Source organism: Nostoc sp., assembly GCF_036919815.1.
Taxonomy (GTDB): domain Bacteria; phylum Cyanobacteriota; class Cyanobacteriia; order Cyanobacteriales; family Nostocaceae; genus Nostoc.
Genome location: NZ_JBALCE010000095.1, coordinates 1 through 57,671, shown reverse-complemented (window position 1 = coordinate 57,671; position 57,671 = coordinate 1). Strand labels below are relative to the sequence as shown.

General features: G+C 42.2%; 47 protein-coding genes and 1 pseudogene. 21 read left to right on the top strand and 27 right to left on the bottom strand.

The window, feature by feature from the left end:
• Positions 1 to 174: 174 nt before the first annotated feature.
• The 3 genes from glf to V7K15_RS22920 all read right to left on the bottom strand — a co-directional run bounded on the left by glf (position 175) and on the right by V7K15_RS22920 (position 5,537).
• A complete protein-coding gene (glf, locus tag V7K15_RS22930; protein WP_334909100.1) occupies positions 175 to 2,658 on the bottom strand; it encodes a UDP-galactopyranose mutase in 2,484 nt (827 codons plus the stop codon).
• A gap of 657 nt (positions 2,659 to 3,315) precedes the next feature.
• A complete protein-coding gene (locus V7K15_RS22925) occupies positions 3,316 to 3,996 on the bottom strand; it encodes a response regulator transcription factor (protein ID WP_334909098.1) in 681 nt (226 codons plus the stop codon).
• A 107-nt stretch (positions 3,997 to 4,103) separates the two neighbouring features.
• A complete protein-coding gene (locus V7K15_RS22920; protein WP_334909096.1) occupies positions 4,104 to 5,537 on the bottom strand; it encodes a sensor histidine kinase in 1,434 nt (477 codons plus the stop codon).
• Positions 5,538 to 5,862: 325 nt separating this feature from the next.
• Between V7K15_RS22920 and V7K15_RS22915 the strand changes: the two genes are divergently transcribed.
• Positions 5,863 to 6,042, top strand: coding sequence for a hypothetical protein (locus tag V7K15_RS22915; protein ID WP_334909094.1), 180 nt, complete (start codon positions 5,863 to 5,865; stop codon positions 6,040 to 6,042).
• 399 nt (positions 6,043 to 6,441) lie between these two features.
• Here the strand turns inward: V7K15_RS22915 and V7K15_RS22910 are convergent, their stop codons facing one another.
• The 3 genes from V7K15_RS22910 to V7K15_RS22900 form a co-directional block, all read right to left on the bottom strand.
• Positions 6,442 to 8,655, bottom strand: coding sequence for a lytic transglycosylase domain-containing protein (locus V7K15_RS22910; RefSeq protein WP_334909092.1), 2,214 nt, complete (start codon positions 8,653 to 8,655; stop codon positions 6,442 to 6,444).
• Between the two features lie 178 nt (positions 8,656 to 8,833).
• On the bottom strand, positions 8,834 to 9,205 hold the full coding sequence (locus V7K15_RS22905; protein WP_334909090.1) for a hypothetical protein: 372 nt from the start codon (positions 9,203 to 9,205) through the stop codon (positions 8,834 to 8,836).
• A 35-nt stretch (positions 9,206 to 9,240) separates the two neighbouring features.
• On the bottom strand, positions 9,241 to 11,265 hold the full coding sequence (locus V7K15_RS22900) for an MASE1 domain-containing protein (RefSeq protein WP_334909088.1): 2,025 nt from the start codon (positions 11,263 to 11,265) through the stop codon (positions 9,241 to 9,243).
• A 134-nt stretch (positions 11,266 to 11,399) separates the two neighbouring features.
• Here V7K15_RS22900 and V7K15_RS22895 point away from each other — a divergent pair, with 134 nt between their 5' ends.
• Entirely contained in the window at positions 11,400 to 11,555 is a 156-nt protein-coding gene (locus V7K15_RS22895; RefSeq protein ID WP_334909086.1) for a tyrosine-type recombinase/integrase, read from the top strand.
• 308 nt (positions 11,556 to 11,863) lie between these two features.
• The gene (locus V7K15_RS22890; protein WP_334909084.1) at positions 11,864 to 12,484 is read left to right on the top strand and encodes a Uma2 family endonuclease; all 621 of its coding nucleotides are present in this window, start codon (positions 11,864 to 11,866) and stop codon (positions 12,482 to 12,484) included.
• 3 nt (positions 12,485 to 12,487) lie between these two features.
• On the opposite strand, the gene V7K15_RS22885 is transcribed toward V7K15_RS22890, so the two are convergent.
• The 3 genes from V7K15_RS22885 to V7K15_RS22875 form a co-directional block, all read right to left on the bottom strand.
• Entirely contained in the window at positions 12,488 to 13,744 is a 1,257-nt protein-coding gene (locus tag V7K15_RS22885; protein WP_334909082.1) for an FAD-dependent hydroxylase, read from the bottom strand.
• Positions 13,745 to 14,749: 1,005 nt separating this feature from the next.
• Positions 14,750 to 14,914, bottom strand: a complete 165-nt coding sequence (locus V7K15_RS22880) for a hypothetical protein (RefSeq protein WP_334909080.1) — start codon at positions 14,912 to 14,914, stop codon at positions 14,750 to 14,752.
• A 350-nt stretch (positions 14,915 to 15,264) separates the two neighbouring features.
• A complete protein-coding gene (locus V7K15_RS22875; RefSeq protein WP_334909078.1) occupies positions 15,265 to 16,023 on the bottom strand; it encodes a YebC/PmpR family DNA-binding transcriptional regulator in 759 nt (252 codons plus the stop codon).
• Between the two features lie 122 nt (positions 16,024 to 16,145).
• On the opposite strand from V7K15_RS22875, the gene V7K15_RS22870 reads away from it, so the two are divergent.
• Complete coding sequence (locus V7K15_RS22870) at positions 16,146 to 17,516, top strand: ABC transporter substrate-binding protein (protein WP_334909076.1); 1,371 nt, start codon at positions 16,146 to 16,148, stop codon at positions 17,514 to 17,516.
• A 299-nt stretch (positions 17,517 to 17,815) separates the two neighbouring features.
• Here the strand turns inward: V7K15_RS22870 and V7K15_RS22865 are convergent, their stop codons facing one another.
• The 3 genes from V7K15_RS22865 to V7K15_RS22855 all read right to left on the bottom strand — a co-directional run bounded on the left by V7K15_RS22865 (position 17,816) and on the right by V7K15_RS22855 (position 20,278).
• Complete coding sequence (locus tag V7K15_RS22865; protein WP_334909074.1) at positions 17,816 to 19,387, bottom strand: metallophosphoesterase family protein; 1,572 nt, start codon at positions 19,385 to 19,387, stop codon at positions 17,816 to 17,818.
• A 229-nt stretch (positions 19,388 to 19,616) separates the two neighbouring features.
• Positions 19,617 to 19,982 (bottom strand): DUF5615 family PIN-like protein, encoded by a 366-nt coding sequence (locus V7K15_RS22860; RefSeq protein ID WP_334909072.1) that lies wholly within the window; start codon positions 19,980 to 19,982, stop codon positions 19,617 to 19,619.
• A gap of 2 nt (positions 19,983 to 19,984) precedes the next feature.
• Positions 19,985 to 20,278, bottom strand: coding sequence for a DUF433 domain-containing protein (locus V7K15_RS22855; protein WP_334909070.1), 294 nt, complete (start codon positions 20,276 to 20,278; stop codon positions 19,985 to 19,987).
• Positions 20,279 to 20,531: 253 nt separating this feature from the next.
• Here V7K15_RS22855 and V7K15_RS22850 point away from each other — a divergent pair, with 253 nt between their 5' ends.
• From V7K15_RS22850 to V7K15_RS22815, 8 genes are all read left to right on the top strand, one after another.
• Positions 20,532 to 21,782 carry an ABC transporter substrate-binding protein gene (locus V7K15_RS22850; protein ID WP_334909068.1) on the top strand — a complete coding sequence of 417 codons (1,251 nt, stop codon included), beginning with the start codon at positions 20,532 to 20,534 and terminating at the stop codon, positions 21,780 to 21,782.
• Between the two features lie 654 nt (positions 21,783 to 22,436).
• Positions 22,437 to 23,594 carry a sulfate ABC transporter substrate-binding protein gene (locus tag V7K15_RS22845; RefSeq protein ID WP_334909066.1) on the top strand — a complete coding sequence of 386 codons (1,158 nt, stop codon included), beginning with the start codon at positions 22,437 to 22,439 and terminating at the stop codon, positions 23,592 to 23,594.
• Positions 23,595 to 23,678: 84 nt separating this feature from the next.
• Positions 23,679 to 24,680 carry a PstS family phosphate ABC transporter substrate-binding protein gene (locus V7K15_RS22840; RefSeq protein WP_334909064.1) on the top strand — a complete coding sequence of 334 codons (1,002 nt, stop codon included), beginning with the start codon at positions 23,679 to 23,681 and terminating at the stop codon, positions 24,678 to 24,680.
• A 49-nt stretch (positions 24,681 to 24,729) separates the two neighbouring features.
• The gene (gene pstC / locus V7K15_RS22835; protein ID WP_334909062.1) at positions 24,730 to 25,671 is read left to right on the top strand and encodes a phosphate ABC transporter permease subunit PstC; all 942 of its coding nucleotides are present in this window, start codon (positions 24,730 to 24,732) and stop codon (positions 25,669 to 25,671) included.
• A gap of 6 nt (positions 25,672 to 25,677) precedes the next feature.
• Positions 25,678 to 26,577 (top strand): phosphate ABC transporter permease PstA, encoded by a 900-nt coding sequence (gene pstA / locus V7K15_RS22830; protein ID WP_334909060.1) that lies wholly within the window; start codon positions 25,678 to 25,680, stop codon positions 26,575 to 26,577.
• A gap of 195 nt (positions 26,578 to 26,772) precedes the next feature.
• On the top strand, positions 26,773 to 27,600 hold the full coding sequence (gene pstB, locus V7K15_RS22825) for a phosphate ABC transporter ATP-binding protein PstB (RefSeq protein ID WP_334909058.1): 828 nt from the start codon (positions 26,773 to 26,775) through the stop codon (positions 27,598 to 27,600).
• 315 nt (positions 27,601 to 27,915) lie between these two features.
• A complete protein-coding gene (locus V7K15_RS22820) occupies positions 27,916 to 28,341 on the top strand; it encodes a hypothetical protein (RefSeq protein WP_334909056.1) in 426 nt (141 codons plus the stop codon).
• A 106-nt stretch (positions 28,342 to 28,447) separates the two neighbouring features.
• Positions 28,448 to 30,628: a single-stranded-DNA-specific exonuclease RecJ gene (locus V7K15_RS22815; RefSeq protein WP_334909054.1), complete on the top strand. Its 2,181-nt coding sequence runs from the start codon at positions 28,448 to 28,450 to the stop codon at positions 30,626 to 30,628.
• A gap of 102 nt (positions 30,629 to 30,730) precedes the next feature.
• Here the strand turns inward: V7K15_RS22815 and psb30 are convergent, their stop codons facing one another.
• Positions 30,731 to 30,865, bottom strand: coding sequence for a photosystem II reaction center protein Ycf12/Psb30 (gene psb30, locus V7K15_RS22810; protein WP_334909052.1), 135 nt, complete (start codon positions 30,863 to 30,865; stop codon positions 30,731 to 30,733).
• Positions 30,866 to 31,050: 185 nt separating this feature from the next.
• Here psb30 and V7K15_RS22805 point away from each other — a divergent pair, with 185 nt between their 5' ends.
• The 3 genes from V7K15_RS22805 (at position 31,051) to V7K15_RS22795 (ending at position 32,285) form a co-directional block, all read left to right on the top strand.
• A complete protein-coding gene (locus tag V7K15_RS22805) occupies positions 31,051 to 31,401 on the top strand; it encodes a YkgJ family cysteine cluster protein (RefSeq protein ID WP_334909050.1) in 351 nt (116 codons plus the stop codon).
• A 101-nt stretch (positions 31,402 to 31,502) separates the two neighbouring features.
• Entirely contained in the window at positions 31,503 to 31,931 is a 429-nt protein-coding gene (locus V7K15_RS22800) for a TMEM165/GDT1 family protein (RefSeq protein ID WP_334909048.1), read from the top strand.
• 51 nt (positions 31,932 to 31,982) lie between these two features.
• Positions 31,983 to 32,285, top strand: a complete 303-nt coding sequence (locus V7K15_RS22795) for a TMEM165/GDT1 family protein (RefSeq protein ID WP_334909046.1) — start codon at positions 31,983 to 31,985, stop codon at positions 32,283 to 32,285.
• A gap of 7 nt (positions 32,286 to 32,292) precedes the next feature.
• On the opposite strand, the gene V7K15_RS22790 is transcribed toward V7K15_RS22795, so the two are convergent.
• Positions 32,293 to 33,219, bottom strand: coding sequence for a cobalamin-binding protein (locus V7K15_RS22790; protein WP_334909044.1), 927 nt, complete (start codon positions 33,217 to 33,219; stop codon positions 32,293 to 32,295).
• Positions 33,220 to 33,461: 242 nt separating this feature from the next.
• Here V7K15_RS22790 and V7K15_RS22785 point away from each other — a divergent pair.
• A pseudogene (locus tag V7K15_RS22785) lies at positions 33,462 to 34,778 on the top strand (PAS domain-containing sensor histidine kinase); the annotation flags it as partial.
• Between the two features lie 19 nt (positions 34,779 to 34,797).
• Here the strand turns inward: V7K15_RS22785 and V7K15_RS22780 are convergent.
• Positions 34,798 to 35,244, bottom strand: a complete 447-nt coding sequence (locus V7K15_RS22780) for a GNAT family N-acetyltransferase (protein WP_334909042.1) — start codon at positions 35,242 to 35,244, stop codon at positions 34,798 to 34,800.
• 148 nt (positions 35,245 to 35,392) lie between these two features.
• On the bottom strand, positions 35,393 to 38,383 hold the full coding sequence (gene pruA / locus V7K15_RS22775) for an L-glutamate gamma-semialdehyde dehydrogenase (RefSeq protein ID WP_334909040.1): 2,991 nt from the start codon (positions 38,381 to 38,383) through the stop codon (positions 35,393 to 35,395).
• 270 nt (positions 38,384 to 38,653) lie between these two features.
• Between pruA and V7K15_RS22770 the strand changes: the two genes are divergently transcribed.
• Positions 38,654 to 39,304 (top strand): HD domain-containing protein, encoded by a 651-nt coding sequence (locus V7K15_RS22770; protein WP_334909038.1) that lies wholly within the window; start codon positions 38,654 to 38,656, stop codon positions 39,302 to 39,304.
• Between the two features lie 138 nt (positions 39,305 to 39,442).
• Here V7K15_RS22770 and V7K15_RS22765 read toward each other — a convergent pair whose 3' ends face one another.
• From V7K15_RS22765 to V7K15_RS22720, 10 genes are all read right to left on the bottom strand, one after another.
• Positions 39,443 to 40,189 carry a HEAT repeat domain-containing protein gene (locus tag V7K15_RS22765; protein WP_334909036.1) on the bottom strand — a complete coding sequence of 249 codons (747 nt, stop codon included), beginning with the start codon at positions 40,187 to 40,189 and terminating at the stop codon, positions 39,443 to 39,445.
• Positions 40,190 to 40,432: 243 nt separating this feature from the next.
• Positions 40,433 to 41,278 (bottom strand): HEAT repeat domain-containing protein, encoded by an 846-nt coding sequence (locus tag V7K15_RS22760; protein WP_334909034.1) that lies wholly within the window; start codon positions 41,276 to 41,278, stop codon positions 40,433 to 40,435.
• Positions 41,253 to 41,534, bottom strand: a complete 282-nt coding sequence (locus V7K15_RS22755) for a phycobilisome linker polypeptide (RefSeq protein WP_334909032.1) — start codon at positions 41,532 to 41,534, stop codon at positions 41,253 to 41,255. The genes V7K15_RS22760 and V7K15_RS22755 overlap by 26 nt, the downstream gene beginning before the upstream one ends.
• 96 nt (positions 41,535 to 41,630) lie before the next feature.
• Positions 41,631 to 42,500 (bottom strand): phycobilisome linker polypeptide, encoded by an 870-nt coding sequence (locus tag V7K15_RS22750; protein ID WP_334909030.1) that lies wholly within the window; start codon positions 42,498 to 42,500, stop codon positions 41,631 to 41,633.
• Positions 42,501 to 42,659: 159 nt separating this feature from the next.
• Positions 42,660 to 43,469: a phycobilisome rod-core linker polypeptide gene (locus tag V7K15_RS22745; protein WP_334909028.1), complete on the bottom strand. Its 810-nt coding sequence runs from the start codon at positions 43,467 to 43,469 to the stop codon at positions 42,660 to 42,662.
• A 346-nt stretch (positions 43,470 to 43,815) separates the two neighbouring features.
• The gene (cpcA, locus tag V7K15_RS22740) at positions 43,816 to 44,304 is read right to left on the bottom strand and encodes a phycocyanin subunit alpha (protein WP_334909026.1); all 489 of its coding nucleotides are present in this window, start codon (positions 44,302 to 44,304) and stop codon (positions 43,816 to 43,818) included.
• 79 nt (positions 44,305 to 44,383) lie between these two features.
• Positions 44,384 to 44,905: a phycocyanin subunit beta gene (locus V7K15_RS22735; protein WP_334909024.1), complete on the bottom strand. Its 522-nt coding sequence runs from the start codon at positions 44,903 to 44,905 to the stop codon at positions 44,384 to 44,386.
• Positions 44,906 to 46,091: 1,186 nt separating this feature from the next.
• Positions 46,092 to 47,111, bottom strand: coding sequence for an adenosyl-hopene transferase HpnH (hpnH, locus tag V7K15_RS22730; RefSeq protein ID WP_334909022.1), 1,020 nt, complete (start codon positions 47,109 to 47,111; stop codon positions 46,092 to 46,094).
• Between the two features lie 159 nt (positions 47,112 to 47,270).
• Positions 47,271 to 48,254 carry a hopanoid-associated sugar epimerase gene (gene hpnA, locus V7K15_RS22725; protein WP_334909020.1) on the bottom strand — a complete coding sequence of 328 codons (984 nt, stop codon included), beginning with the start codon at positions 48,252 to 48,254 and terminating at the stop codon, positions 47,271 to 47,273.
• Entirely contained in the window at positions 48,254 to 50,899 is a 2,646-nt protein-coding gene (locus V7K15_RS22720) for an efflux RND transporter permease subunit (RefSeq protein WP_334909017.1), read from the bottom strand. Before V7K15_RS22720 ends, hpnA begins: the two co-directional genes overlap by 1 nt.
• Positions 50,900 to 51,064: 165 nt before the next feature.
• Between V7K15_RS22720 and V7K15_RS22715 the strand changes: the two genes are divergently transcribed.
• Both V7K15_RS22715 and V7K15_RS22710 read left to right on the top strand, forming a co-directional pair.
• On the top strand, positions 51,065 to 51,811 hold the full coding sequence (locus tag V7K15_RS22715; RefSeq protein ID WP_334909015.1) for a 5'-methylthioadenosine/S-adenosylhomocysteine nucleosidase family protein: 747 nt from the start codon (positions 51,065 to 51,067) through the stop codon (positions 51,809 to 51,811).
• Positions 51,812 to 52,508: 697 nt separating this feature from the next.
• The gene (locus tag V7K15_RS22710; protein ID WP_334909013.1) at positions 52,509 to 54,221 is read left to right on the top strand and encodes a putative bifunctional diguanylate cyclase/phosphodiesterase; all 1,713 of its coding nucleotides are present in this window, start codon (positions 52,509 to 52,511) and stop codon (positions 54,219 to 54,221) included.
• A gap of 363 nt (positions 54,222 to 54,584) precedes the next feature.
• On the opposite strand, the gene V7K15_RS22705 is transcribed toward V7K15_RS22710, so the two are convergent.
• Entirely contained in the window at positions 54,585 to 55,100 is a 516-nt protein-coding gene (locus V7K15_RS22705; protein WP_334909011.1) for a phosphoribosyltransferase, read from the bottom strand.
• 82 nt (positions 55,101 to 55,182) lie between these two features.
• Here V7K15_RS22705 and V7K15_RS22700 point away from each other — a divergent pair, with 82 nt between their 5' ends.
• Entirely contained in the window at positions 55,183 to 56,634 is a 1,452-nt protein-coding gene (locus V7K15_RS22700) for an MFS transporter (RefSeq protein WP_334909008.1), read from the top strand.
• A gap of 677 nt (positions 56,635 to 57,311) precedes the next feature.
• A complete protein-coding gene (locus V7K15_RS22695; RefSeq protein ID WP_334909006.1) occupies positions 57,312 to 57,650 on the top strand; it encodes a hypothetical protein in 339 nt (112 codons plus the stop codon).
• Positions 57,651 to 57,671 lie beyond the last annotated feature (21 nt).

Genomic DNA, 57,671 nt, shown 5'->3' with positions numbered 1-57,671 from the left:
GCTTTCTTGTGAGGTATCAACCAACCTCTTGAGTCAAGAAGATTCCGCCCACAAGGGGCGGGGCTTGTACCAAGTACATAAGTGCTGAGTAGTTTTTTTACCTGACTCAACTCAGCACGGGCTAAACCATAGCTATCCGCTAACAGCACTCAGGACTGAGTGTTGTCAACAAACTCAAGCTTTAACCGCTATTTGTTTGTATGTTGCCAAAGCCTGCGCCACACAATGATCCATGTTGAGATACTTGTATGTAGCTAGCCGTCCTACAAAATGCACTCCTGGCTTTTCATCAGCCAGCACTTTATATTGTTTGTAAATTTCCTGATTTTCAGGACGTGGCACGGGATAATAAGGGTCGCCCTCTGCTTTGGGAAACTCGTAAACAATACTAGTTTTGGAGTGTTCCTGGCCAGTCAGGTACTTAAATTCGGTGACACGGGTATAGAGCTGTTCGTTGGGATAGTTAATCACTGGCGCTGACTGAAATACAGGGGTGTGATGCGTTTCGTGTTTAAAATCTAGTGAGCGATAGGGTAGTTTACCGTAGCGATAATCAAAAAACTCATCAACTGGACCAGTGTAAACGATTTCGCGGCAAGCTATTCCTTTCTGGATTTCACGGTAATCAGTGTTGAGCATTACTTTGATGTTCGGGTGATTTAACATATTCTCGAACATCCGAGTAAAGCCGTGCAGTGGCATTGCTTGGTAACTATCGGTGAAATATCGACCGTCGCGGTTAGTACGGGTAGGAATTCGCGCAATTACTGTTTTGTCAAGTTCTGAAGGATCAAGTCCCCATTGTTTGCGAGTGTAGTTTTTGAAGAACTTTTCATAAAGTACCTGACCAACTTTACTGATGACTACATCTTCAGAGGTACGGATGTCTTCTCTCGGTTCTGCAACCGATTCAAAAAACTCTTCTGCCTGGAATGAATTGAGGTTCATTCCATAGAGTTTGTTGATGGTTTCAAGGTTAATGGGGATGGGAAGGAGTTGCCCATCGACGCTGGCTAAAACATGATGCTGGTAAGCACGCCAGGGAGTAAACTGTGAGAGGTATTCAAAAACTTCGCGTGAGTTGGTGTGAAAGATATGGGGTCCGTATTTATGTACGAGAATCCCGTGGTCGTCGTAATGGTCGTAAGCATTGCCGCCGATGTGGTTGCGCTTATCTACAACCAATATTTTTTTACCAGAGTTTCTTGCCAAGCGTTCAGCTAGAACGCTACCAGAGAAACCTGCACCGACAACTAAGTAATCAAATAAAAACTCTCTGGTAATGATGCTTGGTGCTTCTGGGATATCTGTTGAGATGTGAGATTTCCCATTTGTACCATTACCATTAACTGTAGCATCCTGTGTGGTAGCGAAGCTCTTAAAGAGCGGCTGCGCCAACGCAGACTCTATCAACTGCATCATTGATCCCCAAGTCCGATCCCAAGAAATCTGCTCTAAGAAGGCATCTACCCGACTCAACCATCCTGATGCTGAGGTATCTTGTTGCATTGCCTGTTCTGCTGCGGCGATGAACTCTTCAGTTATGTCTGCAATCCGCACCAGTTTCAAGTCTCCATAGGGGCGCACTACGTCTTGAATTGAGGTAGACACTACAGGTTTACCTGCGGCTAGATACTCTGGTGTCTTAGTCGGACTAATAAAGCGTGTTGATTCGTTCCGCGCAAACGGCAACATTGCTAAATCCCAACCCGCCAAATATGCAGGCAAGTCTTTATAGTCTTTACCACCGAGATAATGAATATTTTCATGCTGTGGCAGAGTTGCTGGATCAATTTTCACAACTGGCCCAATTATGACTAAATGCCAGTTAGGGCGAGCCTCGGCAATCCCAGCCAGCAGTTCAATATCCATCCGCTCATCAATCACACCAAAGAAGCCAAGGCGGGGATGAGGAATATTTGCTTGGTCTGCTGGTTCTTCTTTAAGAGTTCTTCCTTGTCCAAAGTGGGCTACATCTACACTACTGGGAAATGCATAAACGTTTGGGTGCTGGTTTACCTTACTTTCGTAAAGGCTTTGTCCCCCTGTAAACACTAAGTCTGCACGACGAAATAGTTCTGCTTCATAGTTTTTTAAAGTGGGTGATGCTCCTTTAAAGGCAGACAATTCATCCATGCAATCATATATAACTGCTTGGGGTTGCAAATTACCTGTCCAAGCGATCGCCATTGGAGTGTAATACCAACAAATGTATTTATTGATGTTATGCTCTACAAACAAACCATCAATCAATACTTGTAAATCTGCGTTTATTGCTTCTTGACTCAGCCCTTCTAGTAAGTGTGGGACAACAACAACAACCCCACTATTATCTTGGCTGACATTCAATCGTCCCAATGGCTCCTGGCTAAAAATTGGCTCCTCGATAAAGAACACCCGCTTTCCTTGAGCGCAGCGGCTCAGAAGATGTTGTGGTCTTTGATAAACGAAGTTCCAACGCAAATGAGATAGGCAAACTATATCAGGTGTATCTGTAAATTTTTTGGTTCGAGAACTTTTATTGGATGAGGATAATGTCAGTGATAATGTATTTAATGATTGGGATTTATTCGATTCCGTCAGCTTTACTTCACTCCGATTTAACGACACATTATGATTGACACCGTTGTTTTCCACTTCGACTTTATTACTTGACATAGATAATTAACTCACCTTGCATAACTTTGAATTTATAAGCTTTATTACACTACTACTCACTAGTAATAAATTTTAAGGCTTTTAGGTTGGATATTCATTTATCTAAAGAAATAATTATAATAAGCTCATGTATGATGATTAAATATAAAGTTTTTATCAATTAATAAAAAATCCTTATATTTGTATTTGCCAAATTTTGCTAAAAATAACGACCTGATATATGTCAAAAGTATGATATTTAGATGAAGTTTTTAAGTAAGATTAAATACAAACCTATTTTGATACTATACACTATTTAAATGAATTAATATAATTTTTTTTAGGTTATTGGGATTCCTCATTAGGGATTTCCAACAAATAAATTACTACTACTTGTGGAGTAGTCCAGACGCCCACCCCACAAGAGGTAATTGAGTATTTTTTTATTTTAGGACTTACGCAAAATGACACGCTGTAGGGGCAATACCCTGCGGTCAGCTAAAGCTACATAAATTGCCCCTACTGAAAATCACGGTTTCGGCTATTGTTTGCGTAAATCCTGTATTTGTCAGTCCTTTAACTGAAAATAGCTGTAACGATCGCCTAAGTACGTACTAGGCTTGATACCAAGTCCAGCTAATTACTAATATGTTGTTTGTTGTCGAAATCATCAAGTGATTACGAACGCTCGCGTAATGCATAACCTACACCACGGACTGTATGAATCAAACGCTTCTCATTATTTTCTTCCAACTTGAGTCGCAAATAACGAATATAAACCTCAATAATATTGGAATCACCCATGAAGTCGTAACCCCAAACTTTCTCTAGAATTTGGTCTCTAGTAAACACCTGACGGGGATGTGAAAAGAGATATTCTAATAAGTCAAACTCTTTTGCTGTTAACTCAATGCTTCGTTTACTCCGAAATACTTCACGGGTGCGGCGATTTAAGCTTAAATCTTCAAATTGCAACAAATCCTCGTCTGTTTCTTGCGTGCGGCGGAGATGAGCGCGAATTCTAGCTAGTAGTTCCTCAATGCTGAAGGGCTTAACTACATAATCATCAGCTCCTGCATCTAATCCTGCCACGCGATCGCTCACTTCGTCTTTTGCTGTCAACAAAATCACTGGTATTGTATTGCCTGTTGCTCGCAAACGGCGACAAATTTCCAAACCTGTCAATCCTGGTAGCATCCAATCCAGAATCGCTAAATCTGGCGATGAGTCTCGCGCTAGGGTTAAACCAGCGATGCCATCATGGGCTACACTTACTTGATATCCTTCGCTAGTGAGTTCTAATTCCACAAATCGCGCTAGTTTGATTTCATCTTCCACCAAAAGGATATGTGCTGTCATATTTTTGCTCCTAAAGCAGGTAATGTCAGAATAAAAGTACTACCATAAGCTGGTTCTGAAAGGACGGCAACTTTGCCTACCATACCTTCGGGTAAGTGTTTCACAAATCAGATAGAACTGCTATATGTAGGTAAACTGATTGTAAACGTACTCCCTTCGCCTAACTTTGATTGCACACTTACACTACCCCCCATACCTTCTATAAGTGTCTTGACAATCGATAAACCCAAACCACAACCCCCAGTAGCATGAGAGCGGGATTCATCTACACGGTAAAATCTCTCGAAAATTCGTGCTTGCTGTTGCAAAGGAATGCCATATCCTTTGTCACAAATTTGAATAATTCCCTTGTCTAGAAGCTGATTTAACTTAAAAATTATGGGTGTGTCCGCTTGTGAATACTTAATAGCATTATCAATCAAATTCAATAATACTTGTTTGAGGCGATTGTAGTCTGCTTTTACCTCAATTGGATAAATTGTTGACTCGATTTTAATTATGCGATCGCTATATTTTTCTGCCATCATTACAACTTCTTCAACCAAATCATTCAGCACATAAGATTTAATTTGAAAGTATAAATAACCGCTATCGGCTCGTGCTAAATCAAGTAAATCTTCTAACAGGCGGATGGTGCGTTCAGCTTCCGATGCAGCAGTTTCTAAAGCTTCTTGTTGGGTTTGGGTTAAGTTATTCTGTCTTCGTAAAACGCTTTGCAAATAACCATGTACAATTGTCAAGGGTGTGCGTAACTCGTGAGAAACATTACTTACAAATTCTCGCTCTTGCGCCCAAGATTGTGAGAGGCGCGATAACAGCATAGTTAAGGTTTGAGCTAATTCTTTGACTTCGCTGGGTGGATTATCAAGATATAGCTGTGCTTGTCCTAAATCTTCAGCAGAAATCACAGAAGCCATTTGATTTAGCTGGCGCAGAGGTTGCAGAGAACGCTTAATATAAAATGCGATCGCAGTAGTTAAAACAATAATTGCCAAAACACTAATAATAGCTAAACTTTGTACCATTACCACAAACATTGTCTGTTCGCGGGTAATATCCTTTACTACAAATAACTCACCCAGTAATTTCCCCTGCACTTGTACAGAACTACCACATAAAACAAAGTAGCTTTGGTTCACTTTGTAAACTTGTGGTTTAATCGGCATCTTAGTTAGGGACATTAACTCAGCTACCGTAGTATCAGATAATAAATCTAAAGTGGCAGATTTGATTAAAATTTTCTGATCAGGACTTTTTAGCCATAATAATGTGTTGGTATTTGCCAAGTTATTAATCGCCTTTTGCAACCCAGTTTCAGGTTGCATCATTTCACTATAAAGTTGCACATCTCGCGGCAAACGCTTGGCGATTTCTTCTATATTATTCTTATGACTATCAACTAAAATTTGCTGCATTTTCCAACTAGTCCATGTAGCGAGGCTACCTAATACTAAAGCTGAAAATGCTGCAATACCAACCGTGAGGCGTGACTGTAAGGAAAATGGATCTATATTTATCCAAACTTTGATGATTTGCTTCACTGTTCTGGTTGCACTTGAGGTTTTTAAGAAGGCTTTATCAATAAAATCGGACTGCTATAGCGGTTCTCGGTTGAATGAGGTACAAGAACCCCACCCCCAACCCCCTCCCCGCAAGCGAGGAGGGGGCTATGATGTACCTCATGTGATTAGGAAACGCTATAAATATAAAATTACTGTCAACCGCTACATCTTTAGTTATAGCTGATTTGAACTTATCTCTATTGCATACCTACAGTGGAAAGGGCAGCCATTCCAAAAAGATTCCTAAATATTTTTATTTCATTGTTTTTTCAACTTCGCAAATGCTTGTCTAATAATAATCTAAATGTATTTACTAATAATTAAATTAATTTCCGATGAGAATTACCTTAAAATTTATACTCCTGTCTGCTTGAGCGAAACAGATAAGGATACAGAGCAAGTAAATTTATTTATGGATAATAAAATATTAGCTAGCGATCGCTTCACCCTCTCAACAGAAAAAACAGCGATCGCCTCACCTTAATTATGTGTAAAATTTGGTAACACATCACTAGACTATGAGTTGTGAACTTGGAATTAAAAAATTACTTTACAGCAGGTTTCATTTATTTGAATCACATCTGTCGTAGGGGCATAGCAATGCTCATTGGTGTCAACTTAAGAAAAAATCTGCTTTGAGAAGACGTTTTGCCCTCATCCCCTAACCCCTTCTCCCAAGTTGGGAGAAGGGGAACTAGAGAATTTGCTCCCCTCTCCCAATTTTGGGAGAGGGGCTGGGGGTGAGGGTCAAACCTCGAAAGCTTGCCAAGCCTAACTTCTACGTTAAGTTGACACGCATGAGCTTTCTCTGTGTCCCTACAGCGTGGTCTATTTACCTGAAAATTGCTTTAACTCAACATTCACAACTCATAACTTTTTAAGATTATCGCGCCGGTAGTTTTGGGTGTGTGGTCGAGTACTTGGCGACGGTGCTAGAAATCTCAGGGTTGTAAAGCCTCAAATAATTCCAGTAGTTGCCAAATACTTGCCGGACATAATTTTTGGTTTCATCAAAGGGAATTTCTTCAACAAACTCATCTGGATCTTTTGTAGTTAGAGTTTGCAGCCATTTGGAAACATTACCAGGTCCAGCATTGTAACTGGCGATCGCTAGCAGCGAGTTATTGTTATATTGCTGATGGGTATGATCCAAATACCATGTACCCAGCATGATGTTATCGTTGGGATTTTCTAGGTTTATGGTTTTGATATCCACCTTGATTTGTGGGGCAATCCATTGAGCTGTACTCGGCAACAACTGCATTAAACCAGTAGCGTTAGCAACGGATTTGATTTTTGGCTCAAACCGTGATTCCTGACGGATTAAAGCAGTGACTAACAGAGGATTGAGTTTACGCTCAGTAGACCACTTTTCAATCTCCCGGAGATAGGGAAATGGATAACGCGCTTGCCAGTAGGTGATTTGCTTGCTTAGAGTCTGATATTGGGCAAGTTCAGCTGGTATTTCCCGGTCTTCCAATTTAGAAATTTTATCAATTCCGGTGAGATTTTCTCCCTTAGCCTGCCGCATCAAACCTTCAGTAAATTGCTCGGCTACCGTTGGCTGAATTTTGTTCTGAAATTCTGTTTCCCATTGTAACCAAGCATCGCGGTCTTGACCCAGCAGATATAATTCTTTGAAAGTTTCAGAACCAGCAGGGGGTAATGGGCGCTGGGGTGTGATTACTTCCGGGTTCATGACGCGCACGTTGTCAAAGTTGCCGACATTTAGCCCCAGCATCGTTGCGGCTCGCCATGCATAGTAAGAGTAAGGAAACTGGCTAATCACATACTGATAAGCAGTTTGAGATTCCTGCTGTTTCCCTAATAAAGCTGCCCATTTTCCTACCCAAAAGCCTGCTCTCGGAGCTAAAATGCTGTTGGGATTGTTGGTGACAATTGGTTCTGCCCATTGCCAAGCACCGACGTAATCTTTAGTTTTGGCTTTATCTTGGGCGATTTTCCAGCGATATTCTGCGGCTTCATCAGAATTGCCGTATTTGGCTATGAGTAATTGCCACGCTTGGCTAGCTGACTTTTGATTATTCGTAGCTTGGAGAGTTTTGGCTTTTTGTACCAGTGCAGTACCAGCTTGTTTCGGAAATTTACTAATTACCTGCTCAAGATAGGGTAAGCCGTCTTTACCTGTTTTGGCCATTTCTGCTAAACGCAGTAGAGCATTCCCGGTTTCTTCAGTATTTGGAAATTGCTGCACTAATTGTTTATAGGTGGCGTAGGCGTAGCCCGCCGCAGGCATCGCTTTTTCTTGATTGCCTCCTACCTGTAACCCTCGTGCAGTACGGTAGAGGTTGCGGGATGTTTTCGGTGCTTTGGCATAAGCATTTGCCGCTTTCAGAAATTGATTATTTTCCCAATAGCTTGTACCAATGAGTTCCCAGTCTTCGGGTTTCAGGGTAGGCTGTTTTACTAACTGATCCAAAACGCCCACTATCCCTGGTTGATCATAGGCATATTTAGTCAAAATCAACTCTAATTGTGGCTGATTGGGATTTTCTTGCAAGCGTTTGCGGATAATTTCCCAAGTCAGAGGATTAGAAGGAAATTGAGCGATCGCGGTTTCTTGTTGCTTCGGTTGAGCAATCAGATATAGCGCTTTCACTGTCGCCGCTTCTTTGGGATACTGTTTCAGCACGTTTTGTCTGAGATCGGAGGCTTTGCCATCCTCGCCCAGTATATCCTGTGCTTGCGCCTGTTTCAGCAAAATGTAGGGTGCCAGGAGCGGATAGTCTTTCTCTAGTCCGTCCAGTAAAACCAGGGCTTTTTTTGCTTGGGTTCTTTCAATGTAATCACTCGCCAAAAGATAACGAGCGCGATTCCGGTCTGGCGATCGCGATTGTCCGGCGATCGCTGCTAGTTTTGCCGCCCGTTCTGGCAGAGATTCTGATACCAGTGGAAAAACGGCCGATTGGGCAATGCTACCCTCTGATGTTGGCTGTGCTTGATTTTGACTCAGTTTGAGCCATTTCCCCAGAGACTTGCCAATCTCAGGTGCTGATACCATTGCCCCAGCTAAAAAGGCAAACAGTGCTGCACCCGCAATTATCGAAATTTGCTTTTTCTGTAGTTTCTTCAGCATGAATACCCGCTGAAAAGTTCCGGTGAATTTCTTGAAACTCTAACACTCCTAACCATCAGTGTGTCCAATTTTTAATTTTAGACTTGTCGTGAGCGTTCAGTCGAACGATTTTTAATTTTATGTACAAAAATCCTAATTTTCAATCCTCTGGTTGCCAGTATTGAGTACATAACACATTTTATATACTATTACATCTATCTTGGGTACTTGATCCAATAAATGCATTTACCACATCTGAGTGAAGCGATCGCTTCCAAAATGCTACTATGCTCCGGCGTAGCCAGCCGTAGGCATCGCTGATATAGCAAATGCGCTTACCGATATAGCAAATGCGGTTCCCGATATAGCAAATGCGGTTCCCGATATAACAAATGCGGTTCCCGATATAACAAATGCGCTTACCGATATAGCAAATGCGGTTCCCGATATAACAAATGCGCTTACCGATATAACAAATGCGGTTCCCAATATAACAAATGCGCTTACCGATATAACAAATGCGGTTCCCAATATAACAAATGCGTAGGCGAAGCCCGCCGTAGGCATTCATCGCTTCTCGAAATTATCCTTGCAATGCCCCATGCCCTATTCATCATTCGTGCTGATATTGTGCTTACTCAAGCAATCTTCTGAGCTTTTAAAAGGAATCTCAATCACAAACTTTGTGCTTTGCCCCAGTGTGGACTCACACCAAAGATTACCGCCATGCTTCTCAGTCACAATTTGATAACTGATAAACAAACCCAAACCAGTGCCTTTGCCAACGGGCTTGGTGGTGAAAAAAGGATCGAATAGTTTAGAGCGAATTTCTTCTGAAATGCCCATTCCATTGTCAGAAATCATAATCATCACTTGGTTTGTATCGATTTGACGAGTCTGAATCCAGATGGCATTGGGGTTGGCTGAAATGTCTGGGAACGAACGCCCCTGATTAGATTCTTCTAATGCATCAACAGCATTGCTAAAAATATTCATAAACACTTGATTAAGGGAGCCAGCATTACATTCAATCAGTGGTAACTGACCATACTCTTTAATAACCTGGATCTGTGGGCGATCGGCTGTCGCTTGGAATCGATGTTGCAAAATCATCAAAGTACTATCAATCCCTTGATGAATGTCTACGGCTTTCAATTCTGCCTCATCCAAGCGCGAGAAGTTCCGCAGCGATAACACAATAGTAGATATACGATCAGTACCAATTTTCATCGACTGAAGAATGTTGGTTATATCTTCCCGTAAATAGTCCAGTTCAAGTTTATCCAATTCTGCTTGCAGGGCTTGAGGTGGATTGGGATAGTGCTGTTGGTAAGCTTGCAATGCTTTCAATAAGCCTTGGATATGCTCAGAAAGATAAGTCAAGTTGCCATCAATGAAATTAACCGGATTATTGATTTCATGGGCAACCCCTGCCACCATCTGTCCCAATGCAGACATTTTTTCACTCTCAAGCATCTGCAATTGAGTCTGCTTGAGTGTTTGTAGGGCTTGCTTCAGAGTCGTATTCTTTTGATTCAATTGTTCAGTTCTCTGCTCAACTCGAACTTCCAGAGTTTCATTAGTCCTGGCTAATTCGGCAAAAGCTAAACGCAGTTTGGTTTCTACTTGTGTTCGTTCGGCGATCGTTGCTGTCAGCACCAGAATGGTAAGTGTAATCACGCCAATAAATGATTGCAGTTGCATCAAAGATTCGTTCAGATCCGCAGTCACAAAACTACCTTTGCCATTGACGGTTGCGCTCACTGCGATCGCAGCCACAATAAAAGTTAACAGTGTTGCACCCGGTTGCCCCAGTCGAAAGGCAGACCAGATTAACATCGGAATTAACATATACTCTAGGTGATATCCCTTACCAAAAGCAACTTTGGCGATGAAAATGACCAACCCTATCAGGATAACTGGCTCTACGATTAACCAAAATCTTAAAGGGTGTGAGTTTGCTCTTGAATGTCGAAGATGAGGAAGATTTTCAGAATCCTCTGAGGTTGAACTGAGGAATAACCATTGCCAGATTGGATGTCGGTTTTTTTGAATGAATTGTCCCCAACTCAGCAGAATCGGAGTGACGATAAAAATTCCTGAAACATTAGAAATCCACCAGGTTAACCAGACCATCCCATACGCTGTCCAGGCAACTTTACCACTCAACGCCAAGCAAGCCACTCCAACAGTTGCATTAATCATCGGCCCCACCATGCCGGTTAAGATCAAAAATTTGAACACGTTGGTGACACGTTCTAAGGGATAGCGAAGGTTGGTAGTTTTCCGCAGCAGGAAAGCACCCAACAGAGTCCCCAGAGTTGTTCCGATCGCAATTCCCAAAACTGGCAGCGTTGAAATCACCAAGGATAATAAACTTGTGGGATCTCGGAACGCCCAGAAGTTGGCGAAAAATGAACCCAGCAAAACACCGTAGCCGATCCAGTTACCAAACAACAGAACAGCCCCAGTAGCAATTCCATCTGGAGGCCAAACTGGAGTCACATTTTGGGGTGTGGAGGCAAGGTGCCGTGATATTTCAGCCATTCCATAATAAGCAATCGCTAAAACAATAGTGCTTCCGATTTGCCTTAGCGAATGAGGGAATATAGAGGATTTTTGTTGAATCATCTGTTTAATGGCTGCTTGATATCAAGGTTTCTTGTCTTTACATAGAATGCCCTTTTTCCTTAAAGTCTGAACATAAAGCAGCCATGAAAGTAGTTTACAAAAAGCATTAAAACAAGCGGTTCGTCAAGCTGGTATTGAAAAAAAGGTGGGTTGTTATACGTTTCGCTATCGATTTACTGCAAAATAACTATGACATCCGCACAGTACAGGAATTACTCGGACACAAATATGTGAAAACTATGATGATTTATACCCTGGCTCTTAAAGGATGTTTTAAAAGTCGTGATTGATGTATCAAATATTTTTACCCCACCCTAACCCTCCCCTTATAAAGGGGAGGGAACTTGATTTTCTTGTTTCCCCCCTTTATAAGGGGGGTAAAAAATCACACTGTATAACTTTTCAAACACCCTCTTATACCATTTCATACAAACCCTGATACATATAGATTTCTCTTAGGGGCACAGCATTGCTGTGCCCCTACCAAAGTATTTGTATTATTATTAAAGTGAAACGGCATTAAGCGTGGTGAAAAAGCCGTCCGCATTCGCCTAAATTAGAGATAATATTTCTATCATTCAGTAATTCTCTATCATCTATGACTCAAGCCATACCCAAGCTAGTAACCTTTGAGGAATTCGTTGATTGGCTACCCGAAAATCGACGAGTACGCTACGAACTACATAAAGGAGAAATTGTTGAAATGGCGCAACCAGTAGGGGAACACGAGGAAGTTAAAGGATTTTTAGGTATCGAAATTCCTTTTGAAATTAAACGTCTAGGATTGCCCTACTTCATGCCCAACCAAGTTATAGTTAGACCTCCTGAAAAAGATTCTGGTTACTTCCCAGATGTGTTGGTGCTAAATCGTGCAAATCTGGTAAAAGAAAAGTTATGGAAAAAACAATCTATTGTTAGTTTAGGTGCATCAATACCTTTGGCAATTGAGGTTGTATCAACCAACTGGCGGGACGATTACTATATAAAATATGCTGATTATGAAGAAATGGGTATCCCCGAATACTGGATTGTCGATTATGCTGCCTTGGGTGGACGTAATTTTATCGGTAATCCCAAACAACCGACAATCTCTGTTTGTAACTTAGTTGATGGGGAATATCAGATAACTCAGTTTCGAGAAAGCAATCCCATTGTTTCCCAAACTTTTCCCGAATTGAATCTTACCCCAAATCAGATTTTTCAAGCTGGTATACTGTAGCGTTTATCGTTTTGCCAATTCTGGAGTCCGCCCTTTCAAACCGATCATTAACTTCAGCATAAACACTTTTAATACAGGGACTCGCTGCAAAAACCATAAACCCAGGCGACGCACCACCACCACAGGTAAGAAATTATTAGAAAACATTCGATCTAACAAATCAGTGAAACCTAAAATCGTCAGGTTTTCCAGCTGACGCCAGCGTTCATAACCTTTAAGAATCTGAATATCACCAATATCTTTACCCGCTTGATGCGCTGCTTGGATTACTTGCGCCAAAGCTGCTGCATCCCGAATACCCAGATTTAAACCTTGTCCGCCGACAGGATGGCAATTGTGCGCCGCATCACCAATTAATGCCAGTCGGGGGAGAACATAGCGATCGCTTTGCATGAGTTGTACCTGAAATACAAAGCGATCGCCGAGTAATTCCAATTTCCCCATTTGATTGCCATAGCGACGGGTTAATTCTGCCAAAAATTGCTGATCATCTAAAGCACATAAAGCTTTTGCTTCTTCGTGGGGGGCTGTCCAGACAATGCGGCAACGGTTCCCCGGTAAAGGTAAAATCGCAAAAGGACCGCTAGACCAAAATCTCTCATAAGCGGTGTTGTTGTGCGGTTTTTCGGGTTTGACAAATGCCACGATGCAAGACTGCCAATACTTCCAGCCCAGAGTTTTAATCCCAGCAGCTTGACGAATTGGCGATCGCGCCCCATCTGCGGCTACAAGTAATTTACTCTTAACTGTCTGTAATTGATCGGCAACTTTAATATCTATCGCTACTATATCGGAATGGTAGTGCGTATTTACCACTTCCGCCGGACACAAATAAGTCACATTTGGACAATTTTCGACAAACTCCTGCAACGGTTGCAACAGTGCTTGGTGTTCCGCCACATAACCCAACTCTGGTATATTTAGATCATCTGTGGCAAATTCCACCACATTGGGAGAATCGGCATCAGAAAGATGAACGCGGCAATATTTGGCGATTTGAGGCAACATTTTGTCCCAAACTCCAATTCCTTGATAAATTAGCGACGAAAGCATATGAACTGCATAGGCTTGCCCCTTTGCTACCGCCACTGATGCAACTTTCGCCTCAATCAGCAAGACACTCAAGCCAGAATCTTTTAAAGCAGAGGCTAGAGTTAACCCAATAATCCCACCGCCGACAATTACCAAATCATATTCATATCCCCGTTCATTTGGTGGTGTTGGTTGAGGGGAAATTTGCTCAAGCTGCGTTAGGGTCATTGTTAAGTTAGGTTACAGCGTCTAACTCTTATTTTGACGCGATCGCTCCCCTTTGAGCAAGTTATACCATTTTGGATTGTGAAACATCTATTGGATAAGCGTTTCAGGTTTCCATCTGTCGCAATCATTTTTCATAAGACTTACGCAAACAATAGCTGAAACTATGATTTTTAGGTAGGGGCAATACCCTGTGGTCAGCTAAAGCTACATGAATTGCCCCTACCGCGTGTAGTTTTGCGTAAGTCCTATTTTAAATTGGTATTAATAGAAGCAAATATTGAAAAACCCCGCCGATGACTGAGGACAACAGCGAGGTTACACAGCTTTATTTATTGTGAAGATAAATAAAGTATAAATTTTCTTGCAGAGCTACTACCAACTATTACTAGTGACATACTCCTACACTGATGCAAGCATACAGTGCAGGCTTCTCAGTGACTCCCGGTATCCCGTCGGACAAAAACTCTCGCTTTATTTTGAGTCCACGAGATGCCCCTCCGCAGACTTTGTAGCTTGCTTCCCGTTGGCGCAGCCTCTCCTAGAGAAGGGTACAAGTACCAAAAAGTATGTTCTACCTTAGTACCGCTAGAATTTTACCCATTCACGGAGATGACAAAACAGTGTTTCGACTACGCTCAACACAAGTCTATTCTTGGATGGAACCCCATATTCTAGATTGTCTAGGTTCAGTGTTTCGACTTCTCTCCGAGACGCACTCGCGTTCGCTCAAGACAAGTGTACAACCAGCATTTTTGGCTTTGTTTGTACTTATTTATAATACCATTAATCGTGGTGTTATAAATTATAAATATAATGAATATGGGTCATGGCAGAACAATAGTAATTAATGTTTTTTGGCATACCCAAAAAACATTAATTACTATATCTCTCCACTCCCGCGCCTTTCATCCCACACCAGACCGTACTCGGTTGGTGTGGGGATTGCCGTCTGTTGAGCTAAGAGTAACTTATCATCAATAATCTGCTGTGTTTGACAACAGCAGATTATTGATGATGTGTGCGAATGTAATGGTGACGTATTGGTTTGTGATGATGTTTATGATGCCTAACAGCAGCTGAAGCGGGTGTAGCTTGAAAGATTGGTGCAGCAAGGGCTACGGGGGTAGCAATCGCTAGAGCTAGAATTAAACCTTTAGCAAATTTGTTCATGTGATTTCCTTGATTCTATTTATTCAGTGAATCTCTGAATTAAATATGACAAAGACGTATGTCGATATCTTGTTATTTATATGAAGTTTTTATGGAGATTTTTACCAAAATTAGCATCTATATACACCTGAATATTTATTAGTCTACAGAGAAAAATTGACGGAGTTTTTCCGCAAGTAGCCGAGTAACTTGATCGGAACGTCGATTAAATAAAATGCAAAACTTCATCCTGTCTCTAACTTCCCTCTCCTTTATAATGAGAGGGATTGAGGGTAAGGTAAGCCAGGGAGATAAATTGTATCTTATTTAATTCTTATTCCATAGGGCTATGATCGCTGGATTAATTTTGATTAAGAAATGCTCAGAGCCATCAATTCTTCTGATATTTCAAAGTTAGCTGTGACATTTTGCACATCATCCAAGCCTTCGAGAGTATCAATTAACTTGAAAAGCGATCGCGCCTGATCGGAATCAGTAACTTCTACACTATTACTGGGAATCCAGCGCCATTCGGCATCAATTACTTTAATGCCTTGCTCTTTGAGTGTCTGGCTAAGGGTTTCTAAATTTGCCAGATCAGTAAATACCTCAGCCATTTCATCTTCAATCATCTCATAAGACTCGGCACCGCCAGAGAGGGATGCTTCTAAAAGCTGTTCTTCGTCAACCACACCCTGCACCACACAAACGCCTTTTTGGTGAAACATCCAGCTAACGCATCCTACTTCACCAAGATTACCAGCATTTTTACTAAAAGCTACACGCAAGTCAGCAGCAGTGCGATTGCGATTATCTGTGAGGGCTTCGATTAAAATTGCTACACCACCAGGGCCATAACCTTCGTAACGAATCGCTTCAAAAGTAGCATTATCCCCGCCAGAAGTGCCTGCACCTTTAGCGATCGCTCGTTCAATATTATCATTGGGGATACTCGCAGCCTTTGCTTTGTCAATTGCCGTGCGAAGTTGAAAATTCAGCGCCGCATCTGGTACGCCGCTTCTAGCCGCAACGATAATCGCCCTAGATAACTGAGTAAAGGTTTTTCCCTTCCTTGCATCTACTACCGCTTTTTGGCGCTTAATATTTGCCCATTTACTGTGTCCTGCCATAATCTAAAATTATCAAAACTCTATTTAAGATTAAGATATAAACGCTTGCAAAAACCATGACTTCAGATAATTCTGCAAACCGACATCAGAGTGGCGCAGTTGTTGTGAGGGAATTAGGATAAATGAGCAATCATTTTAATCAACATTATGCCCGATTTTTTTCCTCTCCTCGCCATGCCAGGCGAAAAAGAAAGAAAGTATCACACTACTTTCGGAGCTTGCTGTTAGGATTATTGGTGGGCATACTAGCTTTAGTTGGATGTCAAAATATCTTCCCTGGTGTTAAAGAAGATAAAGTAATTCATTTAACCCTGTGGCACGGTGTAAATCCGCCGCCAAATCGGGATGTGCTGCAAAAGCTGGTAGACAAATTCAATCAATCTCACCCAGATATTCAACTAGAGTCGCTTTATATTGGACAACAGGATCAGCAAACGCCTAAGATTTTAGCGGCAGTGGTAGGAAATGCACCTCCAGATTTATTGTGGTATAATCCCACGATCGCAGGTCAATTAGTCGAACTCGGTGCTATTTTAGCTTTGGATGAAATGCTCGAAAAATCTCCAATAAAAGCCGATATTGACCCGGCTTTATATGCATCAATGAAATACAACCGTAAGATTTGGTCAGTGCCCTTTGCTACAAATAATGTTGGTATTTTTTACCGTCCGAGTTTATTTAAGGCAGCAGGGATTACTGAATTACCCCGCACTTGGCAGGAGTTTGGGCAAGTTGCGAAGAAATTAACTCGTGATACCAATGGCGATGGACGAATAGATCAATATGGGATGTTTTTGCCTTTGGGGAAGGGAGAATTTACAGTGTTTACATGGTTGCCGTTTATGTGGAGTGGTGGCGGCGAGTTGGTGAGTGGTGATTCCCAGAATGCGGCAGGAGTAAATTTGCAAGATAATCAAGGTGCGATCGCGGCTTTGCAATTCTGGCGCAATTTAATTACAGACGGTTCCGCTATTTTATCCGGCCCGGAACGGGGTTATGAGATAGATGACTTGCTGGCTGGTAAAGTTGCAATGCAATTAGATGGCCCTTGGACTCTGGGGCAATTTCAAGCGACTGGTGTTGATTTTGATGTTTTTCCAATTCCGGTTGGGCAGAAACCTGCTACTGTTATTGGTGGTGAGAATCTCTTCTTGTTCAAAACCACGCTAGAACGCGAAACAGCAGCCTTTAAGTTTGCCGAATATGCTTTGAGTGAAGAATTTCAGACAGAATTAGCATTAGGAACTGGCTATTTACCGGTGAATTTGAAGTCTCGCCAAAGTCCAAAATATCAGGATTTTGTGAATAAGATACCACAGGTGAAGGTATTTTTAGATCAAGCTAAATATGGGCGATCGCGTCCGATATTTCCTGGTTATAATCGGATTTCCGATAGTCTAGGTAGGGCAATTGAATCTGTATTGCTGGGTAAAAGTTCGCCAGCAGAATCACTCAAAGTAACCCAGCAACGCTTAGATTTGATTTTCAAGTAATGAAGGCGCGATCACATGATTACTAATAATTTTCGTTGAACCCTGTCCTAGCGGACATTCCTCTTCTTAGTAAGGCTACGGTGTATACACAAGTCTGAAATAGATTTACTCACCTGGTTTTTCGCGTCAGATTTACCCCACCCTAACCCTCCCCTTGGAAAGGCGAGGGAACTAGATTCTTGTTTCCCCCCTTAGAAAGGGGGGATTAAGGGGGGTGGTAATTTGACTTGTGTGTACAACCGTAGCCTTAGTAAGGAGAGGGACTGGTTTTGCATAGCAGACCCAGGGTGAGATTTTATTTAAATCACAAATGGTTCAAGTTCGCGGTTATACCACTCATCTTCAATCCGTTCAGCGATCAGTGGTCTGATGATAAACTTGGGTGGGCTACCATCCAGAACATCAATCCGCACACATGAGTAAGGCAGCCGATTCTGAAAATTGTAGTCATGACGACCGACAAAAAGCTTTGAATCTGCAACTTTCCGAATCGGTTTACCAGCAATTTCGGTAAAAGTCTCCATCAATTCAGTCCCGCCTCGGCGTTGATAGCGGGGACGATGACCACTACCACCAGAGATAATGCAGTTAATGTGGGAGTCAGCAAATCCGGTATCAGTTGTGCAAAGATGCTCCAAACAGTGAGCGTGACCATTTAAAATCAAATCTACTATGGGACGCTCTTTAATTAGAGAACCAAGATTTTCTGCCACTTGTTCAAATACCCAGCGCAAGCGGTGACGAACCGCCAAAGTTTGCGCCTGATCCCACTTAGTAGCTTCTGTGACGTAGGGTGGATGGTGGAAAAAGATTACACGTCCGCGCACTTCGGAGGTGTTCCAAGATTCGATTAGTCTGCTTCGCAACCATTCAAGTTGTTCAAAATCGATCGCAGGCATTTTCTCAGATGCTAGTTGTTTTTCAATATCGATTTTGATCTCATTTATTTGGTCTAATTTGGCACTAAGCTCATCAAGTTGTTCCGCGTCGGTGGGTTTATCTGGGTTGAGGCGATCGCATATTCCCAAAATCTGCAATTCTTCTTGATCTATTTCCTGGCGACGCTTTTCTAATTGGCGACGGTAAATTTCCCCTTCTTGAGTTGCAGGCAAAGGTGATGGTGTATTAAAGGTATTAGAATCCAAAGCGAAAAAATCAATCCCGCCGTAACGGAAAGTGTAATAACGATTGGGTAAGCGGGTAAAATCTCCAGGTTCGTAACGCAAACACCGCCCTGTATGGGTCTTAGCAGTATAATGTTGATCTAAATGACGTTCTAACTCTTGTGGGGAAGCGATCGCCTGGGTATAGTCCATAAATGCTCGCGCATAAGCATTACCTTGATACGATCCATGCCAGCCAATCTCGATGTCTTTGTAGCGCAACAAGCGACGTAGTGACGATGTTGTTCCCGTAAATAAACGGTACATTAACGGCACATCGTAGTAATCATGATTACCAAGGACTGGCAAGAATGGTAGATTAAACACCATGCGATCGTAGGAAATGCTTTTGGGGTTGTCGCCACCGACAAGAAATTCCCGGTAAGGCTCAATAAAGTTTGTCGAGTAATACTCTTGGGAACCCACCACATAGATGACATCGCCTGTGTGCAACACAAAACTGCAATCATCGCGGTGAGTCAGCATTAGTTCAGCAACTTTTCGTTGGGGGTGGTGTCGAGAATGGGATTTGGTGCCGGAATCACCGATAACCATAAAGGAAAATTCTGGACTATCCTGCCTGCGATCGTCAATCACCATGCTGGTTTGGTCAATTCCCCGTTCTACAAAACTTGGATGCATCCACCGCACCCGTTCCTTCATCTTTTGAATTTTTACAGGAATCGGTGGCTCGGAAATCAATTTCATGGCTGATAACTCTTGAATGCCTAATGCATACATCGATTGTAACGAGATAATAAGGGTTTTATTTTAAATCTGGTTTCCAGACAACTACTAAACACAAAGTTTCTCTTAGTGCCTTTGCACCTAAAAAGTAAAATTTATTACTCAGCACTAATAAATGTATTAGATAACATAAGCGGTCTAATTTAAATAACTAAACGAGATAATAAAGGGCGATCGCACTTGGATAATCTTACGAATCACCCCAACTACTCAAAAATTCCACTTGATTCTGCATATTATCTCCTGGTTTAGCCGCAATTAACTTTAGCAAGCGGCGCATTTGTTCGCCTACAGAGTAACCTTGCTGTGCCAAAATAATCCCTGCTTGGAACGTGGGGAGTTCCAACAAAGTTGTATGCAACTGATAAAAATCCTTAAGATGAAAGCTGTAAATTACTCGCTGATTCTCTAATGCCCAATTCAATTGTTCTTCGTCACTCCGAGATAGCATTCCCGCTTCCGCAACAGTAATCACATCTACACTACGAGCGCGTAAAGCTGAATAAAGCTTATGACTCCTTGCATACTCATCTAGGTACAAACGAATGTTGCTCATTATTAAATCTGAGCTTTCTTTGCGTGTAGTGCTGCTAATCGTTCATATTCTGCCTGTTCTGATGCTAAATCAGCCTCAATTTCCTCTCGGTTCGCGTGATAGTAGGTTAGTGCTGCATAAATCTGTACTAAGGTTAGATGATCCAGATCAGCTGCAATTTCTTCTGCGTTGTCACCTTGTTTATATAAAGCAGCTATGCGACGGACTGATGTACCTGTCCCCGCGATAATAGGACGACCCCGACGCAGTTTAGGGTTTATTGTGATTAGTGTACCGATATCGGTAATAGTCGCCAAAACTTCTTCTCCCAAATGTCTCACACTAACTATTATTGTATAGGCTTGTATTGCTATTAAGCTGATTAAGTATACGTCTGATCAAGATATAATTAGTCAGATTCTTAGTAATTTTTTTTTAGCAGGCTCACCGCTATGGGTCTAAAGGGCTAGACAACAGGCTATTGACTATCTTTATACGAATTCTGATGCCTACAGTGCGCTTTGCCTACATAGCCAGTATTATCATAATAAACATAATACTCATGCATCTATGAAAAATGCGATCGCCCTTAGGCCGTCCGTTGGTATCGTTCATCAAACGGTATTATTATTTATCTGCTCTATGCTACTAATAGCCTGTGGTAAAAGTGGTAATACTGGTGCAAATTCTGCAAATAATCCAATAGTAACAACAGGTATTGATGCTATTCCTATCGGTATCGCTTTTGCCAAAACAAGCAATGTAGCATTACTTGGTCAAGAAGGAACTGATGGAGTAAAAATTGCTGAAAAGTATTTCAATGCTCAAGGTGGTATCAATGGTAGAGCAATTAAATTAGTATATCAAGATACTGGTGGCGATGAAGTTGGAGCTATTAATGCCTTTCAAACTTTAATTAATAAAGATAAAGTTGTTGCCATTGTTGGACCTACCCTATCACAACAAGCTTTTAGCGCTGATCCCATAGCAGAAAAAAATCAAGTTCCAGTTATTGCAGCATCAAATACTGCTAAAGGTATTCCCGAAATAGGTGATTATGTTGCTCGTGTTTCTTCATCTGTTGCTGTCGTCGCTCCTTATTCGGTGAAAGCTGCACTCAAGCAAAATTCTCAAATCAAAAGAGTCGCTGTATTTTACGCTCAAAATGATGCTTTTAATAAGTCGGAAACAGAAATTTTTCAGAAGACAGTTAAAAATTTAGGATTGAATTTAGTCACAGTACAAAAGTTTCAAACTACAGATACTGACTTTCAAACTCAAGCTAGCAATGCGATTAATTTAAAACCAGACTTAGTGATTATATCCGGGTTAGCTGTAGATGGAGGTAATTTAGTTAAACAACTACGCGAACTTGGTTATAAAGGAATAATTATCGGTGGCAATGGTTTTAACACATCTCATATATTTTCTGTGTGTAGAGCGCTTTGTGATGGCGTGATTATTGCTCAAGCTTACAGTCCTGTATATTCCAGTGAAATTAACACTGCATTTCGTAAAGCCTACGTTGAACAATATCATAGAGAACCACCCCAAGTAACCGCTCAAGCTTTTACTGCCTTACAAGTATATGTAGAAGCTCTACAATCTTTGGATAAAAAAAGCAAAATTAACAAATTGACGCTGCCACAGTTGCGTACACAATTAAATCAGGAGTTACTCAAAGGAAATTATCAAACTCCTCTTGGGGAAATTGCTTTTACACCAGTAGGTGATGTCATTCAGAAAGAGTTTTACGTTGCCCAATTGAAGATGGAAGCAAACGGCATTAATGGGAAATTTTCTTTCTTAAGCGTAAAGTAGTTGCAATACGGTTCGGTTAAGAATATTTGTAGGTTGGGTTGAGGCTTTGCGTTACCCAACAAACCCCGTAAAACGTTGGTTACGCTGCTGGAGGAAAGCTACGTTCCTCAAACGCCAGATGCTTCAAGTCGGCGGAGCCGCCCAACGCACTGGCTCCCCAACCTAGACATTTTTATTTTTTGGGCTTAGGGACTTCCAAATTTAAAAATATCCAAAAATCTCATATAACAATCCTCTTTCCTCTTCCTATCTCTGTGCCCTCTGCGCCTCTGTGGTAGCCTGCGGCAAGCCGCTCCGCGTCTACGTTTTATTGGATAATTTATTTCTTGGAAATCCCTTAACCGAACCGTATTGGTGTAGTTGCGGTTAGAAACCGCCCTTTTAACGTTAAATTGACTATTTGGTATTACTGATTACATATTATTTGGCAAATATTATGTATGAATGTTACCGAATTTTTTTGCTTCACAGTAGAAACAAGCCATATTTTGCAAATGCCTTGATAAATCCAGATTTATTTGCTACTTTCAACGATCAATTGCTCACTAAGTAAAAAAAAATTGAAGCCAGATGATAAATATTATTCTATATACCCTATAATTCTCGTAATTACGGTATACGCCTAGAAATACCGTAGATTTAGGGGTGATTCTGATGAGCAAGTCGCAACAACCAAGACAATTGGGTAAATTTCTAATTGAAGGAATGCAAGTTTATGCTGTGAAAGCTTTGCAGTCCATACAGCTTTCGTATCAACACACAATTAGAAGTTGGTTGAATGGACGCAGTGTACAAAGCTTTGTGAGTCTGTTTCTCATCGGTACTTTTTTGAGTGTAGCAGTTGCCTCCTGCTCTGGAAGTAGTTCAGCTACTAAGGGTGATGTCAAGCTTAGACTAGTTTCTTTCTCTGTCACCAAAGCAGCTCATGACCAGATAATTCCCAAATTTGTCCAAAAGTGGAAGCAAGAACATAACCAAAACGTCACATTTGAGCAAAGTTATGGAGGTTCTGTAGCTCAAACGGCTGCTGTCATTGCAGGTTCGCAAGAAGCAGATATAGTACATTTGGCACTTCCCCTAGATGTCAACAAAATTGCTCTTGCAGGTTTAATTAAATCAGGTTGGGAAATAAAATCACCGAGAAATGGTATTGTGAGTAGATCGGTTGCTGCGATCGTCACGCGCGAAGGCAATCCAAAAAGCATCAATACTTGGGCAGACTTAGCAAAAGATGGCGTGAAAGTGATTGCAGCTAACCCAAAAACTTCTGGTATCGCTATCTGGGAATTCTTGGCTTTTTGGGGTTCGGTGAGTCTAACAGGTGGTGATGAGGAGACAGCATTAGATTATGTCACCAAAGTTTATAAAAACACCCCTATTTTAACGAAAGATGCCCGTGAAGCAAGCGATTTATTCTTCCAAAAAGGTCAGGGAGATGTGTTAATAAACTACGAAAATGAGGTAATTTTGGCGGGTAAAAATGGGACGAAGTTGCCTTATGTTGTACCCCAAGTCAATATTTCCATTGATAATCCTGTCGCAGTAGTCGATAAAAACGTTGATAAGCACGGTACAAGAGAAGTTGCACAAGCATTTGTTGATTTTCTTTACTCGACAGAAGCTCAACGGGAATTTGCAAAATTACAATATCGTCCTGTTAACCCTACTGTTACCCAAGAAGTAGCATCACAACATCCCCCAATTAAAACTTTATTCACATCTCAAGATTTAGGTGGCTGGGATATTATCCAGAAAAAGTTTTTTGCAGAGGGGGCAATTTTTGAGAAAGTTCAAGCTGCAAACAAAGCATGATATCTATTTTTTAATACAGCATTCTCTACTTGCAGATAGGCAAGCATAAGCAATTCACAGTAACTTCATCTCAATTGATAATTTATGAGCTTTCTTAGCAGATTTAAGGATAGTATTTTACTGACATTTTTAATGATTATTGCCAGCAGTATCACTGCTTGTAGCAGTAAGGAGGAAAAGAAAAGTCAGGTGAGTATTGATGGTGCAGCTGTAGGTTTTCCTATTTCTTTAGCAGTTGCAGAAGAATACGGTAAAGTCAAACCTGAAGCTAAAGTAAGCGTGGCCTCAAGTGGTACTGGTGGGGGTTTCAGTAAATTTTGTAATGGCGATCTTGATATAGCTGGTGCTTCTCGTACCATTAAAGATGAGGAAATCAAAAAATGTCAAAGTAAAAATATTAAATTTGTCGAGTTGCCTATAGCTTTAGATGGCATCGCCGTAATTGCCAACCGCCAAAATAACTTTGTCAAATGTCTAACTATTAAGGAACTGGGTAGGATTTGGGGCGGAAAATCAGACGGCAAAATATTGACATGGAATCAAGTTAATCCCAAGTTTCCTAACCAAAAGCTGAAGCTGTATGCCCCATCTTCTGATACGGGAACATTCGATTATATGACTCAAGCTGTGACTGGTAAAGCCAAGAATGGCCGTACAGACTACACTGCCACTCAGAATCAAAACCTTCTCGTACAAGGAGTATCAGGTGATGTATCAGCTTTGGGTTATGTAGGGATATCTTACTACATTCAAAATCAAGATAAACTCAATCTAGTTGCTGTAGAAAGTCTTAAAGGAAAGTGTGAAAAACCAGTTCCAGTGGATAATGTAATTAAAAATATCTATACACCTTTGTCTCGTCCTCTGTTCATCTATGTCAGTAAAAAATCCTTAGATACTAAGCCAGCAGTAAAAGAATTTGTGGATTTTTATCTAGAAAATTCTTGGAAGTGGGTAGATAGTGTTGGTTATGTAGCATTACCTGATGAAGTTTACATCAAAGTCAAACAAAAGTTTGCTACTGGTGAAACTGGGACAAAATTTAAAAAAGCAAAACCAGGTGAACCGATCACAAACTTTATTTAAATTAAGTTTCAGGCATTGTAGTCTAATTTTCATGAGAAGTTAATTGTTTATGCAAAATACCAATTCTCAAGACGCTCCTTATTTACAATCCAGAGAGTCACTGGATAAAAATGCATCTGAAGATATATCAGAAAAGATTGTTGCGGTAATTTTATTTGCTTGTGCTTTAGTCTCTGTTTTGACTACCTTTGGGATTGTCGTAATTATCTTTCAAGAGACATTCAGTTTTTTCCAAGAAGTCTCTTTTGCCCAATTTTTTCTTGATACCAAATGGACACCTCTATTTGCCGATAAACATTTTGGTGTTTGGCCTTTGATTAATGGCACTTTCTTGACTACAGCTATTGCAATGGCAGTTGCTATTCCTCTAGGTTTATCTTCTGCGATTTATTTAAGTGAGTATGCCCAACCCAAAGTAGCAGCAATTTTACGTCCAGCAGTAGAACTTTTAGCGGGAATACCTACAGTAGTATATGGTTACTTTGCGCTGTTGTTCCTTACACCATTGCTGCGGAATTTTCTCCCTCTGGAAATATTCAACGCTTTGAGTGCGGGGTTAATGATGGGGGTAATGATTACTCCTACTGTTGGTTCTATCAGCTTAGATGCTATTCGAGCAGTTCCGCGTTCTTTGCGAGAAGGATCTTATGCTTTAGGTATCACTAAACTGGAAACCATTTTTAAAGTAGTTCTACCAGCCGCGCTTTCTGGAATCATCGCTTCAATTATTTTGGGTATTTCTCGCGCTGTGGGTGAAACAATGACTGTCCTCATTGCCGCCGGACAACAACCAAGACTAACTGTTAATTTTGCGGAATCAGTAGAAACAATGACAGCTTACATGGCACAAATTTCTGGTGGAGATAGTCCACGCGGTAGTCTCAATTTCAAGACATTATATGCTGTAGGCGCTGTTCTGTTTCTACTTACCCTTGCTTTGAATATTGTTAGTTACTGGATTGCTAATCGCTTTAAAGAAAAATACGACTAAATAGATATGGCTACAAGTTATCAACAAGATGATTCTCTAGATTCTGCGGCAGAATTTACCGATAATGTTGAGAGTAGGGAGACATTAGGGAAAGTATTTGAAGGACTTTTTTTGTTAGGATTGCTGATTGGTTTATTTATCCTAGCGTTGCTACTTTTTGATATTTTTCGAGACGGATTAGGCAGATTTTTGTCACCCGGCTTTCTCACGGAAACTCCTTCTCGTTTTCCTGACCAAGGTGGTATTCGTCCTGCGATTATTAGCAGCATTCTTTTGGGAGCTGTTGTAATTTTCGTTACTGTCCCCATTGGTGTCGGAGCAGCTTTATATCTAGAAGAGTATGCACCTAAAGCTTGGTGGACAGCGATTATTGAGATTAATATCAGTAATCTGGCGGGAGTACCTTCTATTGTCTATGGATTGCTGGGTTTAGGAGTTTTCAATTATTTGCTTGGGTTTGGCCCCGCTTTGATTTCTGGAGCGTTGACTTTATCTTTGTTGTCATTACCAGTAATTATTGTGACAGCTAGAGAAGCAATTCGCGCTGTCCCAGATTCCCTGAGAAATGCTTCTTACGGATTAGGTGTCACAAAATGGCGAACTATCAGCAATCATGTCATACCCTATGCTATTCCCGGTATTTTGACGGGGGTGATTATCTCTGTATCCCGCGCTATAGGTGATGCAGCCTCTCTGATTGTTGTAGGTGCTGTGGGTTTTCTCACCTTTAACCCTGGTTTGTTTCAGAGGTTTATGGCATTACCCATTCAAATTTACAGTTATATAACTCGTCCTGAACCGGGTTTTGCTAGTGCAGCAGCAGCGACAATTATTGCGTTGTTACTCTTGATTTTAGTTTTAAATGGTGTAGCAATTTATATTCGACAACGCTTCTCAATAACTTAGGTAAACGCAGTATGCAACTTTCTCTCAAACCTAACCCCCAACCCCTTCCCTACAAGGGAAGGGGAGCAAGACTTAAAGCCTCTCGCCGTTTCGGGGAGAGGAATGGAAGCGGGGTTTTAAAAATATGTTGCACATCCTGTTTAAGTAATTAAATATCTAATTGGATACATTCACGGTTATTAGGAGATACGTAAAATGACTTATAGCAATAGTAAAAGTCAATTAGATAGTGCCACAATCGACCAAGATAATACTGTCTTCAATGTTGAAGGTGTGAAGGTCTTCTATGGAGGATTTCTGGCACTTTTAGATGTCTATTTAAAGATTCCTGATAAACAAATTATTGCTTTTATTGGGCCTTCAGGATGTGGTAAAAGTACCTTATTGCGTTGCTTCAACCGGATGAATGATTTAATCCCTGGAGCTAAGGTTGAGGGTAGATTGAATTATCGCGATCGCAACATTTACGATCCTAAGATCAATTCTGTAAAATTACGCCGCCAAGTCGGAATGGTTTTTCAAAGACCGAATCCTTTCCCTAAGTCAATATACGAAAATATTTCCTTTGGGCCGCGTGCTAACGGTTACAAAGGTAACATTGATGAATTGGTGGAAGATTCCCTCAGACGCGCTGCTATCTGGGATGAAGTCAAAGATAAACTCAAAGAGAAGGGTACTGCATTATCTGGTGGACAACAACAACGGCTTTGCATTGCCCGTGCGATCGCCATGAAGCCAGATGTATTATTGATGGATGAACCATGTTCTGCTCTCGACCCAATTTCTAGCCGTCAAGTAGAAGAACTCTGCTTACAACTTAAGCAGCAATATACCATCATTATGGTGACACACAATATGCAGCAAGCTTCTAGAGTCGCAGATTTCACGGCTTTCTTTAATACAGAAATTGACGAGCATGGCAAACGTCGCGGAAAATTAGTTGAGTTTAATCCTACAGCCCAAATGTTCAGTTCTCCTCAAACTAAAGAAGCTGAGGATTATATCAGTGGACGGTTTGGGTAAATTCGTAATACTTCTCTACGAGAGGCTGCGCCAACGGCTGCGCTCAGTACAAGTTCGTAATTCGTAATGACGGTGGGGAATGCGTTACAGTTCTGCATTCTGACGTGAGTTCAACGAACCTCTCCCTGCCTTGAACTAAAGTTCCAGTCTGTCCCTCTCCGAGTCGGAGAGGGACGGTTTTGCGTAGTCAAACCAGGGAGAGGTCTTTTGATTACTATATAAACTGTCGAATTTACGTTAATTCAGGAAAATATGCTGAGGCTTAATAGTACGAAGCTGGAGTAATATTTCAGTATAGTACTTATACTGTGTATTATGTTTAAGCCTCTGTCATTTGCTTTAGTTACAGCTAGCATTCTAGTTGCATCAATCAATAATCCCAGTGCAACCTTAGCTGGAACTTGCGCCTCTCAGTGTGGTTTGCATCCAATTGAGTTTAAACCTGGGCAACACATCCGAGTTGAAGTTATAAATAGCACACCTAACCTGATTAAAATCCAAAAACCCTCCGGGACTGATGCAATATCCTTGAGTCCAGGACAGAAATTAAATTTAGAACAAATAGAGGGTACGCAGCCAAATACATCTGTGATATTTTGGAGCGAAACTGGTTTATCACTACAAGCAATTGTCTCGAAACCTAACTTTGGCACATTGCGGCTTGAACTCCGTCCGACTTTGCGTTCTTCAGGCGATCGCTCATTATATATTATGGATGATGGTAGGATAAACGTGTTTTAGATAGCAAATAATGTTATGAGTTATGAATTAAGAAATAACTTTCAATTCAACACTCATAACAGACGCGATGAATCGCGTCTCTACTCCTAACTCCTAAATTTATACTGTGCTAGACCGATCTGTATCTGAACTCGCAAAACCTCGCAGGCGCTTACCTAATCAGCGCTGGCAAATTTATCCGCAAAAACCAGAATTTGCCCAAAATTTAGCGGTTTTGACAAATATTTCCCCGATTGTCAGCCAGTTGTTGATTAATCGGGGTATGGAAACACCAGAACAGGTAGAAGCCTTTTTAAATCCAGAGTCTTTAGTTTTGCCTTCGCCGTTGGAAGAATTCCCAGATTTGGCGATTAGTTTGGAGTTGTTGCAAAATGCGATCGCTTCTCAAACAAAAATCGCTATTTGTGGTGACTACGATGCTGATGGGATGACCAGCACTGCTCTACTTTTACGTAGTCTCCGCACTTTAGGCGCACAAGTAGATTATGCTATTCCCAGTCGGATGCACGAAGGCTACGGTATTAATAAACGCATAGTTGAAGAATTTCACAGCGAAGGTGTAGGATTAATTCTAACTGTAGATAATGGTATCTCTGCGTTTGAACCAGTTGCTAGAGCTAGAGAACTTGGTCTTGCAGTTATTATCACCGATCACCACGATCTCCCCCAAAAATTACCGCCGGCTAACGCTATCCTCAACCCGAAACTAATAGCTGAATCCTCACCTTATCGGGGTGTTGCTGGTGTTGGTGTCGCCTACATTTTGGCAGTGTCTCTAGCACAACAGCTAGGGGAGACTAAGGGCTTGATCCAGCCGATGTTAGCACTATTTACACTGGGAACGATCGCAGATTTAGCTCCCTTAACTGGCGTAAATCGCCGTTGGGTGAAACGTGGTTTACAGCATTTACCCAAATCTAACTTACCTGGAGTGCGGGCATTAATTCAGGTAGGCGGCGTGGAGGCAAGGGGAGATGAGAAAGCAGGGGAAGCAGGGGAGAAAATCCCCAATCCAAAATCCAAAATCGTTCGACTGAGCATCTCGACTTCGCTCGACGGAACCGTAGCCGAAGTCCAAAATCGTTCGACTGAGCGTAGCCAAAATCCAAAATCGTTAAAGCCTGAAGATATCGGTTTTCGTCTGGGACCCCGAATTAATGCTATTGGTCGAATTGGCAACCCTCAAACTGTGATTGAATTGCTAACTACAGATGATATGGGGGTGGCGCTGGAACTCGCAATGCAGTGCGAACAAACAAATGCCAGTCGCCAGCTAATGTGTGAGCAAATTGAACAAGAAGCGATCGCTTATGTAGAGACAGAATTTGTTGCATCTCTACAAAAAGACCGGGTATTAGTTGTTGTTCAACCCAATTGGCATCACGGCGTTATTGGGATTGTCGCCTCCCGCTTGGTGGAACGTTATGGCGTTCCAGTGTTCATCGGTACTTATGAGGATGAGGAACATATACGCGGTTCAGCAAGAGGAATTCCAGAGTTTCATGTGTTTGAAGCTTTGGAATATTGTCACGATTTACTAGGCAAATTTGGTGGACACAAAGCAGCCGGGGGTTTCTCTTTACCAGCAGAGAATTTACAGGTGTTGCGATCGCGTTTGATTGAGTTTGCTAACCAGTGTCTTGAACCCCAGCATCTCAAGCCTCTGCTCAAAATTGATGCCGAAGTCAACCTCAATCAAATCAATCAGCAGCTTTACCAACAACTTAATGCTCTGCACCCCTGCGGTATGGACAACCCCGATCCAATTTTCTGGACACCTAATGTCCAAGTGGTTGAGCAAAAAATCGTTGGTAAGGGTCACATTAAATTGACAATTGCCCAAACTGTCGATAATCAGCAGTATAAAATCAAAGCGATCGCTTGGCGTTGGGGCGACTATTTCCACCTACCATCGCCAGTGGATGTTGCTTACAAACTGCGAGAAAATTACTTTAACGGTAACACCACCATCGAACTAGAGTTAATCGGTGTCAGACTGCCAATTCAGCTTCAACAATTTTTTGCTTCGCCACCTATCCCGTCAAGCACCACTTTTGAGTACAACCAGCGACATTATACTTGTGGTTTCTATAAAAACGGTATTGAAGCAGAATTAAGAATTAAAAATTCTGAAGGCAAAGTCTTAGCGATGCAGCCAGGACATATAATTGGTTTGCTGGGAACTAATCGTCAAAACGCCCAAGAAATTGATATCTCTCAACCACAGTATGACAATATTATCCAAGCTGCCCTTCAGGCGTTATTAGTATTGAGTGCTGAGTTATGAGTCCTGAGTTTTAAGTTATGAGTTATGAGTTTTAAATTCCAAAATTTTCTTCTACTCAGCACTCCACACTTCTACTTACTCAGTACTCAGCACTCAGCACTGTTAAAGGTTGCCGTTGCGAAATGCCAACACAAAGATTACCGCAGGACCAGCAATCACAATTAGCGCCACGGACAGCAATTGGAAAATAACTTCCCAATTGATACTGGTAAAAGCGTTAAACAAACCGTCAAACATTTTTCCTCTTCTCCTTCCAATTGTATTAAAAAATTTAATAACTTAATTACAAAACCTGCAATCGATCATATCTGGCTATGGACTGCTAGATTTAATTTACTTAACAAAATTATAAGAAAAGATATAAAAACGTACAATAGGGGGATTGGGCATTGGTTATTTCTCCCTCATCTCCCTAATCTAAAATGTCAACTTGGCAATGTGTAAAGCAATGTGGAGCCTGCTGTAATCTTGATCCAGCAGATCGTCCAGATTTGGAAGAGTATCTCTCACCATCAGAACTAGAACTCTACCTCAGCATGGTAGGCGAAGGAGGATGGTGCGTTAATTTCGACCATACCACACGAGAATGTCGCATCTACCCAAATCGTCCTCGCTTCTGCCGCGTAGAATCAGAAGTGTTTCAAGATATGTATGGGGTTGAACCAGAAGAAGTTAACGATTTTGCTATTGACTGCTGTCGCCAGCAAATAGAAGGAGTATATGGCGATCGCAGTTTAGAAATATTACGCTTCGACAAAGCTATTGGCCTTTGACACTCCCATTACTAGTTTTAGTCTGTGGCGTTGCAATTTATTACAAGAATCTGAGAATATGATAGAAATATGAAAGGAACCTAGCAATAAAACTACTGCCTGTGAAACTTGACTCTGCTCCTTTGGGTATTTCTGGGATATCTCAGACTGAGATCGAGCTAGAACCGAAAGACAGCACTGATTTTAACTTAACTCCTGCGATCGCCCTCCCAGTTCAGCCTGTAGTTGCGGATAGTCCTCAAAAGCAACAATCAGCGCTAGTAATTTTTGGTACAACTTTTGTAACCATTTTTCTAGCAGAAATTGGAGATAAAACTCAGCTATCCACGCTATTAATGAGTGCAGAATCTCATTCGCCGTGGGTAGTATTTATCGGATCTGCGGCTGCGCTGATAACCACCAGCTTATTAGGTGTACTTTTAGGTAGTTGGATAGCCGGACGACTCAGCCAGAAAACTGTAGAAAAATCAGCCGGCGTGATGTTGTTGGTAATTTCCCTAATGCTGTTTTGGGATATATTCCGAGGTTAGAGACGCGATTAATCGCGTCTGTACTTAATCCCCCTCATCCCCCTTAATCATATGGATTGGCATCTTTTAGGACTGAGCTTTATTACAGTTTTTTTATCAGAATTGGGTGACAAAAGTCAGCTAGCAGCGATCGCACTTTCAGGGCGTTCTAATTCTCCCCGTGCAGTATTTTTTGGTGCAGCTGGCGCATTGCTGTTAACAAGCCTGTTGGGATCATTAGCAGGGGGTGCAGTAGCAGAATTACTACCTACACGCTTGTTAAAAGCGATCGCTGCTGTGGGATTTGCCATCCTTGCTGCACGTTTGTTGTTATTTAACAATGAACCATCGGCAGATTCTGAACAAATACCGTAACCAGACATTACAAAGGTTCCCAACCGGTTCCTTTGTAGCCGTATTCAAAAATTTCTGGATGCAAAATTTCTGCTAAAATTTCTAGAGAATCTACCAGTCGCGGACCTGGACGATTGAAGTAAGAATTGCCATCAGTAATGTAAACCCTACCCGATTGGGTAGCGTGCAGTTTTTCCCAGTCTGAACGTTGAGTTAACAAATTCGCTTCTTGGCGAGTGCGATTTAAATCAAAGCCACAAGGCATAAAAACAATTACATCTGGATTAGTTGCTAATAGTGTTTCCCACGGCAAGGTCGAAGAAGGCTGACCTTTACTACAAAATAGAGAGTGTCCTCCTGCTAAGTTAACTAATTCTGGAATCCAATTGGCGGCAATCATCAAAGGATCAGTCCACTCGATACAGGCGACAGTAGGCACTTCATTTAAAGAGAGTCCTTGGATTCTTTGCTGACAAATTTTGACGCGAGCTTCTAAATTTTCTAAGATTTTTACTGAGTCTACGCCAAAGATGTTGCCGACTCGCTCAATGTCATCCCAAATATCCTGGAGACTATTGGGTTGTAAAGAAATAATCTCAGGTTTACTGTCAATGAGTCTGGCAACTGCTCTTTCAACTTCCTGTAAGCTGACAGCACAAACATCGCACTGGTCTTGAGTGAGAATGTGGGTAGGCTGCAATTGCTCTAAAACGTCTGTTTTGATTTCATAAATACTGAGAGCAGATTGCAATAAATTGTTCACCTCATCATGAATTTGGCTGCTAGAGGCATTGGAATTTAAACGTGCTTGGGTACAAATGGGGCGATTTTGGATTTCTGGAGGGTAATCGCATTCGTGCGATCGCCCCACAATAGCATCAACCAACCCTAGTGTCGCTAAAATCTCTGTTCCACCGGGAATTAAAGAAACAATTCTCACATTACTATCCGTCATCGTTTCACCTCCAGAACAGCTGCGGTTATCTTAATTTTGGCAAAATTTGAGTCTTTAGGCATCTTTCTCTAGGATAATCAAGGGTGTTTTGGTAGTCAGCCTCAGCAAGAATTTGATTAGAAAAAATATACTTTCCGGTTATGAGAAATCATATCAAGTAATTGTAATTATACAAAGACAGTTTTACTTTTTCCGTAGAACTACAAGGCAAAATTATTTCTTCTTGAGGGCAACTAATGCAGGTGGTATTGGCTAGAGATATTACAGACTACAACCAAGCTCAAGAGGCTTTACAATTCCGGGCGATTTTTGAGCGTTCATCTATCAGTATTGGAATTATAGATATGAAAGCGCAGATAGTCGATACTAATCTGGCACTGTGCAAGATTTTTGGATACAGTCGAGAAGAAGTATGCGGCAAGCCCTTTACAGATTACATTCCCACAAAAAGGGGGGATTTAAAACTTTACAAACAACTGATGTCAGGAATTCCTACAGACTTAAAGACAACTTCGAGGCTTGGCTGCCAACCCGGAGAAGATCAGCAACAGCTTCTCGCCAGACATCCCATTGAGATAGAAAGACGCTGCCTGCATCAAAATGGTAGCTTAATTTGGATTCATATCTCTGTTTCTGTTATATCAAGCAGCAATGCTGAACCTGAGTTTTTTCTAGCGATGATTGAAGACATTACTGAACGCAAGGAAACAGAGTTGAAACTGCTTGCCTCTCAAGAAGCAGCAGAAGCTGGCAATCGGGCAAAAAGTGAATTTTTAGCAACTATGAGCCATGAGTTGCGGACGCCTCTGAATGCGATTATGGGTTTGTCACAGTTGTTGCAACAAGAAAGAATTGGCTCTCTGAATGAAAAGCAGAACGAATATGTAAATTCTATATATAGTAGTGGTGAACATCTGCTGTCACTGATTAACGATATCCTTGATTTATCTAAGGTAGAAGCAGGCAAAGAGGAACTGTTACTCTCACCTTTGCCAGTGTCAGATTTATGTAATTATGCTATATGGACAGTGCGCGATCGCGCCTTAGAAAAGGGATTGCAACTTACATCTGAAATTGATCCAGAAACGGATATTTGTATTGGTGATGAGGGGCGCATTAAGCAAATGCTAGTCAATCTGCTCACCAATGCGATTAAATTCACCCCAGCCGGTCAGGTATCGCTGGTAGTCAAAAAAGCACCGCAAGGGATAAGGTTTACAGTTTCAGATACTGGAATTGGGATAGACTCAAATCAGTTTAAATTTCTATTTGAACCCTTTAAACAGCTTGATAGTCGGTTAAATCGGCAGTATGAAGGCACTGGCTTGGGTTTAGCTTTAACACGCAAATTAGCCCGTTTGCATGGTGGAGATGTTACCTTTACATCGACTTTGGGAAAAGGTAGTCAGTTCACTCTATTTCTACCAGATTCAGTGCATCCGAGAGATAGGGAAGATGGGGAAGATGAGGGAGCAAATTTTACCTTGTTTTCCTCTTCTCCAGTCATCCTCACAAATAAAACGATTTTGCTTGGGGAAGAAGAGGAAGACCCTTTCTAAAAAAATACATTATTTGTATTTACTTTGACTGTGAGAATTTTTTTATCATTTTCACATGGGGAATACTGGCTTCTTGAAATATTTCTCCTTCTTCTACAAAATCCAATTTTTTGTATAGATTTTTCACATATTCTTGAGCATGAATCACTACTTCTGGAATATTTTTGTTAGCTATCACTTCTAGGGCATTTTCCATAATTTTCTTACCAATACCCTGCCCTCTAGCTGTAGATAAAACAGCAAGCCGTTCTATTTTGGCGGTTTTATCATCTAAATATCTAATTCTGGCAGTACCCACAACTTCCTCATTTAAATAAGCAATCAAATGTTCAGATATTGCATCTTTGCCATCAAATTCTAAAGCCGCATCTACCCCTTGTTCTTCCTGAAAAACTGCTATTCTAATTGCTTGAATTGCTGGAAAGTCTTGAGGTAATTCAGCAACTTTTATAACTAAATCACTCATTAAAGTCTCTCTACGATTTCTACATATAATAATAGACCTCTTGCAAAAGTCCCTAACACCCCTCCCCGCTTGCGGGGTGAGGTTCTTAATTTTTGATTTATGCAAGAAGTCTAATAAGTAGGGCATATGCCCTACCTACTCTTGTAGTTTAATCTGCGCCTTCAATTGGTGCAAAACCTTGGCGCTGAATATTTTCTGTTACCACGCGTGGTTCCAAAAATTGCAGGAGGTAATCCGGGCCACCTGCTTTAGAACCTACCCCAGAAAGTTTGAATCCGCCAAAGGGTTGCCGTCCAACGATCGCTCCTGTAATATTACGGTTGATGTACAAATTCCCAACTTCAAATTCTGCCTGCGCCTGCTGAATGTGCGAAGGTGTTCTAGAATAAAGTCCGCCAGTCAAGGCGTAGTTTGTACCGTTGGCGACTGCTAAGGCTTCCTGAAAATCTTGTACGCGAATTACCGCCAGGACAGGCCCAAAAATTTCTTCCTGGGAAATTACCGCATTTGGCGATACTTCCCTAAAGATCACAGGCCCAATAAAATATCCTTGTTCGGGTGCTGGTAACTCTAACGCCACTTTTGCTTCTGCCTTACCCTTCTCAATATACTCGCGGATGCGATCGCGGGCATTAGCATCAATCACCGGCCCAACTTGTGTACTCGGTAACTCTGCTTCCCCAATGTTCAAAGATTTTGTCGCTTCCACTAACCGTTGCACAAAGGTATCATAAATTGGTTCCAGCACAATCACTCTGGAGGCAGCAGAACATTTTTGTCCACTGTAACCAAATGCTGACTGCACTACCCCCACAACAGCTTGGTCTAAATCAGCACTTTCATCGACAATAATGGCATTCTTGCCACCCATCTCCGCAATCACCCGCTTCATGTGCTTCTGTCCGGGTTTCAAAGTTGCCGCATCTGCGTAAATTCGACAGCCGACTTCCTGGGAACCTGTAAAAGCAATTACATGGGTATCGGGATGATTTACTAAATAAGCGCCGACTTGCGAACCCTTACCTGGTACGTATTGAAATACACCTTTCGGGATGCCAGCCTCGATTAAGATTTCTGTGAGTTTTGCGGTAATTACAGAAGATGTTTCCGCAGGTTTGAGGAGAGTACAATTCCCTGAAACCAAAGCTGCGACAGTCATCCCACAAGCGATCGCTAGCGGAAAATTCCAGGGAGAAATCACTACAGCAATACCCCGTGGTTGGTAAATATAACGATTAGTTTCACCAGGGATGTCGTAATTTAAACCTTCATCTAATCGTTCCATCTCATCAGCGTAGTACCGACAGAAGTCTATCGCTTCAGAAACCTCTCCATCAGCTTCTTTAACTGGTTTCCCAACTTCCAAAACCATCCAAGCTGAAAGTTCAGCGCGGCGGAGTTCCATCAAATCACCCGCTTTCCGCAAAATATCAGCGCGTTGTTTAGCTGGTGTTTTCTTCCACGCAGGAAACGCCGCTTTCGCAGCTTGCATCGCCTGTTCTGCTTGTTCAACGCTAATCAACCCAACTTTACCAACTACCTCACTGAAATTAGAAGGATTCACAGAATCAACAAATTCTGGCGTATTCACATATTCGCCATTAATTAGCGGCAAATAAGTTTTACCCAACTGTTGGCGAACATTTTGGAAAGCTTGAGCAGATTTTCTTGTCATCTCTTCCTCAGCATAATCGGTATCAGCAGCACCAAGGAAATGAGAGTTAGGAGTTAGGAGTGAGGAGTTAGGAGTTAAAGAGTTCTCTTCTTTGATAATTGGCGGCGCTAATAATTCTTCAATCGGTCGATTTTCGAGATTTTGCCGTAAAAAAGAACTATTAGCGGTATTTTCCAACAACCGCCGAATTAAATACGCCATCCCAGGTAATAATTCACCATAAGGACAGTAAACTCTCACCCGATAACCCCTGTCAACTAATGCCTTCGCTACTTTATCACCCATACCGTAGAGGACTTGTAATTCAAATTTACGGCGGGGGACATTTAAACTTTCAGCGATCGCAATGGCGCGAGAGTGCGATCGCACATTATGGCTACCAATGGCAGAATACACATATTGATGATTTTCTAGCAATAACTGAGTGATGGTTTCAAAGTTAGCATCACTTGCGGCTTTCTCGTTGTAAACTGGCTGTGGCCAATGCTTCTGCGCTGCTTTGATAGTTTCCTGATCCCAATATGCGCCTTTCACTAAGCGGATTGTCAGGGGATAACCGCGCTGTTTCAACCAAGAAATTAAATCTTTGGTATCTTGCTCACTATCACGCAGATATGCTTGAATGGTCATACCAACATCTGTACGTTGGCGAAACTCTTCTTCTAGTAAGAGTTTTTTCAGGATGCTGAGAGTTATGTTTTTATAGCCATACTGTTCCATATCAAAATGCACAGCTGCGCCCAACTCTTTAGCACGACGTAAGAGAATCCGAATGCGATCGCTAACTCGCTCCTCACTACCCATAGCATCTAATGGGTCAAATTGGGAATAAAACGCCGTTAACTTTACAGAAACCTGAACTTTTGGGATGGGTTCGCCATCAGCCTCATCAATAGCCGGGATAGCTGGCCAATTCTTTGATGCTTCGACCAATTGTTGCATTAATTCTAGATAGCGTTCTAGATAAGACTGCGCTTCGACTTCAGTAATTACGGCTTCACCAAGTAAGTCGATGGTGAAAGCCATTTTTTCTTTTCGCAGTCGTTCAACTGTTTTGATGACTTGTTTAATATTTTCCCCAGAAATATATTTATGGGCAAGAGTCTCAACCGCAGTACCAACGGTTGTAGCAGCAACTTGTCCTGGCATAGAGTCGGGGTTAGCAAAGTTTAGCATTCCCTTCAAAGCTGCTGGTAATTCTACAGACTCATCTCCGAGATATTCTTGTAAATGTGACGCAATTTCTGATTTACTGTGCAAAGCAGGTAGCGTATCTATAAAGCGAAATAATTGCACCCGCAACCCCGGATTACTCATCGCCCAAGCGAGTAATTTATCATCCCAGCGCATTTGATCTCGCAGGGAAGAAAAAAACGAACGATTTTCCGACGTTGCTGCTAGAAGTTGTTTAGCAATTTCTTGGGTTTTAGCTTCGTAGGTGCTTGTTTGTACTTGTAATACCACTGATAATAAACTCCGTTAATCAAGGCAAGGCTTTTTGTACAAAGCCTGTGTCTTCTATTTTGACGCTTTCATATATTTAGTGGGGAGTGGGCTTGCCGTGAGCGTAGCCGAATGGGAGTGGGGGAGATGAGGGAGACAAGGGGGATAAGGGACACAAGGGAGATAAGGAGAAAATAACGAATGCCCAATTCAATCACAAGTGTTATCCTTTTGTTGATCTATTTCTAACGTCATATTAAAAGTGTGAATACTATTGTGAATACTATGTTTATGCCTACAGAAAACCTCACGCATATCTTATTTTCTAACTGGCTACACACACTCCAACCCTTTGGTGTTGACCAGGTAGCGGCTGAGAAAGTCTTTAATTGCTTGGTTGCAGCTTACTCTACGCCTAGTCGCTACTACCATACATTGAGACACATTGATCAGGTTCTCAGCACAATTCAGATTTTGCAAGGCTACACCAAAAACCTAGCTGCTGTTCAACTAGCTGCCTGGTTTCACGATGTTGTGTATGACTCTCAAGCTCAAGATAATGAAGAACGAAGCGCAGACTATGCTTTGGAATTGCTGAGTAATTTGGGTATTCCAGAAGATACCATAACTACTGTCACGCGTCTGATTCTGAACACTAAAAACCACCAAGCTGCGGTAGATGACTATGATAGCCAAGTTTTACTTGATGCAGATTTAGCGATTTTGGCTAGTAACCTAGTCCAATATCCAGAATATACTCATGCTATTCGCCAGGAATATGCCTGGGTGGCAGAAGCAGATTATATCATAGGTCGTCGGCAGGTTTTAGAAGGATTTTTGCAGCGATCGCATATCTACTTTACGCCTTTAATGTCAGAGTTTGCCGAACCATCTGCCCGTGGCAATATCCAGGCAGAAATTCAGTCTTTATTGTCTGGTTAGTTTTACATTAAGGAACGTGGATTAAATAAAATGCAAAACTTCATCCTGTATCTAGCTTACCTCTCCAATATATCGGAGAGGGATTGAGGGTGAGGTAAGACAGGGACATAAATTTGTATGTTATTTAATTCTTATTGCTTACCGTCTGCCATCACCACGATGAGTCACTTCAGGCACTTCAGTCTCTTCTAGCTTTCTTTTAGGTGCAAACACTTCTTGATGTTGTTGCTGCTGAATTTTTTGCTGTGCAAACCTTACACGGGTGCGAACTCCCAGATCGGCATCTGTATCGAGCATTTGCTGAAGTTGATTTGTAATCCGCGACGCTTGATCGGGTAAACTGACTGCGTTGTTTACCGCCGCAGGCATCGCAATCGCTAGGGTTTCTAAACTCGTCACTGCTGCATAACGCACTACCCACTCTGGATCTTGACAAATTAGTAATAGTGCCTCTAATACCTGAGTCTGAACAGATTCCAGTTTCTCAGGCGATACTTGATGCCAGCGCAAAGTGCCTAATCCCCTGGCAGCTGCCCGCCGCACACTCAAAGAAAAATCGGTTTTTGCTGCCTCTAACAACGTATCCAGCGCCCGGATATCGCCAATTCCCGCTAAGGCACGAACAGCCCAGGCTCTAGCACCATAGTTGTAATTATCAATTAGTTCCAATAGTGGCAGTACTGCGGCTTCACCGATCGCAATTAGTCCATCTACCGCCGCCACCGCCGCACCAGGATTGTTGTAGCCCAAAGCTGCAATCAGTGTGGGAACGGATTCCTCTATACCAGCTGCTGCTAACTCTTGAACTGCGTCTACTAAGCGCTCCGAAGAATCTGCTTCTTCCACAGCACGGATTAATATTTGGGCAAGTTCACCGTTATTCATAATAATTTTTCATGGGTCATTAGTCGTCAGCCAATTGTAGCTTAGGTTATCCGTAGTTACCATCATACTTAAACCCCTAGCCCTGATTTTGCAGTTAGTTTGGGGGTTTTTCTGTGATAAACATTAGATTTAAACGTATTAATGACAACTGCTTATATCTCCCCTCTCCGAACTCACGCGGAGGGGGTGAGGTTTTGATATATACTTCATGCACCTGGGAACCGCTATATCTATAAATTATAACTACAACAGCGAGTCCATCAAATTCATCACTTTAATCGCACCTGCTGACAAAGTGCTTGTTGCGGTGTGGTTAACTTGATATTCTAGTAATCCTTTAAGAGAAATTAGCTTCAGACTATTTTCGGCAAGAGTCTGCGCGATCGCATCTGCTGCGGGTAGATATCCAATTGCTCCCAAATCTGCTAAGACTGCTCGACGCAATTGCAATTTCTCTCCCGCCAAAGCTTGTACTAACCGTTCTGCATAAACTGGTTCTTCGGTTAATTGATACATGGCTCGTGCAGCAGCATATTGCACCAATTCGATTGGATGCTCTAAGAATGGCTTTATCAAAGGGATGAACTCAGTTGCCCTCAAGATTCCCAAAGCTTCTAAGATGGAGTCGTAAGGTTGAGATAAATCCGGCTGCTTTGATATCAGCTGCTCTCCCTGCAAGCCTACTTGTAATAGCTTGATCAGCGCGGGAATACAAAGCCGATCACCTAGCATTTCCAAAGATTGTACCGCCGCTTCCCGCACATAAAAATCTGAGCAGTCTAAACAGCCAATTAAAGGTAATACTGCCTGGCGATCGCTTAGTTTTCCTAAGGCTCTAGCGGCGTTTCGTCGTAGAGGATATCCGCCTTCTGGTGTCCTGTCGGCTTCATCCTCTAACGCTTTGATCAGTGCTGTAACCGCAGCTGCTTCACCTATGCGAAACCTACCCAACCACCAGGCAGCATAAAACCGCAGACCTAAATCTGCACCTTCAAGATTAGCTAGAGCCTGCTCTACCGTTAAAGATTCACCGTCGGTATTGTCACCTGTCAGTGATAAATCTTCAATTTTCTGCGGACTGGGATTCATGAGCAGAAGGATGATGGCTGTGTTCGCTATCTGTTTGAGTTTGGGCGTTCAATGGCTGAATGCTGACTATTTTGCCACCCAAGCGAGTAATTCGCTGCATTTCTTGATTCATCCGGTTCTCAGGCACTGTGAAAAACACACTGGCACTAGAACGAATCGGATAGCCAACTTTTTCTGTTTCTTCGCTTTGGCGCAGACCGACTACTTCATAGCGGAAGGAGCGATTACTATTTCTACCATTAATTTGTCCAAGCATAAATCAATTCCTAATTTATAAATTGAAGTTGTCATTAGTCCTTTGTCCTTGGTCTGAAATTAATCAGCAATGACCAATGACTAATGACCAATGACACTAAAGTGGTTTCACACTGGCGATTTTACCACCTTGTTTTACCACTCTCTGGAAGTAAGTAGATAGTTCTTCATAGGGTATAATCACAGCTTGATTGACCCGGCGTGTGCTAGGATACCCAGCTCCAAAAACGCCTGCCACTTCAATGCGGTAGAGCCTGCCTTGTTTACCAAAAGTTCCCGCACCACCGAAAGTACTGTTAGGAGTAACGCCTTTTTCAGGAGCAACGTAGGAAAAGCCGGAAGGGCCACCAGATGGAGGAACAACAACAGATGCACTATTGCGACCTAGTTCACCCGCAAGGCGGGAGGAATTACCTCTAAGCTGGGAGGTATCGCTATTAGCATAGCCGCGATAAAGCTGGAATAACCGACTAAATCCGACAGTTTTCTGACCTGTTTGAGTTTTAAAACCGCGATAGAAAGGCACAATATTTTCACCAAAGCTACTTTGATACTCTGGCGAATCAATATAGGAATCAATGTCGGCTTCATATCCCTTGGTTTGATATAAGTCTAAGTGATAGACCACTTCCGACTCATCATAGGGAGCACGACCCAACAAATGTTTATAGTTCAGTTCAATGACGCGAGTTTGAAAACTGTTGTAGAAAAACTTCGATTTGTACAGTTCTGATTTAGCGACTTGACGCACAAACTCTTGTACTGTGCTTTTCCCATCACGCAGAATAGATTCAGCACTTGTCAGACGCTCAGATTTCATTAAGTAATCGTTGCCTAACAACTGACGATAGACGGTAGTAATTACCTGCTCTATATCTTCTTTAGTTGCATTTGGGCGCAATTCTACAGGAGCGTTATCACTAAAAGCTTCTGTTCCCAGACGGGACGCTGCTGTTGTAATAGCCATTGTTAATTTTCCTTTTGTAATTGGTAATTGGGAAAAGTTAGGAGTTAGCAGTTAAGAGTAGGGGTAGAGTTAGGAATTCAAAACTCATAACTCTTCTTGCACAGACGCGATTAATCGCGTCTCTACTCCTAACTCCTAACTTAATTCCCGATTCCCTATTTATACAGATGTGATGCTAATCACTTTGCTGCCCTTAAGATTAAGCTGCTGCAATTTATTAGAAAGTTGCTCGTACCCTACGAGCAATTCCGCAGTACCCCGCCGCACTACAGCTGAGTTTGGAGAAGCTGCTTGTAGTACCCTAATCCGATATGTTTTTCCACCACCACCTGTTGAGAGACCTGTTAAGGCTCCTGTAGAGACTGGGTAGATAGGTGAAGCCAGATTCTTAGCTATTTCCCAAGTTAGGCGTCCTTGTTTTTGCCCTTGAGCGCGATCGCTATTGGCATAACCCCGATACAGTTGGAACAGTCGGCTATAGCCAACATTTTTCTGCCCTACTTGGCTTTGAAAGCCGCGATAGTATGGCACAATGTTTTCGCCAAAGCTTCCTTGATATTCTTGCGAGTCAATGTATGAGTTAATATCAGCTTCGTAACCTTGTGAGTTGTAAAGCTCAACGTGGTACGAAATCTCTGACTCATCTTCGGGGGCACGACCCAATAAATGCTTATAATTTAACTCGATAAACCGAATTTGCGAGTTTGAATGGAAAAACTTCTCCCGATATAGTTCCGACTGAGCAATGGCTAGCACAAACCCCCGAACTGAAATCACACCTTGCTGCAACAGTGATTCGGCACTGACAAGACGCTCTCTTTCCATGAGGTATTCATTACCCATAACCTGGCGGTAAGCTGCCCGGATGATCACTTCCACATCCGCTTCTGTTCTATCGGGACGTAATTCTGCCAGTCCTGAGTTTTCAAAGACTCCAATCCCTAGCCTTGCTGCTTGTCCCACTGCCATCTTTTAACCTCCTCAGTTTACTTTTAACTGCAAAACTGAAAACTTTTTAGAAAAATTTTTTCTAGTCTTTTAACAAGAAAGAATTCCCGAGTCAGCAGCCAGAATTCAAAATTGAATTCTATGCGACTGGTCAATCAATAAACGCTGAAACAGCACACTAAATATGTATATTTAGTGGTCAACTTTCATCGTGCCGGGTATGAATCCCACACTCAAAGATTGCTGAATTCTGTATTTTGAATTTTTCTTCAACAGTCTTTTGAAAATAAAACTGCCCAGAAAGGTAAACCAACTCCTAGCTATTTGCTAATAGAGCTTGTTTTCCTTTCCGGGCTAAATACACTCTCTAGCTGAGAGCGTTAATTGCGTAATCGATGTAGGAATTAGCTTCTACAGCAGGATCGCCACTTAGACCGTGGTTAGCCTTGATGTACTTGAGAGCTTCAACGTACCAGCTAGGAGATAGATCAAAGGTGCGGTTGATTTCAGCCAAGCCAGAAATCAAGAAGTCATCCAAGGGACCTGTACCACCCACAACTAAGGAATAGGTAACAATCCGCAGGTAGTAGCCGATGTCACGCGCACACTTTTCTTTACCAGTGCTGGTAGAAGCGAAGTTAGGGCCTTGTTGTTGAGTGGTGTAGGGGAACTTGCTGTACACCGCTTGAGCTGCGCCTTCTGTCAAACGTTGGGCATTACCAGACAAGCTTTTTGCTGCTTCTAAGCTAGCTGGAGCTTGGCGGAAACGACCAAAAGCGGTTTGAATTTCTGTGCTGGAAAGAAAGCGACCTTGAGAATCTGCTGCTGCAACTGCTTCGGTAAGAGGTGTCTTCATGGATTTAGTATCTCCCTATTTACAATTTTGTTGAAATTTGTTTTGTCGAACTGACAGTAGTCAGTAGTCTTGATCTGGTTTAGCCTACTGCTGCGGCTGCACGATCAAAGTAGCTAGCAACTTCAGATAACAGAGCGCTGCAATCGCCTCTGGTGATCCCGTTGGTGTCACCAGCAAGAGCCAAAGCTGCGTCCTTCATCTTTTGCACACCAACTGCTACAGAAGCACCAGGAGTTCCTAGAGCCAAGTAGGTTTCGCGCAGACCGTTCAAACAACGGTCATCTAACACACTTGCATCACCAGCAAAGATTGCATAGGTAACATAGCGTAAGATGATTTCCATGTCACGCAAGCAAGCAGCATTCCGACGGTTGGTGTAAGCATTACCACCAGGAGCAATCAACTGAGGTTGTTCTGCAAACAGAGCGCGAGCTGCATTAGCAACAATTGCTGAGGAGTTGCTGGTAATCCGGTTTACGGTATCTGCACGCTTGTTGCCATCTTTAACTAGGGCAGCTAGGGCGTCCAACTGAGCAGCGCTGAGATATTCACCGCGGGCATCAGCTTGGGTGATTACTTTTGCAAATGCATCTAAAACCATTGCTTTTATCTCCGAGTTTGCTTGGTTATGAATAATTCGATTCAAAACTGAATGGTTCAGTTTATTTTTGATGTCAGCACTGCCTGACGAGTTACGAAAGGTTTAAAACAGACATCTAAGGAATAAGTTTACGATCTCCAGGCTTTCAGATTAAAACTTTTGTTAGAAAACTTTAAACTTCTCTGAACGACTGGAAAACCTGATTAAGATGTTGTTTTTTCTTTCAATTTCTCTTTATACAATGCTGCCGTATCATAATTTATTACAAATTATTGTGATGTTTGTTAATTTAATTTACATAAGTTCACATTCTTGTCTCTGTTAGTTTGTGAGAAGTTAGTACAGCAGGGGGGAAATAACTATCCAGTTGAAAAAGGCTCAAAAGCCGATGAAATAAGCAATATTTCTTCTGACTTTTGGCACTAAATATCTATACTGGTACGGATAGCTTCGAGTCAGCAACAAGCTAACCGAACCATATTGAATTCTCTGCAAATCAAAGGATGGGATAATTTATTTCTGGTAAATCCCTTAAAGAATGAATGCGATGCCTGGGTTGGGCTACGCCTACGCACAATTAATTTTGTGTACCATTGGCTACTTCCTAACTCTGCCAAACAGACTCCCAAAGGCACGCGCCATATTTTGCGACTGCATTGCATACAACATCTGTCGTCGGGGCAAAGCATTGCTCATACGTCTCAATTTAAGCTAAAACTCCTTTAAAACCTCGTTTCTAGACTCTGGCTAGAAATAGCACCTCATTGCCGCAGAATGGAATTCAATCATTCGTAGGTTGGGTAGAACGTAGTGAAACCCAACATTAAGTCTGTAGGACTAGCCCTTTCAAGGTGACTGTTAAAATCTCTTTTTTCTCTCTGTGCTCTCTGCGTCTCTGTGGTTAAAAAGTAATTAATTGAACCACAGAGGCGCAGAGAACACAGAGTTAAGAGGTTAAAGAGGAATTTCTTGTCCAAAATTTTTATCCACCTTGAAAGGGCTAGTCCTAGTCTGAAAATTTCCTAACCCCTTTTACGGTGAGGTGTACTTAGTGCGGTATGATGGGGTATTTTGTTTAGAGTCTCACTGAAATAATCCACATTCTAGTCTAATCATGATTTCAAGGGCGCTCCGGCATAGCCCGCCGCAGGCATCGCACCCTTGAAAATGTAGTATTTACTACTTACTAATTCCTGCCAAACACACTACCAAGGGCACGCGCCATATTTTGCGGTTGCATTGCATCCATTGCGGCGGTGGGTTCGTAGCCGCAGTGAACCATACAATCAGCACACTTGGGATTACCACTCTTCTGGCCGTATTGACTCCAGTCAGTTTGTGCCAGTAATTCCTTGAAGGTAGAGTAATAACCTTCGTTCAGCAGATAACAAGGTTTTTGCCAACCGAGAACGCTATAACTAGGGCTACCCCAAGGCGTACATTCGTAGTCTTTTTCACCAGTGAGAAAATCTAAGAATAGCGGATTGTGATTGAAGTTCCAGTTTTTTTCACCAGCTTTTAAAGGAGCCAGAATTTCGCGGAAGAGGGCGCGGGTTTGCTCACGGTGGAGAAAATGATCTTGATCTGGTGCCCACTCGTAACTGTAACCGGGAGAAATCATCATCCCGTCAGTATTTAGTGTTTCCACAAAGTCGAAAAACTCTTGCATATCTTTGGGTTGAGTACCCTCAAAGATAGTGGTGTTAGTGGTAACACGAAAGCCTTTAGCTTTAGCGGCGCGAATCGCTTTGACAGCAATATCAAAAACACCTTTGCGATCGACACACTGATCGTGCAACTCCCGCATCCCATCTAAATGTACGCTAAAAGTTAGGTAAGGGGAAGGTTGAAACTTATCCAGACTCTTTTCTAATAACAAACCATTGGTACACAAGTAAATATATTTCTTGCGCTCAATTAATCCCCGAACAATTTCATCAATCTGGGGATGCAGCAAAGGTTCTCCCCCAGGAATTGAGACAACCGGTGCGCCGCACTCTTCCACTGCGGTAAAGCACTGTTCTGGGGTGAGATTTTGCTTTAATATCTCTGTTGGATGTTGGATTTTACCACAACCAGTACAGGCTAGATTACACCGAAAAAGAGGTTCCAACATCAATACTAAGGGGAAGCGTTTACGTCCTTTCAAACGCTGCGTAACAAGATACTTCCCAATATCCATAGCTTGTTGTATATTAACTGCCATTGTTGCGATCGCTCCTCTTTTAGATATAAAAACACCACAGGAAAAGGCAAAACGTTAGTCATCGTACAGTAGCACAGCTAAGTAGAGCATTTCCATAATTAGTAGCTTTTTTAAACGCAGAGGGACGCAAAGGGAAGCGCAGAGGGACGCTGAGTTTTGCTATTTGACGTAACCTTGAGCAACAAACCAATCTACAGCATCTTTGAGTGCCGCATTCAGCGAAGATTGAGGTAGACCTAATTCTCGTACAGCTTTGGTGGCATTGTAATACATAGGTTGTTTTGCCATCCGAACGCCATCCAATGGCACTGAGGGCAATTTTCCCAGGGGTGCGAGAATCTTTTCATCAACCCAAGCAACACTAAGGGGCAACCAAGCCGGTACAGTTCCTTGAGGTGCCGAAAGACCTGTGATCTCGGCGAGTTCTTCGAGTAGTTGCTTGAGAGTGAGGTTTTGATGACCTAAGATATAGCGATCGCCTGATTTACCCAGTTGCAAGGCCAGTAAATGTCCCCATGCTACATCCCGCACATCGATAAAATTTAGACCAGTATCTAAATAAAAGGGCATTTGTCGTCGTAAAAATCGCAAGATTATATCACCCGTCGGAGTAGGTTTGATATCCAACGAGCCAATCGGGCTGCTGGGATTGACAATAACTACCTCCTGACCTGTAGCAACGGCTTGCATGGCTTCTTGTTCAGCCAGAAACTTAGACTTTTTGTAGTCACCCACCAACTTTTCTAAGGGACTCTGATGTGTTTCATCGACGACTTGACCAGATGATCCTACCCCAATTGCTGCGACTGAACTGGTGTAGACGGTGCGCTCAATGTTAGCCCGGCGAGCTGCTGCCAACACATTACGCGTACCCAGGACATTGTGACGATGGAGTAATTCTCGGTCTGTTTGCCACAGGGAATAATGGGCTGCTACATGAAATAGGTATTGACAACCAAGCATCTGTTGCCAGAGATTTGGTGAATTTAAATCACCTTTGACAATTTCCACCTCCAAACCGCGAAGATTATCCAAATTGCTGCTTGAGCGTACCAGGGCTTTGACTGTGTAACCCTGTTGCAGTAACAACCGAATTAAATGGGCACCAATAAAACCTGTACCCCCGGTGACAAAAACTTGCATTAAGCTGTGCCTCTCTTCTGAAATCGGGGAAACCAATCATCCAAAATAGTGTATACTACTGGCACAACAATCAAACTCAGGATAGTTGAAGTTACTAGTCCACCAGCGATCGCTATAGCCATAGGCGATCGCAATTCCGAACCAGCACCCAAACCCAATGCGATCGGTAGCATCCCTAAGATATTAGAGGCAGTGGTCATTATAATTGGTCTGAGGCGCACTAGTCCGGTGTTGAGGATCGCCTCGGTGCGGTCTAAGCCAGCGTTGCGTAACTGGTTGATGAAATCCACAAGCAAAATCGCATTTTTATTTGCCAGCCCCAGCAAAAAGACGAAACCGATTAGTGAAATCATCCCAAAGTCGCTTTTGGTGATTAGTAGCGCCAACATTGCCCCTACCAGTGCCAAAGGCAAAGAGACACCAATAACTAGAGGGTCTACCCAGCTTTTAAACAACAAAATTAGTACCACAACAATACACAGGGCAGATAAAGCTAGAGTAGTCCCGAAACTGCCAAAAACTTCACCTTGACGGGCAGAGTCTCCCCCTAAATTTAAGGAAACATCAGAGGGTAATACCGCTTTTGCTTCAGCTACTACTTTGTCAGTGGCATCACCCAAGGACAGATTCTTGCCAAGATTAGCACTGATGTAGGCCACGCGCTGATTATTCAAACGCTCGATTTGAAAAACCCTACCCTGCGGATTCGTTTCACCTGTAATTGTGACATCAGCGAATCCCGGTAGTCTCTGAATTCTTTCTTTAATCGCTTTGACTGCTTTGCTCAAAGCTTGGAGATTATTACCTTGTAATGCTAATTGCAGAGGTTTTTGACCACCGGAATCAACAAATTGAATATCTTCAACACTAGTAGTTACTCCAGAAAGAGCAGGTAATGAGGAGCGAAATTGGTCTTGTAGTTCCGCAGTTGTAATTGTCCGGTTTTCCTTTAACTTTATATATAGTGTCCCTTTATTCGGCTCACCCTCACGAGAACCAACAGTGGTAAATACCGTTTCAACTGCTGGTGATTTTCTCACAACATCTTCTAGTTTCTTCGCAACCTCAAGAGAATCATTTAAAGGATTGGGAAGATCACCCCCTTGTCCTCCTCTGCCCAAATCAGGGATACTCGGCAAAGGAGCCGTATAAGCAATATTAAATTCGCCGCGATCGAGTTTGGGAATAAATCCTTTGGGAATTAGGGGAATCAGTGCTATACCTGCGATAAAGCTGAGGACAGCCAACCCGATAACGATCTTCCGGTGATTTAAAGACCAACTCAGCAAATTTCTGTAAGATTGGGTAAACGCTACCCAGATATTTGCTTCCTGATGTGGGGAGAGCGAGGATTTAGGTTTCAGCCAGTAGATAGCCAGAACTGGAGATAAAGTTCGAGCAACTAGCATAGAAGCAAGCATCGCGGCTGAAACAGTAATGCCGAAAGGCTTGAAGAACTGACCGATTACCCCACCCATTAAACCAATGGGCAAAAAAACCGCAACTGCTGTCAAAGTGGCGGCGGTAACTGTCAACCCAATCTCATTTGTAGCTAAAAGCGCGGCTTGGCGAGGAGTTTCTCCATCTTCAACGTGTCGCATGATGTTTTCTACATCCACGATCGCATCATCAACAATACTCCCAATCACCAAAGCTAAAGCCAACAGGGTAATCGTCTCCAGGTTAAAGCCGAAAATCGCCATGACGATAAATGTCGCCAACAATGACGTCGGAATTGCCAAGGCAGAGATCAGAGTTGCCCGCCAATTCCACAAAAAAGGAAAAATTACTAATATTGACAAGACGACGGCTTCCATCAGCGCATCGATTGTTGACTGGGTGGCGTGGCGGATATATTCTGCTTGAGTGGCAGCTAAAGTTAGCTTGACATCCTTCAAAGTAGAGCGTAGCCTTTGAACTTCTTTTTCAACTCGACTCACTACTTCTAAGGTGTTAGCACTACCGCGTTTGATTACCTGAAATGCCAGTGCATCTTGGCCATTAAACCGTACTAATGTCGCCCCACCTTGGGGGACTGCTACACTCGCATTCGCTGGTTGTAAGGGAGGAGTTGTAGTAGCGCCCAGCAGTGAGACTTTCAGGACTCCTGGGAGTTTTGCGATCGCACTGACAATCTCATTTTGCGCCAACTTCGTCAAATCTGTGAGATTCCGCGTGGGACTCTCTATGGCATAGCTAATGGCGGCTGACTCGTTTAAATTCAGGGGAATAATTTTATCAGTCGCTCCCTGAGGCAAAGTCAACTGCTTGAGGGCAGTTTCAACTTTTTTGGTCGATGTTTCTAAATTCGTGCCAACGACAAAAGAAAGGCTAACAGCAGTTTGTCCCGGATAGGTGGATGAGCGGATATTATCCAGTCCTTCTAAGGATCGCAGGCGTTCTTCTAGGGGTTGGGTGAGCTTCGCTTCTGTATCCAGGGCAGTTGTCAAAGGGGCTGTAGCATTCACAACCACCACTGGGAAAGTAATATCTGGAAACAAGGCATACTTAAGGGAACTGAAAGCCAGAACACCGGCTACGGTTACGGCAATCCAAAAACTCACCGTCAGCCACGAAAATTTAATCGCCCATTTGGAAATATTGAAGAGTTCTCGTGCGGATTTGGAGTTATGAAGCTTTACCATCTTGGAAAATTATCGTGTGGGTGACACAATTATTTAGTCATCCTACAGCAATCGGCTTGGGTTTGCGAGTTTTGGATATCACAAAACGGCAACATTAATTATTGTCACTCAGATATGACCCAATCTTTAATACAAAAGGAAATTTCCAAACTGTCGAGAGGGCTAGTGCCTAATTTTTTACCCATCAACACAATTCTGGTGCCTCAAGGAGCAGAATATAAAGCTGTATGTCGCGCCTTTCGCGGCGTTAATGGCTCGATCCCAACGGTAGTAGCCATACCTGTTGGGATGAAGCCTTTACTCAAATATCTGCACGCATCCCCAGCAAATGCACAATTTCTGACTCCAAAATCCAGAGTGCTGATTATGGGTATATGTGGCAGCTTGAGCGATCGCTACAAAGTTGGTGATCTTGTACTGTATCAAGATTGTCTTTATCAGGGCAAACAGCAAGAATGCGATCGCACTTTTACAGCACAATTACACTCAGCACTCCTAACTCCCATTCGGCTACGCCCTTCGACTACGCTCAGGACAAGCTCACGGCAAGCCCACTCCCCACTGAATTTAGTCAAGGCATTGACAAGCGATCGCGTCATTTGGTCTGCTGCCGAAAAACGCCATTTAGGTGAGACTTTGGCGGCTGATGTTGTGGATATGGAAGGATTTACCGCCTTAGAGTTTTTCAATGCAGCTGGGGTGGACGTGGCAATATTGCGAGTAGTCAGCGACGATTGTCAGCATAATATCCCCGATCTCACATCAGCAATTAACTCTGATGGCTCCCTAAACCCTTTGCCTTTAGCGATCGGAATGCTTCGACAACCCCTTGCTGCTACTCGGCTGATACGAGGTTCATTAACAGCATTAAAGGTGTTAGAGCAAGTTACAAATCTGCTCTTTTCTGGCTAGAGGCTGAATTAATTGTTGCGTCTCTACAGTAGACATCTCCAGAAATTAAATATGCGTTACCCAGAACCCTTGTTTTGACGTAGCACTGCTACGTCAAAACAATTCTTTTTCCGAGATGTCTAGTAATAGAACTTACACAAACAATAGCTGAAAAGAATGATTTTTTCTTAAGGGCAATACCTTTCTCCTGCAAAGACGCGAACGGGAAGCCTTCGGCTACATGAATTATCTCTACAGCGCCTGTAGTTTTGCGTAAGTTCTAAGTAATTTTCTGGTAAATAGATAGACTTCGCCGGAGGAGAGCAGGCGGTTAGAAACCCTATCTACATGAGGCTTTAATTACTCCGTGGGTTTCAAAATTTGTGAAATCCAACTACAGATAAATACTGATACTTACCCATAGTCATCCGTATTTTTTCAACATATTCTAAGTGATTAAACGGGTATAACGGCTTCTATACAAACCAACAAAGTAATAATAAATACAATTGCATTTTAGCTCTGAAATTGCTCGTGGAATAAGCCTTACAGAAACTTTATCGTTAGATAGATCAAGTATAAACCGATATTGGGAAGCATAATATATGACCTTATCAGCGTTAGGTTCCATGAGAGCTAATTCCACTGGATTGTGAATCAAAAATACTCTTTTGCCAGGATAGCTCGGAACTAATTTGCCAACTATCGAACAGAATTTATGAAGCTCAATCACAATCTCTACCTGTACTCCTTCCTAGCTAATTTCAGATGGCTGAAGAAAAGTTACACTGCTAAAATCATGTTGGTGGCATTTTTGGGTACTCATGTACCACTTCTGACCTTACTCTTGAGTTTCGTGATCTCAAACTCCTATTCCTTGGAGATGACGATCCGAGTTATGAGCGTTGCTTTGTTGGCGACGTTAGCGGGTACGGGCGCGACTATCTACGCGCTACACCACCTGCTCAAACCGGTTATTTTGACATCTGCTGCATTGCAAAATTATCTGAACACCAAAATCCTACCTGAATTACCCACAGAATTTACTGATGAAGCGGGTACATTAATGGCGGATACCTCACAAACGCTTCACAAATTAGATCAGTTAATTCACTACATTACTAATTATGATGATCTAACTGGATTACCCAATCGTGATTTATTCCGCGATCGCCTCCATCAGACTCTATCCCAACCTGAAAACAACCAGCGCCTTGTAGCTGTCTTTTTGCTGGCTATTGATGATTTCACTACTATAAGTCATGGGTTGGAGCATCACACAACAAATTTGTTGTTAAGAGCAGTTGCCCAGAGGTTATCAACCTGCATGGCGCAAACAGATATTCTCGCCCATTTGAGTAAAGATGAATTTGTCCTTGCCCGCATAGACATTGTTTCTTTTGAAAGTGTGATTCAGCTATCTCAGCTACTGTTAAGTACGCTGAGAAAACCCTTTTCTTTAGAGGGTAACTCGATTCATATCACCGCCAGCATCGGCATCACAATTAATGGACTAGATGATCGTAATAGCGTAGCTCAACTCTTGCAACAGGCTCATATGGCACTGTACCAGGCGAAGCAGCAAGGGCGTAACCAATACCAATACTATTTGCCCGAAATTAATGCCCAGTTGCAGGAGCGGCTAACTTTAGAAAATCAATTACATGGGGCGCTTGAGCGCAACGAAATGCTGGTTTATTATCAACCTCTGATTGATTTATGCAGCGGACAAGTTACAGCGATGGAAGCGTTAGTTCGCTGGCAACATCCTACCTTCGGTTTGATTTCTCCAGCCAAGTTTATTCCCATTGCCGAAGCCAATGGTTTGATTGTACCAATTGATCAATGGGTCTTGCGAACTGCTTGTGCCCAAAACCGTGCTTGGCAGCTTGCTGGATTTACCCCAATTCGGATATCTGTAAATCTTTCAGCTCGACAGTTTGAACAACCGAATCTAGTTGAAATCGTCAGCCAAATTCTTGAGAAAACTGGACTAAAAGCATCTTACCTGGAACTGGAAGTGACGGAAAGCTTCTTGATGGCTGATATTGATCGATCAGTTAAAACCTTAAAACAATTACGAGAACTGGGTATATGGTTGGCTCTAGACGACTTCGGCACCGGTTATTCTTCCCTCAATTACTTGAAGCGTTTTCCTGTGAATATGCTCAAGATTGATCGGTCATTTATCCAGGATGTCACATCCAATCCTGATAGCGCCGCCATCACTGATGCGATTATTGCCCTCGCCAAGAGCCTCCGGTTGAAAATCACGGCAGAGGGTGTGGAAACCCAAGAACAGCTTGACTATCTGCAAATGCGTGGATGTGACGAAGGTCAGGGTTTCTACTTCAGTCGTCCTGTCCCTGCTGATATAATTACCCCGATGTTGGAGAAAAGTTTTCAGCATCTGGAGATAATGGCAGCATAGGTAAATGCCTAAGCCAAAAAGCCACCCTCCCCTGATAGCGTTTCACTTGAATTTTGATCGAAAACGTCGTGTACAAGTTTTTCTTAGCCCCCTTTTTAAGGGGGTTGGGGATCTAAAATTTGAGCCACATCACGCGAAGATCCCCCCTAACCCATTGGTGACAAGTTAAGGAAAAGGGGAAATTGTCAAGCGTGGTATTTGCAGTGGTCAAAAATGGTGGGAAACTCAATCTAGACAAGTAATTGAGCGATTGTGACCAGCCATGACCACCAGCCGAAAAACATTCTCGGAGCCAAAAAAGCTCACTCCATAATCTTTTTGAATTCTTAATTTTGAATTCTGCGTAGCGATACTAAGTATTTATCAACACGGACTGACCTTAGCCGCAAGTTCGGCGAGGTTCATCTGCTCGTAGTGTTCAAAGGGTTGGTGAATCCAAGGGTTGTCAGCCAAGTAATCGACATAATAATTGGGTGTTATAACTGAACAGGCTTTATACCAAAGAACGGCGGTGCGGATTTCCTCAATGGGGAAATCAGTATTTTGCTTGAGCCTAGGTATAGTCTGTTCAAGTGTGATTCCAGAGTCTACTAAGTCATCCACTAGGAGAATGCGCGAACCTAACTTTTCGGCAGTCATTGTCAAGTGGCGCGAGAAAATTAAATTACTTCTTTCTTGTTTCCCAGCGCCACTGTAAGATGAGGTTGCTAAAATTGCCAGTGGTTGCTGGTATATACGGGAAAGAATATCTCCAACTCGTAGTCCTCCTCTGGCAAGACAGATAATCTGGTTGAATTCCCAACTGGATTGATAAATCTGAATAGCCAGTTGTTCAATTTTTTGGTGATAATCTGACCAAGAAACATAAAGGTCTGGCATAAGTCTAACTGGAGTGGTAGATAGCTAGTATTGAAGGCGATGCGATCGCAAACTTATTATTTTAGTATGAGCGCAAGTTATTATGAACGATTCTGCTACTGATGGCGATGCCCAACGAGATCCTAAGAGTCAAAAACTCGACTTTAAAACAAAGCTGGCTTACGGTGCAGGGGATTTAGGCCCAGCAATTACTGCAAATATCTCCGTCTTTTATCTGCTGTTTTTCTTTACCAATATCGCTGGTATCCCTGCGGGTTTAGCTGGCAGTATTTTGATGATTGGCAAAATCTGGGATGGCATAAATGATCCGGTTATCGGCTTCCTGAGTGATAAAACAAAATCTCGGCGCTGGGGTCGTCGTCTTCCTTGGATGTTTTATGGAGCAATTCCCTTTGGGATTTTCTTTTTCTTGCAGTGGATTGTACCGCAATTTAGGGCAAATCAGAGTGATAATATTTGGCCGATGTTCTGGTATTACGTAGTGATTGGGGTGCTATCTCAGTCCTTTTTCACGGTTGTGAATTTGCCTTATACGGCAATGACTCCAGAACTAACTCAAGATTACGACGAACGCACCAGCCTTAACAGTTTCCGATTTACATTTTCCATTGGTGGTAGCATTCTGTCGTTGATTTTAGCGCAAATTGTTTTTTCCCAAATTGCCGATCGCCAACAACGATATCTCGTTTTAGCAGCAATTTGTACTGTAATTTCGATTTTGGCATTATATTGGTGCGTTTTTGGAGTCCGCGATCGCATCCTGGCTTTTGAGGCTAAACGCATCCAGTCCGAAGAACCTGCATCTCTCCCCTTCTTAGAACAGCTAAAAATTGTCTTTAGCAACCGACCTTTTCTATTTGTTATTGGTATATATCTTTTTTCTTGGCTAGGTGTGCAGATTACAGCCAGCATCATTCCCTATTTTGTAGTCTATTGTATGGGTCTTAAAGAATCAGATGTGCCCACACTGCTGATTGCAGTCCAAGGAACCGCCCTGCTGATGCTATTTGTCTGGGGGGCGCTGAGTAAAAAAATCGGGAAAAAACTTGTTTATTTTCTGGGAATGAGTTTATGGATTATAGCAGCTGCCGGACTATTTTTCTTACAGCCTGGTCAAATAGTTTTGATGTATTTGATGGCTGTCATGGCGGGTGTTGGTGTATCCACAGCTTATCTAATTCCCTGGTCGATGATTCCAGATGTGATTGAATTAGATGAACTCCAAACCGGACAACGCAGAGAAGGCATTTTTTATGGCTTCATGGTTTTGCTACAAAAATTTGGTTTAGCTTTCGGGCTGTTTTTGGTGGGAAATGCTTTGCAAGTATCGGGTTTCAAAGCATCTGTAGCCGGAAGTCCACTACCCACCCAACCGGATTTGGCATTGTTGGCTATTCGCATTGCTGTTGGGCCTATACCTACAGTTTGTTTGATTCTGGGCTTGATTTTAACGTATTTTTACCCGATTACCCGCGAGATGCACGCAGAGCTCATGCTGAAACTCAAAGAACGGGAAGAGAAGAAAGGAGTTTAACTAATTCGTAATTCGTAATTCGTAATTAACAATTCAAGTTCAGAGGTTCACTCACGAAGCTCAGAGGTTCATCCACGAAGCTTAGAGGCTCATTCACGAAGCTCAGAGGCTCATCGACGAAGCTCAGAGGTTCATCGACGAAGCTCAGAGGTTCATCGACGAAGCTCAAAGGTTGATTGACGAAGCTTAGAGGTTCATTCACGAAGCTCAGAGGTTCATTCACGAAGCTCAGAGGTTCATCGACGAAGCTCTAATACTTATTCAAGAGCATAATTCACTAGATGCAAGAGTCCTACACCTGATTGGGCACAACCACAGCCAACAACAAACATCTCTGTGTCTAATGCTCCATGCCCAGTCTCTTGTATTTGCGATCGCAAACTGACTTAACCTAAATATATGCCTTTAGCAAAGGTAAATTCAAATGCTCGTAGCTATCCACGCATGATTTCGTCATCGGGGATAAAGGCAAAGTGTTAGTATTGCAACGTATTTCGCCTAACCAACTATATTCACTTGTGCTTCATCTTTGTGTTGCTAGCGATCGCTTTTAGGGAAAAGCTTTAATATAGTAATCAATTCAATTAGTTAAAAATACTGAGGTCGATCAAGTAATAAATTTGATTCAATTAATGAAACAAACGGTTTTTTCATTGTTCCCGTTTGCTTATTAAGTAATGCTACTTACAGACTGGAGCCATCTTTTAGACAATATTTTGCCTGATGAGAGTAGTGAGGCATATATCAGTGATATGTTTGTAAGACCTCTAATAAACGCACTTGGATTTAATCAGCAAGAGCTTTTTCCACAATTTGACACGGGTAATGGGAGAGTAGATTTTGCTGCGCGTAAGAATGTTGATAGTGATATTTTTGCATTGTCTAGAATCAATCCCTATTTACTTGTTGAAGTTAAGGCACCAGCAACAGGAGCAGGAGCCAAAATTACAGCAGTTTGCGATCAAATTCACCACAAGAAGAGCTATCTAATAGGCTCAAAAAACAGACCACAATGATTAAACCAATTTAGAGCATTT

Bases quoted from the DNA above. Each gene is read 5' to 3' on its own strand.
- glf (WP_334909100.1), bottom strand. From the start codon at position 2,658: ATGTCAAGTAATAAAGTCGAAGTGGAAAACAACGGTGTCAATCATAAT.
- V7K15_RS22925 (WP_334909098.1), bottom strand. From the start codon at position 3,996: ATGACAGCACATATCCTTTTGGTGGAAGATGAAATCAAACTAGCGCGA.
- V7K15_RS22915 (WP_334909094.1), top strand. From the start codon at position 5,863: ATGTATTTACTAATAATTAAATTAATTTCCGATGAGAATTACCTTAAA.
- V7K15_RS22910 (WP_334909092.1), bottom strand. From the start codon at position 8,655: ATGCTGAAGAAACTACAGAAAAAGCAAATTTCGATAATTGCGGGTGCA.
- V7K15_RS22905 (WP_334909090.1), bottom strand. From the start codon at position 9,205: ATGAATGCCTACGGCGGGCTTCGCCTACGCATTTGTTATATTGGGAAC.
- V7K15_RS22900 (WP_334909088.1), bottom strand. From the start codon at position 11,265: ATGATTCAACAAAAATCCTCTATATTCCCTCATTCGCTAAGGCAAATC.
- V7K15_RS22890 (WP_334909084.1), top strand. From the start codon at position 11,864: ATGACTCAAGCCATACCCAAGCTAGTAACCTTTGAGGAATTCGTTGAT.
- V7K15_RS22885 (WP_334909082.1), bottom strand. From the start codon at position 13,744: ATGACCCTAACGCAGCTTGAGCAAATTTCCCCTCAACCAACACCACCA.
- V7K15_RS22880 (WP_334909080.1), bottom strand. From the start codon at position 14,914: ATGAACAAATTTGCTAAAGGTTTAATTCTAGCTCTAGCGATTGCTACC.
- V7K15_RS22875 (WP_334909078.1), bottom strand. From the start codon at position 16,023: ATGGCAGGACACAGTAAATGGGCAAATATTAAGCGCCAAAAAGCGGTA.
- V7K15_RS22870 (WP_334909076.1), top strand. From the start codon at position 16,146: ATGAGCAATCATTTTAATCAACATTATGCCCGATTTTTTTCCTCTCCT.
- V7K15_RS22865 (WP_334909074.1), bottom strand. From the start codon at position 19,387: ATGAAATTGATTTCCGAGCCACCGATTCCTGTAAAAATTCAAAAGATG.
- V7K15_RS22860 (WP_334909072.1), bottom strand. From the start codon at position 19,982: ATGAGCAACATTCGTTTGTACCTAGATGAGTATGCAAGGAGTCATAAG.
- V7K15_RS22850 (WP_334909068.1), top strand. From the start codon at position 20,532: ATGAAAAATGCGATCGCCCTTAGGCCGTCCGTTGGTATCGTTCATCAA.
- V7K15_RS22845 (WP_334909066.1), top strand. From the start codon at position 22,437: ATGAGCAAGTCGCAACAACCAAGACAATTGGGTAAATTTCTAATTGAA.
- V7K15_RS22840 (WP_334909064.1), top strand. From the start codon at position 23,679: ATGAGCTTTCTTAGCAGATTTAAGGATAGTATTTTACTGACATTTTTA.
- pstC (WP_334909062.1), top strand. From the start codon at position 24,730: ATGCAAAATACCAATTCTCAAGACGCTCCTTATTTACAATCCAGAGAG.
- pstA (WP_334909060.1), top strand. From the start codon at position 25,678: ATGGCTACAAGTTATCAACAAGATGATTCTCTAGATTCTGCGGCAGAA.
- pstB (WP_334909058.1), top strand. From the start codon at position 26,773: ATGACTTATAGCAATAGTAAAAGTCAATTAGATAGTGCCACAATCGAC.
- V7K15_RS22820 (WP_334909056.1), top strand. From the start codon at position 27,916: ATGTTTAAGCCTCTGTCATTTGCTTTAGTTACAGCTAGCATTCTAGTT.
- psb30 (WP_334909052.1), bottom strand. From the start codon at position 30,865: ATGTTTGACGGTTTGTTTAACGCTTTTACCAGTATCAATTGGGAAGTT.
- V7K15_RS22805 (WP_334909050.1), top strand. From the start codon at position 31,051: ATGTCAACTTGGCAATGTGTAAAGCAATGTGGAGCCTGCTGTAATCTT.
- V7K15_RS22795 (WP_334909046.1), top strand. From the start codon at position 31,983: ATGGATTGGCATCTTTTAGGACTGAGCTTTATTACAGTTTTTTTATCA.
- V7K15_RS22790 (WP_334909044.1), bottom strand. From the start codon at position 33,219: ATGACGGATAGTAATGTGAGAATTGTTTCTTTAATTCCCGGTGGAACA.
- V7K15_RS22780 (WP_334909042.1), bottom strand. From the start codon at position 35,244: ATGAGTGATTTAGTTATAAAAGTTGCTGAATTACCTCAAGACTTTCCA.
- V7K15_RS22770 (WP_334909038.1), top strand. From the start codon at position 38,654: ATGCCTACAGAAAACCTCACGCATATCTTATTTTCTAACTGGCTACAC.
- V7K15_RS22765 (WP_334909036.1), bottom strand. From the start codon at position 40,189: ATGAATAACGGTGAACTTGCCCAAATATTAATCCGTGCTGTGGAAGAA.
- V7K15_RS22760 (WP_334909034.1), bottom strand. From the start codon at position 41,278: ATGAATCCCAGTCCGCAGAAAATTGAAGATTTATCACTGACAGGTGAC.
- V7K15_RS22755 (WP_334909032.1), bottom strand. From the start codon at position 41,534: ATGCTTGGACAAATTAATGGTAGAAATAGTAATCGCTCCTTCCGCTAT.
- V7K15_RS22750 (WP_334909030.1), bottom strand. From the start codon at position 42,500: ATGGCTATTACAACAGCAGCGTCCCGTCTGGGAACAGAAGCTTTTAGT.
- V7K15_RS22745 (WP_334909028.1), bottom strand. From the start codon at position 43,469: ATGGCAGTGGGACAAGCAGCAAGGCTAGGGATTGGAGTCTTTGAAAAC.
- cpcA (WP_334909026.1), bottom strand. From the start codon at position 44,304: ATGAAGACACCTCTTACCGAAGCAGTTGCAGCAGCAGATTCTCAAGGT.
- V7K15_RS22735 (WP_334909024.1), bottom strand. From the start codon at position 44,905: ATGGTTTTAGATGCATTTGCAAAAGTAATCACCCAAGCTGATGCCCGC.
- hpnH (WP_334909022.1), bottom strand. From the start codon at position 47,111: ATGGCAGTTAATATACAACAAGCTATGGATATTGGGAAGTATCTTGTT.
- hpnA (WP_334909020.1), bottom strand. From the start codon at position 48,254: ATGCAAGTTTTTGTCACCGGGGGTACAGGTTTTATTGGTGCCCATTTA.
- V7K15_RS22720 (WP_334909017.1), bottom strand. From the start codon at position 50,899: ATGGTAAAGCTTCATAACTCCAAATCCGCACGAGAACTCTTCAATATT.
- V7K15_RS22710 (WP_334909013.1), top strand. From the start codon at position 52,509: ATGAAGCTCAATCACAATCTCTACCTGTACTCCTTCCTAGCTAATTTC.
- V7K15_RS22705 (WP_334909011.1), bottom strand. From the start codon at position 55,100: ATGCCAGACCTTTATGTTTCTTGGTCAGATTATCACCAAAAAATTGAA.
- V7K15_RS22700 (WP_334909008.1), top strand. From the start codon at position 55,183: ATGAACGATTCTGCTACTGATGGCGATGCCCAACGAGATCCTAAGAGT.
- V7K15_RS22695 (WP_334909006.1), top strand. From the start codon at position 57,312: ATGCTACTTACAGACTGGAGCCATCTTTTAGACAATATTTTGCCTGAT.